This is a genomic window from Pedobacter africanus (assembly GCF_900176535.1).
GTDB classification, from domain to species: Bacteria; Bacteroidota; Bacteroidia; order Sphingobacteriales; family Sphingobacteriaceae; genus Pedobacter; species Pedobacter africanus.
On record NZ_FWXT01000004.1, the window covers coordinates 115344 to 173014 of the forward strand.

Below are 57671 nucleotides of genomic sequence, written 5' to 3' on the forward strand. Positions count from 1 at the left end.
TCTGGCGTTCAAAAGCTTCCATGGCCACATGCAAAATACTATGATGGGAATCATAAGAAAGTAAATCCTGGTTCAGGTAGCCGATTTTTAAGTCTTTCGACATGGAAACCGATCCTGAAGATGGCGCATATTCTCCAACGATTATTTTGAGTAGTGTAGATTTTCCTGTTCCATTGGCACCTATTAGTCCAATTCTCTCTCCCGGTTTAATGTGCCAGTTTGCCTCGTCGTATAATGCCCTAGAGCCCAGCAGGAATGTTAAGTCGTTTATTGAAATCATTTGGCTGCAAAAATACAACTTTGCCCTGAAATTTGACGGAATTTAAAAACGTTCCTTATCTTCGCTCCATGTATCAGCTCATCAAACCTATATTTTTCCAGTTCGACCCTGAGAAGGTCCACTATTTTGTTGTAAAACGATTGAAGTGGTTTCATGACCATTTCCCGTTGGGGAAGACAATTCTGCGCAGCAGCTTTGATGTGAATATTAAAGGACTGGAACGCGAAGTGTTTGGTATCCGGTTCAAAAATCCGGTTGGACTGGCAGCGGGCTTTGATAAAAATGGCGAATATATTGAAGCGTTGAGCGATCTGGGCTTTGGTTTTATAGAGGTAGGGACAGTAACTCCTTTACCTCAGCCAGGTAACGATAAGCCCAGGATGTTCAGATTGGAAGAAGACAGTGCGCTGATCAACAGGATGGGCTTTAACAATAAGGGAGTAGATACATTAGCTGAAAGACTGAGGTTACTGCGGGATAAACATAAAGATATTGTAGTTGGCGGGAATATTGGCAAGAATAAAAGTACCCCAAATGAAGATGCGGTGAGCGATTACATCAAGTGTTTCGACCGTCTTTTTGATGTGGTGGATTATTTTGTGGTCAATGTAAGTTCGCCCAATACCCCGGGCCTGAGAGCGTTGCAGGAAAAAGAACCACTGATGAATTTGCTGAACACACTTCAGCAGCGGAACAGTAAAAACGGCATTTCCAGACCTATCTTATTAAAGATTGCACCTGATCTGACCAATGAACAGCTGGACGATATTGTGGAGATTGTAATGCAGACAGGCATCGCTGGTGTGATTGCAACCAATACTACGATAGACAGGAATGGCCTGTATACGCCCGAAAAAATAGCCAGTGAAACCGGTGGTTTAAGTGGTAAACCCTTAACGGTACGGTCTACAGAAGTAATCCGGTATTTGTCCGCGAAATCGGGAAAAGCATTCCCTATCATTGGGGTAGGTGGGATCCACTCCCCTCAGGATGCAAAAGACAAGCTGGAAGCTGGTGCTTCCCTGGTGCAGCTGTATACCGGTTTTATTTATGAAGGCCCGGCCATTGTAAAGCGAATTTGTAAAGAACTGGTAAAACATTGATGCATTAATTACAGCCGGGTATGGCTTGATGTGAATACCCCGGCGCAGGGAAATATTACTTAATTTGAGCATGAAATGCAAATTATTATTTCAAATCAGGAAACTTTCAAAGTAATATTTCTCAGGTATCATAAATCATTATGCCTTTTTGCCCTGAGGTACCTGAAATCAAAAGAAGATGCAGAGGAAGCTGTACAGTCTGTTTTTTTAAAAATGCTGGAGGTAAAAGTGAATTTCGAGGGCCCGGAAGTGCTAAGGGCATACCTGTACCGCTCGGTCTACCATACCTGTCTGAATTCTATTCGCTCGAAAACCAGGCAGATCAATAGAGAAGACTTCTACCAGTCGCAAATTGACCCCGATGAACAGCCTTACCTGAACAATATGCTTAAAGCGGAGCTGACAGCCATTTTAAGCAGGGAACTGACTTTTTTGCCCAAAATACAGGCCGACATTATAAAACTGAGTTATTTTGAAGAATTGTCTAACGATGAGATTGCTGCAAGGCTCGACCTTTCTTTGCAAACAGTAAAGAATTATAAGCATATGGGACTGAAAAGTATACGCAAGCGCTTCTCCAGGGACTCCGCATTTTATACTTTCCTAACTTTTCTTATCAATTTTGTCTAAAATCTAAGTACTTATTTTTTTTCGCGGTGTCTTAAGGGAAACAGACACCATCAATGGAGCAAAATTCGGAAGCCGGTTTAAACCGGATCATTTATTTATTTGAGCAATTGCATCAATTGTCGATCACGCGCGAGGAGTACCAGGAATTAAAAACATGGGCGCGGTCCTCTCCGGCAAATGCCCGGATCTGGAACGATTTTTTTGATGAAGAGAAAAGCAGGGCAGATGTAGCTTTATGGAATACATTTGATTCTGACGCTGCTTTTGAGCGGCTGAACCGTAAGTTCAGAAGAAGGTCTGCTGTGCGGTATACTGCGATTGCAGCCTCCCTGTTGCTGGTTGTAGCGATGGGATTGCTTTTTATTGCCGAAAGGAATGAACGGTGGGGCAGACAAAAAATGGCACAGGTTAATGACATTCAACCTGGCCGGAATAAGGCTGTCCTGAAATTTTCAGGCGATAAAACGATTGCCTTAAACGATGTACAAAACGGAATCCAGATCAATGAGAAAGGACTAGCCTATCAGAATGGCGAACTGATTGATCCGCAGCAGGGGGCAGTAACCCGGCAGGTGACCTTAAGTGTGCCAAAAGGTGGGAAATATGAAATAAAATTGGATGATGGTACGCGCATATGGGTGAATGCTTTTACTGAGCTTAAATTTCCGGAGCGATTCAAAGGATCGAAATACAGGGAGGTTGAGCTTTCGGGAGAGGCCTATTTTGAAGTCGCCCATGATGCTGCAAGACCATTCAGGGTGAAGATGCAGGAAGAAACAGTGGAAGTTTTAGGTACTTCTTTTAACCTTTCTAATTATACCGCCGATGATTTTAGCAAGGCTACGCTGCTATCGGGTAAAGTGGGGATAGACATTCCGAAAACAAAAGGAGGGAATGAACGGACGGTTCTTTTACCGGGACAGCAGGCAGTGTACGATAAGCAGTTAAAGCAGCTCCATGTTGCTGATATAGACGCAAAAAATGCAATCAGCTGGAAAAATGGTGATTTTATGTTTGACAATGAGCACATCAGTTCCATTGTAAAACAGCTGGAAAGGTGGTACGACATTAAAGTGAGCTATCAGCACAACTTTAAAGGTTTCTATTTCTCTGGTATTGTTTCCAGATCGCAGCCTTTATCAGCTGTGCTTGATATGCTGGCCAGTACAGGTAAAATCAGGTACAGCATTAACAAAGAAAGAAAGGAGGTGATATTGAGCAGGGAATGATACTTATTAAGTGTAAACCAGATTTACATACCCGTGAAAACCAACTAAACCATTACAAACCTAATTAAAATACTAAATGACTTTCTATAAGTGTTTTATCCGCACTACTGTTCGTAATGTAATCGTTTTTCTGATGATTACCGCACTGGCCATCGCTTTTAACACCGCAAACGCACATAGCCAGGGTATTACTATGAACAAAAGGGGCATTAACCTTAGTGAATTGTTTAAAGAGCTTCATCATAAATACAATTATGATTTCTTTTATGCAGAAGGTGTGCTCGACAATTCCAAACGTTTTGATATTGCAGTTAGCAACGCTACAATTGATGATGTTTTAAAAAAAACCTTAACCGTTAATTTATTGACCTATACCATCAATAAGAATATTGTGGTAATTAAGCCCGGACCTGCCTATCAGCAAAATTCCATTCAGGGCCGGGTGCTCGACGAAAATAAAGTGCCCCTGGCGGGTGCCACTGTTTTGCACCTGAACAGCAAATCTAAGACCACAACTGATCGTACAGGTGCATTCCGTTTGGTAAATGTACCTCTTACGGGCAAATTGCTGATCAGCTATATTGGTTATGAAAGCATGGAACTGCCTGTAGCAGTAAATATGGGGGATGTAACCTTAAAAAATGCAAGCGCCGACCTGCAGCAGGTAGAAATTAATGTAGGCTACGGCAGGCGTAAGGCCATAGATTTAACCGGATCGGTAACCCGGGTTACCGAGGCAGAACTGGAAGGTGCCCCGCCACATGCAGATATTGCTTCCATGATACAAGGTAAGGCCGCCGGAGTGAACGTAATGGTGGCAAATGGCGCCCCGGGGGCAGGGGTTTCTGTGATGATCAGGGGAACTACCTCGCTTACCGGTAACAGCCAGCCCCTATGGGTAGTGGATGGGGTACCACAATACAATGTAAACGGCAGTGATATAGGGCAGGTGCTGTACGATTATAACATCAATGACATTGAATCTGTAGATATCCTGAAAGACGCTTCTGCTACCGCAATTTATGGTTCCAGGGCGGCTAATGGTGTAATCATCATCACTACCAAATCAGGGAAGAAATTTAAAAAGCCACAGATAGATGTTGCCTATAACCATGGAATCCAGAAACAGCGGGACGGCTTCAGGACGTTGACCAGTGAAGAATTTAAACAGGTAATAACCGATGCTACACGAAACTATTACGCAACCACAGGTTCTAAAGGTACTGGTGGCATTTTAACCTTGCTGGACGAAAGTAAGATCGTTGCGGGCACGGAAGTAGATTATTATTCGGCACCCTTTTTATCTACTGCTTTTTTTGACGGGCAAACCAACTGGTGGAAAGAACTGACCCAGAATGCAATTGAACGTAAGCTGGATGTTTCGCTCAGGGGAGGCTCAGATGCTTCCAGCTATTATGTTTCGGTAGGCGTGCCGCAACAGGAAGGTATCATCAAGGGTAGCCGCAGAAGAGGCTTTTCCGGTAGGGTCAACCTGGATTCCAAAGTGTCTGATGATTTTACTATGGGTTTGATGCTCAATGGTTCAAATTCAAACATAGACAATAAGGACGGCATGATCGCCAAGATCTGGGATTTCAGACCCGATTTTCCAATGTATACTGCAGATGGAAAGATCTTTGATCCGGGATACAATGAAGAGAACCCGCTTACAACCTTAAAAAACCGCGACCTTTCTGTACGAAAAGGTGTAAACGGATCTGCTTTTCTTCAGTTTACGCCGGCAAAAGCCTGGACACTCAGATCGGCCATATCCATCAATTACAATCAAACGGTGACCGACAGGTTTACCAGGGAAGGTACAGCCTATTCAACCCATAAAGGACAGGCCAATATTTCCCAGAATGAATCTAATAACTGGGTATTTGAAAATACGGCCCGGTTTGCCAAATTATTTAACCAGGTGCATGACCTAGATTTTCTGGCAGGATTTTCCATGGAAAGGGGCACTTTTAAGGCGTTTTCAGTTGGTGTACAGAATTTTCCTGATCAGGACATCATGACCAACCTGAGCAGCGGGACTACCCCTTTGAAACCTATGTCTTCCAGTACCTCAACTGCCCTGGTCTCGGCATTTACCAGGGCCAATTACAAGTTTAAGGACCGTTATCTGGCCACTTTTACTTTCCGTGCAGACGGCTCGTCCAGGTTTGGTCCGGACAGGAGATGGGGCTTGTTTCCTTCCGGTGCATTGGCCTGGATCATCACCCGGGAAAACTTTATGCAGCACATCAATACCGATGTTTTTAACCTGTTAAAACTGAGGGGCTCTTATGGCATCTCGGGTTCACAGGTACTGGGAAATAATGACTGGAGGACCACCTACGCCGGCGCGCAGTTTGAAGAACAGCCCGGCTTTGCACCAAACCAGTTGGGGAATGCCAACCTGAGATGGGAGCAAACGCTCACCAAAGAAGCGGCCCTGGACTATGGGTTCTTTAAAAACAAAATCTCCGGTTCATTTGGTGTATATGATAAAGAAACCCGGGACATCATTTACAATAAGAACATCCCATCCAGCAGCGCCTTTATCAGCGTGAAACAAAATATAGCCACCATCAGGAATAAAGGAATTGAGTTTTTTATTGACTACAATGTGTTCAGGAAGCGGGATATGAGCCTGACTTTTAATTTTAACATTGCTCATAATACCTCTACGGTAACACAAATAAACGGTGTCGATAAATTTATAGACCTGTATGGCGGAAATGCGCTGGCGATAAGGATGCAGGAGGGGCAGCCAATGGGGCAGTGGTACGGATATAAATGGAGCGGAAGGTATTACCAGTCGATGGAAGAATACAACCTGCTGTCCAGTCAGAACCCAACTACAGGGGCGAAGGTCTGGTACCAGAACGGGCAGAGCAACATCAGGCCCGGCGATCTGAAGTTCGATGATACGAATGGCGATGGAATTGTGAACAACGACGATAAAGTACCTTTGGGGACTTTTCAGCCCAAATATTTTGGTGGTTTTGCGGCAAACTTCAGAAAGGGTGGGTTAAGCCTGAACATGAATTTTACCTACAGCACCGGAGCCTTAAGGTACTGGTATACCAACTCTGCCAATTGGTATGGTGTAGGTTTATTTATGCGCAACTACCCCGAATATGTGCTCGATAGCTGGTCTACCACCAACAGGCTTTCACCATGGCCAAGAATGGCGTATGGGGAAGGTTCTTCCAATAACTTTTCTGATTTCTGGCTGTCGAAAGCCGATTACCTGAGGCTTTCACAGGTGAGGATCAGTTACAGGTTCCCGGACAAATGGATCCAAAGTAAGATTAAAGGCGGACTGGACCTGGCAGTGTCGGCATCTAACCTGCTTACCTTCACCAATTACAACGGCATTGACCCCGAAGGTAATTTTAAACTCTCGGGTGGGGCTACCGGTACAGGGACCGATTTTGGTACCTATCCGTCTATCCGGACATTCAACCTGAGCATCAGGTATTCTTTACGATAAAAATGATAAGGAAATGAAAACGAAATTATATTTATACCTGGGTGTTTTAATGCTTTCTCTGAGCAGCTGTGAAAAGTTCATTACCCAGGATCCCGAATTCCTGCTGACACCCGAAGTAGCAGTTACAGATGAGGCTTCTGCTAAAAGCCTGCTGAATGGTGCCTATGCAGGGATCAGCACGAACGACTGGACTGCACGTTTTACCGGCGGCTTTAGTTCGATGCTGGGTATCATCAATTACAACAACAGTGCCTACACCTTCAATATGACGGCAACGGGCGACAATGAAGCCTTATGGAAAGCCTTTTATGTGGCCATCAATAATGCCAATGCCGCTATTGAAGGGATACAGCCACTGACCGACGATAAGTTTAAATCAGCCCAAATTAAGGCAGAATTGATTGGAGAAGCACATGGCTTAAGGGCTTTTGCCCATTTGTATACCCTATGGTATTTTGCCCGATGGTTTGATCAGCCGGATTCCAAATATGGAATCGTATACCGCGATAAGCTATCAACCCTTGAAAATGTTTACCAGCCTCGCTTAGATGTAAAAGACAGCTACGCCAGAATTATAGTGGACCTGGATTACGCGATTGCCAATGCCCCAAATTTTTACAACAACAAGAGGTTTTCCAGGCAGCTGGCCAAGGCTTTAAAAGCAAAACTCTTGTTAAACCGGGGCTGGGGTAATGATTATGCTGATGCGCTAATTCTGGTCAATGAGGTCATCACCGAGAGTACTGGCCTGGGGGTAATTTTAGAGCCCTCGCTGAGCCAGCTGTACCAGAACAGCTGGGACTCAAAGGAACTGTTGTTTTGCCGCTACAGGGAAAAAACAGACGATGTGGTTACCGCCTATAATTTTACGTATGGTTATAACTATGCAACCATTACGCTCACTACACAAGGAAACGCCATTATTGGTGCCGATCCCCGACACGTAGAGGGCTGGGGCAATGTGAAGTCGCCCATAGCTGGCAATACCACCACCAAATGGGCCCCTAAAAAGCTGTGCCGGCTGGGCAGACAGGTTGGCGGCGATAATGATAAGTATACGGTTTATTATCTGAGACTTACCGAGCTATACCTGATGAAGGCCGAACTGCTGCAAAAAACAGGTGCAAGCTTTGCACAGGCCATGGACCCGATCAATTACGTCAGGAACCGCTCTGAGCTGGGTAGTTTATCTGTAGGCAATAAAACTGACTTTGAAAAAGTTCTTTTCAGTGAAATACTTAATGAGCTGAACCTGGAGAATGAGGCCGACTGGATGTCGTCCTTGCGCTTGAAAAATGCCGCTGGTACCTATATGCTGCAGGATTTCAGGGGTGCTGCCACTGTACTGGACCAGAACAAATTTATCTGGCCCATCCCTACTTCTGAAATGAAGTTCAACAAGTTAATTGATCAGAATCCGGGCTATGAAAATCTAAACTATTAAATCATGAAGACACTATTTGGTATAATGATCCTGGTACTTCTTGTGGGTACATCCTGTAAGAAGGATACCAAACTGAGCGATGAAACCATCTTTCTTCCTACAGATCTGTTGTTTGAAGATTTGAAGGTGAACCGTTTCGGGCATAAAATCCCGACGGAAAGTTTTAGCAGTTCTATAGCAACCTTTAATGTGGAACAGGACGGCTCAGATTGGAGTGGCTTTGCCATTTCCAATAGAAATTACAGGGGCTTTGTTAAAACCGCAGCCGAGGCAGATTCTACAAGGTTTAGCGTGTATACACCGCAGCCCAATGCAAGCGGTAATTTTCTTGTGGTACGCGCAAAAGGAGATAAAGCCTTTATTTCGCTATCTAGGCCTATAGAAATTGATAAAATACTGCTGGCCAATACTACGCAGGTTTACCAGACCATTATGTACGGTACTGGAAATGCAACGGTGGGCAATACCTTTTCGCCTGGTACTGTGGTGATGACCGCTGCAAGAAAGGACAACCTGAAAGTAAGCATTAAGGGCTTTTTAAATGGGAGCCAGACCGGGGTGGTAGATTTTCTGCTGGCCGACCGCAGTTCAGATGCCTTGAAAAGGACAATAACCATTACCGACTGGATGCCGGTTTCACTGGCCACCCTGGGTAAAGTCGATAAAATTGTTTTCAACCTGGAATCAACGGACAAAACCGCCGGGGTAATGAACACGCCAAATTATTTCTGCCTGGATGGCATCAGGTTTAAAGAGAATGTAAATTAAAATAAAAACCATATGTTACGTAAATTACTTTTGTTAAGCAGTGCTTTACTGGTGCTGATTGCCGGGGGATTTCAGCATTTGAAAGCCCAGAACAGGAAAGTAGACCTGAAAGAGAACCTGCCATTTACTGAGGTGTTAAAAATGGCTAAGGAAAAGAAAAAACTGATCTTTCTTGACTTTGGATCGATTACCTGCAAGCCTTGTATGTACATCAAAAAGGAAGTGCTTACACTGGATAGTGTGGCTGATTTTATCAACGAACGTTTTGTGAGTGTAGATTATAATGTTGGGGCAGAGAAAGACAGGCTAAGAAAACTCTACAGTGTAGTTGGTGAACCTGTATTGCTGATTCTGGATCAGAACGGTGTTTTGATGCACCGGATGGCGGGAAAAATGGAAGGCAATCAGTTGATGCAGCGGTTTAAGCAGGGGCTTGATGTAAACAATAACTTTGTAGCCCTTACGGCAAGCTACAACAAAGGAACGCGTGATGCCGGGTTTGTATTAAAGTACCTGGAAACGCTATTCAATGCCAGCGAAACCGAAACCATGAACAAGGTGGTAAAGGAATACCTGCAGGGACCTGTAGAGCGGATTAAAGAACCGGGAGTATGGAGTGTGTTTTACAAGTATGACCAGGATATTGCAAGCCGGGAGATGATGTATATGTTCGACAACCGGGAAGAGTTCTATAAATTGTTTGGTAAGGACAAAGTGGACAGTAAGATCAACAAGCTGTATTCAGAAAAATCGATCTTTTACCTGTACGGACATAAGCCGCCTATTGATGACCCTAAGTTCAGGGTGTTGCTCGATTACCTGAGGAAAACAGATTACCCAAGGGCAAGTGAATGGCTATGCTATTTTGTACCGGCACAGTATAAATACAAAGACTGGAATAAGCTTGGGCAGGAAGTTGACAATATTTATTCCTTTAATGTGCTGAAAGGAAAGTCTGGTGCCAGCTTTAAGGACATGATGCTTACACAGTACATGATGTATTGTGATGATTTAAAAGCAATGAAATATCCGATCAGATGGAGTGAGGAACTGCTGAATACGGCGGGTACCGATGCTGAGAAAAAACGCTACGCTGCTTCAAGGGCCAGCTTGCTGGAAAAGGAGAAGAACTTTGACAAGGAAAAGCTGAACTGGACCGATATGAATTAGGTCAGCTCATGAAGCATAAAAAAAGCACCTTTATTTAATAAAGGTGCTTTTTTGTTTCTTAAAAAGAAGATTATCCTTTTGCAGATAATTGAGCTAAAACAGCATTGTTTTTAGCCAATTGATCTTTAGTAGATTGTTTAGATCTGCTTCCCAACTCAACGTTTGTGGCGCGCTTCAGGAATTTCACATCTAATTTTGCGAAAGTTTTATTTCTTCTGTCTTTTCTTTTTAATCTGGTAACTGCCATGTCAATCTTTTTTATTTATTAATAAATCTGGAGGTCGAGAGCGGATTCGAACCGCTGTACAAGGTTTTGCAGACCTCTGCCTAGCCACTCGGCCACTCGACCTGTTAAAATTCAGGCTGCAAAAATAGCAATAATAAGTTACTATGCAATTAATTTCTAAAAATTTCTGGCGATGTCAGCACATAATATTGCGGCCGAGATGGCAACATTCAGAGACTCAGCGTGCCCAACACGTGGAATGGTTACAGGATGGCTGATTGATTTCATCACTTCCGGTGTAATTCCCTGCCCTTCGTTGCCCAAAATCACCAGGCCTTCTTTGCCCCATTTTGTCTCATAGACACTGGTCCCATTTAGTACAGCACCAAAAACAGGGAGTTCAATGTGTTTTAAAAAAGCTGGCAAATCTTCATAATAAATATTTATGCGGCTTAAAGAGCCCATAGTGGCCTGTACGGTCTTCGGGTTGTAAACTTCTACACAATTGTCTGAACAGATGATCTGTTTAAAGCCAAACCAGTCGGCTGTGCGGATAATGGTACCCATATTGCCGGGGTCCTGCACACCGTCGAGTACCAGTGAAAATACATTTTTCAGCGTCTTTGTGTCCAGTACAGGGCTTTCAGGAATATTAACCAGGGCCAGTATGCCCTGAGGGGCTTGCAGTGTACTAATCTTATCCAGTTCAGCGTTGTTTACTTCAAATAACTTTATATTTGCCGGTAAAGCTGGAAGTAAGGACCGGTATTGTTCCAGGTAGTAAATACTGTGTACCTGGTAGTTGGATTGTATAAATTCTACGATAGATTTTATACCTTCAATAATAAATATTCCGTTTTCTTTGCGGTACTTTTTTTGATGTAACGATTTTATAAAACTTATCTGTGATTTTGAAAGCATACCACGATTATAAAAAGAATGTTCTGTTTCCTGCAATATTACTATTTATTATTGTTTTTGTTACAGCATGTTCATCAACAAAGTACATTGCCGATTACCAGTCGATCGTAAAAAAGGTAGAGATAGACAGTGTCCCGAAGGAATTTGAAGAGGAAGCGCTGAATTATATACAGAAAGACATCAGGCCTTCCTCAAAAATCGGTATCAACGTATTGATCTATAATATGTTCAATACCAAAGATGGGAAGTATAAAACCAGCAATATTAAACCCCTGGGCACCCCGCCGCCAATTTTAGACAGTGCGCTTGTAGAAATTTCGCGCAATCAGATAGAGAAGTACCTGATGAGCAAGGGGTATTTTAATGCAAAGGTTAAATCTGGTATTGCCGTGAAGGACAAGCGGGCTGAGGTTTCTTTTAAGGCGAACCCGGGAACACCTTTTTCGGTAAATAAAGTAGAGTATGATATCCCTGACCAGAAAATTAAAGAATTGTACTTGGGCAACAAAGATGCGTTTAGCCATCTGAAAGAAGGCAAACGTTATGATGATGATTCATTGGCTTACGAAAGGGACCAGATCTATCAGGTGATGAAGCAGAATGGTTACTTTGATTTTTCGAGGCCTTATATCAAGTTTACGGTAGATTCTAACCTGAACAACAGCAAGGCTAACGTGAAGCTGATTATTGACAACCCTGTAGACAAACCCCGGCATGCGCAGTACGACATCGGCGAAACCAATATTTTGATTGCGCCAAATGCAGATGGTTTCCCGGATTCTATGGAACTCAATAAAAGGATCTACAAAGGTGTGAGGTATACAGACCTGTCTAAAAAGTTCAGGAGGAACCCGATTTCCCGGTATAATTTTTTACAGGAGGGTGAGCGGTATGACATCAGGAACGAAAGTCTGACCTATGACCGCATGTATGAGCTGAGTGTATTTAAAAATGTTAAAATAGAATATAACCGGCCGAAAGATAGCGCTCTTGTGGTAAACCCTGTGATTCAGCTGATTCCTCAAAAGATCATGAGCAACAGGATAGAAGGGGAAATTCCTTTTAATGCAGGTACGGTAGGTTTTACCTTAAGTAATACCTATACCAACAATAATCTTTTCAGGGGAACCGAAAAATTTGAATTCCAGATTAAAGGCGGATTGCAATCCAGACTTGGACAGGGAACCTCTATTTTTAAGGACATTTACCAGCGCGATTTTTCTGTTAGTGCAAATTTAACCGTTCCACGTTTGATGCTGCCTTTTATCAGTGCCAGGCCAAGCAGAAGGGGGGGGATGCCACGTACGATATTTTCATCAAGCTACGTTTATGGTTTGCAGAAAAACGCTTTTACGCGTAAGGTAATCCTTACTTCTGTGGCGTATGAATTCAGGGAATCAAAATCAAAGATTCATACAGTAACACCGCTGAATTTTGAGTATAGGTTTGGTAATGTACTGCTGGATTCTCTGAGTTCAAATGGAGCATTTGCAAATAACAATAATATCGTAAACCTGCTTTTGCTAGATAGAAAAAATGTAACTTTTGGCGTTAAATATACCTTTTCATTGAATGCCGAAAAACTGCTTACAAATTCAAGTTTTATATATTTCAGGGGTGACATAGATCTTGCCGGTAATTTAATGCAGGGCCTTTCAAGATTGTTTAAAACCAGGGTAGATACTGCTGGTTTCAGAACTATATTTGGGGTACAGTTTAACCAATATGTACGGCCTGAGTTTGATGTGCGTTGGTATAAATCGCTTGGCGGAGACAAGCAATTTGTAGCCAGAATAAATACAGGGATTGGTTATGCCTATGGAAATTCCAAAGAAACAGGTATTCCATTCGAAAAGATGTTTTACGCCGGAGGATCGAGTGGGGTGCGGGCCTGGCAGGCAAGGACACTTGGTCCTGGAAACTATAATAGAGGGGAAAGCCTGGTTTCAGAGGAAGTCAGGAAGGCGCTTTTTGGTTTTGATCAGACCGGCGAACTACATATTGAAACCAATTTTGAATACCGGTATAAACTGTTGAATAAATTTTTTGGTGCTAAGCTAAAGGGAGCTGTATTTCTGGATGCAGGGAATATCTGGAACGTCTCAAGCGGTGCATCAGAAACCAGATTTGACTTTAAAAAACTGGGCAGCCAAATGGCACTGGGTGCAGGTACAGGCTTCAGATACGATGTACAGTACTTTGTATTCAGGTTTGACATAGGCCTGAAGCTGAAAGACCCACAGTTTACCGGATCAGACCAATGGGTGATCAGTAAGTTCCTGGGTGGAGGAAAAGCCTTCAGAAGTGCCTACGATGCCGCCAATACGCCCGACAGGTATCGCTTTGTACAATACAATTTTGGGATAGGTATGCCTTTCTAGAACAGGCTTTTTAAGCCATCAAATATCGTTTCAAAAAATGTAGAGAGGTTTAAGCCATTGCTGTGGTTGAAATATATGAAAACGATCATAATGATAACAGCAACTATAATAAACTTTCTGAAGGCAAAAGCCAGGAAAATGATCAGCGCCGGAAAAAGGATCAGCCACATGCTGTTAATGGCATAAGGATCCAGGCCTCGCTCATTTTTATACACGTACAGCAACTTGCTATGTGTGCCTTTATCATTCTGGTGTTTGATGTAAACAAATGCAGAACGCTCCAGTTGAAGCGGTAATACCGCTACGCCACTGTGAAACGTTAAGGGCTGTGTAAAACCGCTAACCGTAAAAGTGTACAATCCGTTAATGTTTTCTATGGGGTTGCCTGATGAGTCGGCTGCAATAATGGCCAGCTTACTGTTTTTTAAAAGGTTTTCTTTGACGATAAAATTATTGATGTCTGATTTCTGCGCAAAGGCCATAGCGCTGATGGCCAAAAACAGGAGCATTAAACCAAGTTGTCTCATTCTGTTGATCGTTTATTGTAAATTAAGTACCCCAAATGTAGCAAAACACCGTTTCTTTTTATCGGGTTGTCGTATAAATTATAACTCAGGCCTATCGGGCCTAAAGGGGTATGGTATACCAATCCAGCTGTACCTGCATAATGCCATTGGGTAAAAGCTTTTTTATGGGCCACTTCCTGGAAGTTTATTTTTTCAAATTCCCGGTAAGGAAGAAATACATAGCCTTCTAGCCTTAGGTCCAGGTTTCTTTTGACGTTGTAAATATTTTTAATGCCCCCTGCAAGGTAAGATGTGGCTCTGAAATTTTCCAGAAATACAGATCGGCTGTCTTGCAAAGGATAAAATGCGGGTGCCGCAAGCAGGCTCGAATAATAATTTGAAAACAGCGGTATGTTCGAAAATACGGCTTCGGCTTGATACCCCAGGGTATACCTGCCCAGGTGGAAGAAATAATTTTCGTCGCTGGCTTTGATCTTTATCCATTGCCTGAACTGTCTGCTTACACTTACTTTCGAAGCAAGCATACTTCCTGATCCATTGATATTACCCGGGGTATAACTTTCCCTGCCCGCAAAATACCCGAAGCTGAGCAGGAAGTTACGGCCCCTGCTGGCATATTGCTTGCGGTTAAAGGTATATTGTTCAAAAGAAAGCGCAGATAAGGATCCGGTGAGGATTGTTTTTTCAAGTACGTCACCGATGGCAAAGGTATTGTTCGGGCTATACCTGTCGTTGTTATTGATAAAGGCACTGCTCAGGGTGATCTTTGCATTCCTGTTTAGGGGCATACCCATTTTAAGCTCTATTTTTTGGTCAGACTGCTCTATATAAGTCGGATGCGGGTTTTCAATAAAAATGGAGCTGGTATTGTAATAGTTAAAGTGGTTATAGGTTACGTCGGCAGCCAGGAAAAGGGGCAAACCAGAAGGATAATCTATGCGGCCATTCATTTGCAGGGATTCGTAAAAACGTCCTGAATAAAGGTTCACACCAAAAGTATAAGCCTTCTTGTTAAGATAATTGTACTGTACGCCCAGGAAAACATTGCTGATGGGACGGGTAGAGATATTACCTCCGAAATCAATTTTGAGGCTTTTGCGGGGCTGGGCCAGTATGTCGAAGTTGTAACTGTCTGCTACCGGGTTATAAGTTATTTTAGGGTAAATGGTTTCAAAAGTTTCATCGGCAACCAATTTATAATAGCCCTGTTTAATGTCGTTCAGGTTAAATGTGGGTTTATCGCTTTTAAAAAGACGTTCTATGTACTTTTTCTGCTGGTTGTTTACCCCGGTAACTATTACACTGCTGAACAGAAGATCAGGTTTTTTACTGTTAAAGTCTTTTCGCCTGGTCATGAGCTCGTGGATGTTAACGCGCCTTTTGACTTTCTTTTTGATTTGCTCCATAGTGGCCATAGTGGCGTCGTAGCCTTGTTTGATCAGCGCTTCCACAGGGTTAAAATTGGTTACGCTATAGTCTTTCAGGTCGGGCTGGATGTATACACCGTTTTCACCGATCAGGGTAGAGTCGGATTTTGAGAGGAACATAAATACCATTAACCGGTTCATCAGCCGCTCATCACGGTTCTTAGGATATTCGTTGTAGGTTTTTGAGGATACATTGGCACCGATCATCAGGTCGGGGTTAAACTCCTTTTTCATCACATCGGCCGGGAAGTTATTGTATAGCCCACCATCAAAAACATATTTTTCGTCCAGTTTTATGGGCCGGTACACCAGGGGGACGGTCATGGTAGCCCTTACCGCTTCCGCAAGGCTGCCTTTTTTTACGGTAATGCTGGTTTGCGACAAGACATCGGACACCATACACCGGTAGGGTACAAACAGGTTGTCAAAATTGTCTTTGGATGCAGCAGATGCCTGTGAAAAAAGCTCGAGTAAAGCGAAATTCAAGGGGATGTCGTTCACAAGGTTTGATCTGAAACTCATACGCAAACTGGTATCGAGCGAAAGCTTCGCTGTAATGATTGAAGGGTTCAGTGGCTTTTTCTGGAAGAAAAAGGAGTAGTCACTTTTAAACCTTCCGCTTACCCAATCCTGAAACTCCGCGCTTAATGCCAGTTTCTCGATTTGTGTGGGCGAATAGCCTGCAGCATACAAGGCACCAACAATGCCACCCATAGAAGTGCCGGTAATGTAATCTATCGGGATGTTGTTTTCTTCGAGCGCCTTTAATGTGCCAATGTGTGCAATGCCTTTGGCGCCTCCGCCACTCAATACCAGTCCAACCTTCTGGCCATAACCCGGAAATGCCAGAACAGCAAGGATGATGATAAACAATTGCTTACAAATGATCACACCCTAAAAATAGGGAAATTAGTTCAAAATTTATTCTCCATCAGCACCGGTAATGAGCACGGTAAAATTGTAGGATAGTTTATCCCCCTTTTTTAGGTGATGCTCACCGCTATAATTGTCGGCCAGTATGGCTTTACCCTTTTGTTCTATATGAATACCACCTTTACCTGAGTTTGACCATGATGAAGGCAGGGTATTACTTTCATTACTGCTCAGCTGGTATTGCAACCCGCCTGCCATATCACCAAGCCAGACTTTATCCTCTCCTTTATGGGCAGAAGTCCATTTCCAATCCACCACATCCGGGCGTTTTTGTTCTGTTAAGCCCAGTCCTTTGATAGAACCGGCAGCTTCAGGGGTAATGGGCAGGTGCAATCGGATGTTGTCCAGATCGATATCATTAATGGCAGTAACTTCAACTGCATAAGAGAGCAGGCCTTTCGCAGTTAAGCTTGCATTTACCTGCATGGTCAGGCTATCGGAAACATTTTTTACAGACCATTTTATCTCCCCGGGTTTCTGGTCAGAAAATTTCAGGACCTCGCTTCTCAGCTTAAGGTCTTTATGATTTGAGCTTACAGGCAAATGGAAGTGGATAGGTTCAGTAATCAGCTTCAGCGAAGTCTGGATCATGGCCGGAAAACCATCAGAATTCAGGACTACCTGCTTTCCGGGAATGGAAATGGTTTTATCGTTAATTGTAAGTTTTTGTGCAGCTGCAGTTTTACCCAGTAGCAAAACCATAAAAAGGGCAATGATCTGTTTCATTTTTAAGATTCAATTTTTTGGGTAAGGTAAACAATTTCCTTTATAGACTCATCCATTTGTATGGCGGTATGTTTTATCCTGGCCAGAAGTTCCAGGTTGTCAGGATCATCTGGCTGATCAGTGTTAAAAAGATCTACCAATCCGATTAAGTTGGATACAGGGCCACGAATCTGGTGTGCCTGCACCCAGGCAATCTCCTTAAGTTTTTTATTCTGCATTTCTATTTCCAGCGCCTTTTTCTTGATGGCATTTTCTGCTTTAACTTCGTTGTCAATATCTATGGCCATTACCAGCTTACAGTTTTTGCCTGCAAACAGGATGTCGTGTGTAAATACATGCACATAGAAAACTTCACCAGTTTTCCGGGTGTGCTGCCAGATGCCTGCATCTGCATAGGTTGCAGGCAGTTCTTCATTAATTTTAAGAAAGGCATCAAGTTCGCCTGAAGGCCTGATGTCTTTCGCATTCATTTGCAAGAAATCGGTTTTGCTGTATCCATATTGGCGTAATGCGGCAATGTTCACTTCCAGGAAGCTAAAAGTAGCTTTCTGGTAAATGTACATAGGGCTTGGGTTTTCCCTGAAAATGCGTGCATAATTGTAGCTGTTCGTCTTTCTTTCCATGGCCAGCAGCAAGGTCTTTTTTAGCAGGGGAGGTTCCAGCCAGGATTGCAGCAGCCAATCGTCTATCCCGGCAGGCAGTACTTCATTTCCGGAGGCCATATCGGCAACTAGTATTAAAGGTATGTCAGGATAGTCTGCGTTGAGTTTCTGGATAATGCCGGGCGGGCATTCCATGTCTTTATGGACCAGAAGGATGACCTCAAATCTGGGTGTATCTTTTTTTTTGTAGTCAGATGCAATGATGCTAAAAAGCTGATCCTGGTTGTATCCAATTTTTAAAAGCTGAGCACAGATGCGATCAGCAGGGGATGAGTCGGTCCCTTTAACGAGGAATACATTTTGATCAAACATAATCTTTAAATCATATGAGCATCAATTTGCCGTAATAGTATTCAATTTATTCAAATATACCTATCTTAGGTATTAAAAAATAACAGATATGAAGAAATTAATTGCATTAACCTGGGTTGCATTATTGTTTACAACCTTTGGAGCCTCGGCCCAGCAGGATAAGAGTAAAAGACCAAGTCCGCCAGCCGTTGTAAAAGAAACACTGAGTTCGGGAACGGCAGTTACCATTGATTACAGCCAGCCTTCGGTAAAAGGAAGAACAATTGGAAAAGAGATTGCACCTTATGGCAAAGTTTGGCGCACAGGGGCTAACGAAGCCACTACTTTTGAGGTTAGTAAGGGTGTGAAAATAAACGGCAAAGCTCTTGCTGCCGGTAAATACGCATTGCATTCTATTCCGGGAGAAAAAGAATGGACGCTTATTTTTAATAAAAAATGGCAGAAATCCGGTACCGACTACAACGAAGCTGAAGATGCTTTGAAGGTAGTGGTGAAGCCTGGTAAGTCTGCGTCCTTTACAGAAAAAATGACTTTTACTGTTGATAAATCAGGGAAAGTAGCGCTGATCTGGGGCGATGTACTGGTTCCTTTTACAGTAAAATAAAATGATGTGGATTTAATCAAATGAATCCATATATTTGCGCTCCTGTTTCCGTAGTTCAATGGATAGAATTTTAGATTCCGGTTCTAAAGATGGGGGTTCGAATCCCTTCGGGAACACTAAGCAAATAAAAAAGCGGCTTTAAAGCCGCTTTTTTATTTGCTTATATTCAACAGAAGCGAAGAAGAGCAAGAAACAGCACAACGGTGGCATAAAGGTTTTCATGGGTGTAAAATTGCCTATTTTCCCGCTCCCGTGGCAGCCAGCATTCTGCCATCCGGGAAAGATTATGGGCTGGTATGCTATGTTTATGTAAAACCGATGTCCCGAGAAATCTCTACTAAGGGGTTCTTCAGAAACCAACTCACTAATTAGTGCTGTTTTCTTCATATCATCATAAAACTTTTTAACTTTGGTTCATCGAGGAACACTTTTTCAGTACTGGTATAGCCCTGTGTTAAAGTTTTCAGGAAAAATTAATAAAAGGGTTATATAGGTATTCTGTAGCCCTTTTTAACTCACTTATGCCATGGTTGCCTACACCGAATATACTGATCAGGAACTTAGCAGTTTGTTACAGCAGGGCGATCATGCCGCTTTTACAGAAATTTATAACAGGTATTGGCGTAAGATCTTTGTTGTTGCGCATAAGCGCTTGGGCGATCAGGAAGAAGCTGAGGGAATTGTTCAGGATTTATTTTTAAACCTCTGGCGCAAAAGAGAAAGCTTTAGGTTAACAACCGGATTTCAAAATTACTTTGCAATTGCCCTGAAATTCGAAATTCTTGATGTGATGCGGAAATGGGCGAATGTAAGCAAATATGAAAATGAACTTTCTTTTACTTACACCGAGGCTGATGAAAGCATGTTGCGATCAGCTGATCTTGAAGAGCTGAGGCAAAAAATCCAGCTGACTATTAGCGCACTTCCCGAAAAATGCCAGTTGGTGTTCAGACTCAAACACGAACAGGGCTATTCTCAAAAACAGATTGCAGAAGAACTGAACATTTCGGAGAAGACTGTAGAAGCGCATCTGGCCAAAGCTAAGAAACAGCTTAGAGGCAAGATCGGCGGTCTGCTTGAACTGATATTGTTTCTTTGTTTTTAAAAAAAAATCGGCCAACTAAGGGATTTCCATTTCTGAAACGGTTATGTATTAAAAGGAGATCACATATGCCGGCAGATAAACCAAATCATACTTTATTAATATTGGCCAAAAAATGGCTGGCAGGGAAAATCACTGATAAAGAGCGGTTAGAATTTGATCATTGGTATAACTCTTTTGACGATAGGCATCACGAACTGTTTACCGATGAGACGGAGGAGGGAATGGAGAACAGGATAAAACAGGCAATTTTTAGCAGAGCAGAAATTAGCACGCCCGGGACAACAAAACTCTGGCCGCGTATAGCAATAGCTGCGGCTGCAATTTGCGGCATTGTTTTAGGTATCTATTTTTTCACAGATCCGGGCCGGATCAACAATAGGCAAAACAATTTAGCTGACGCAAATCATATCGACCCAGGCAAAAACGCTGCAATGCTGATGTTTTCCAACGGAAAGACCGTTAGCCTTAGTGAGGCGAAAACCGGGGTCATTTTTGATAGGGAGAAGCTCAGGTACAATGATGGTACAACAGTTGGGACGGCTTCGGACGACAATAGCGGGGTTCAGATGGTCACTGCATCAACACCTCGTGGAGGTACTTACCAGTTCACCCTGCCCGATGGTAGCAAAGTCTGGCTTAATGCCGACTCAAAGATTTCCTTTCCCTCACAATTTAACAAGACCGGGCGCAAAGTTGTTCTGGAAGGCGAAGCATATTTTGAGGTTGCCAAAAAACATGTCCCTTTCAGTGTACAGAGCAGGCAGCAGGAGGTCATGGTGTTGGGGACGCATTTTAACATTAGCGCGTATGCCGGAGAACCCCAGGTTAGAACCACTTTGCTGGAAGGCAGGGTTCGCGTAACAGGTGTAGCAGATGCAACTCAGCAGGATGTAAACCCTGTGGTCCTTAAACCCGGAGAGCAGTCAGTCCTTGTAAACAACAGGATTACGATAAGCAAAGTCGATACCGGCGCTGTTATTGACTGGAAAAAAGAGCTCTTTATTTTTGATAAAGACAAGCTTGAAGACATCATGAAAAAAGTAGAGCGATGGTATGATGTTGAAACGGTATACCTGGACCAGAACGTAAAAAGAGAAGTGTTCAGCGGAAGGATTTCCAGGTTCCGGAATGTGGGTGAGTTGCTGAATAAGCTTAGCCAGACCGGCGCTGTAAACTTTAAAGTCGAAGGAAGGAGGATCTTGATCACGAAATAAATTCTACTACTACAACACCAATAGATTATCAACTAAACCAACCACACCAACTAATGTATAAAATTTACAAAAGAATTTTATATGGCCTGCCCGGTCATATAAAAGAAATTCTATTTATTATGAAATTAACTTTCCTTATACTCCTATGCACTTTGCTGCAGGTAAGTGCCAGCAGCTACGGACAACAGGTAACGCTGCGCAAAAGCAATATAGCCTTGGATGAAGTATTTAAGGAAATAATGGTCCAAACCGGGTACAATGTGTTATGGCAGCCAGATAAGGTCATAAAAGCAAAGCCTGTAAATGTTAATTTTAACGGCACCGGGCTAAGGGCCGCATTGAATACACTGCTTGCCGACCAGCCCTTTACTTACACTATTGATGGCAAGACAATTGTGATCAGACAGAAAGAAAAGGGGGTATTAAATTCAACACTCAGCACAATTACCGACCTGTTTAAAGTATCCAATATACGGGGGCTGATATTAGATGAAAATAACAACCCTTTACCAGGTGTAACCATAAAGGTTAAGGGAACTAACCACATCGTTCTTACAAATAACAAAGGTGTTTTTGAGATTTCCGGACTGGATAAGGATGCAATTTTATTGATTTCATCTATTGGTTACAAGCCGGTTGAAGTTAAGGCAGACAGCAGGTTTTTCCCCCTGAAGCTGGAGCCTTCAATGGGGCAGCTGGACGAGGTAACGATCAGCACCGGTTACCAGACTTTACCCTTGGAGCGCTCTACCGGTTCGTATGGGATTGTGACAGAGAAAAAGTTAAATACCCGAATGGAAACCAGTATCCTAGACAGGTTGGAAGGCACTGTACCAGGACTTTATATGCAAAACGGATCAGTAACCATACGGGGGTTATCGACCTTGTATGGAAACCAGCAACCGCTTTATGTAGTGGATGGCTTTCCATATGAGGGAGACCTGAACTACATTAACCCTGCCGATGTGATCAATGTGACTGTTTTGAAAGATGCTGCTGCAGCTTCCATATATGGCACCAGGGCTGCAAACGGGGTAATCTCAATTACTACACGCCTGGGTGTCGCAAAACAATTGCGGGTAAATTACAACAGTACGTTATTTGTTACCCCGCTGCCTGATTTCTCTTACCTTAACCTGATGAACTCTGGCGAGGTGGTTGGTCTTCAGCAGGAATTGTTTAATATGAAGCACCCGAGTTTTGATGATGGTGTTAATCGGGCAGCACAGCCTAAAGCCATTGAGGCGCTTTACCAGTTTGAGCAGGGAGATATCACTACGGCCCAGCTGAATGCAACGCTGGACCGCCTGAAAAGCCTGGATGGTCCGGCGCAGGTGAAGGAGCAGATGCTTCAGCGGATGTTTAAACAGCAGCATAGTTTTTCGGCCACTGGTGGCAATGAAATGAACCAGTTCAGTACAGGCCTTTATTATATTGGTAACAAAGGGTATAATAAAGGGAGTAGCAACGATAATCTGAACCTGAACATCAGAGATCATGCAAAGGTATTCAAATGGCTTACACTTGATGCAGGTATTACCGCAAATCTGGCTGCCTCGAAGTCTAAGCTGCTGGGCGGCATGGATTATACTTACTATATGCCATACGAAATACTGAGAGACGAAAATGGCAATACCGTGCCCTGGAGCGATGGGAAATCCCAGTTTGAAATGAACAGGCTTAAGGGGCTGGGCCTGCTCGATGAAACCTTTAATCCGGTTGATCAGCTGAACAATGGTGAAAACAGTTCAAAGAATAACTACATCAGGTTGCAGGGTGGTTTCAATATCAAGTTTATGGAAGGGTTAAACCTGGATGTAAAATACCAGACTGAACGGGGAAGTTTTTACAACAAAACCTACCAGAGTAAAGACTACTACAGGGTGGCAAGGATGATCAATGATGCTACACAGATCCAGAACGGTGAGATCATCAAAAATATACCTGATGGCGGGCAGCTTTATGAATCGAGGGGCGAATCCAGGTCATATACCCTGCGTACACAATTGAATTACGACAAGCAGTTCAGTTCGCGTCACCGTTTTACGGCTTTGGCCGGAGCTGAACAAAGGGCAGTAGCTTCCACTTCAACAAATGTACATCGGATGGGTTACAGTGATAACAACCTTATTTTTAAGCCGATTAATGAACAGGCCTTAGCAGGAAACTTAACCGGAACAGAGTCTCTACAAAGCACATTTAGATATAATTACAGCGAATACAACTTTTTTAGGGCCCCGGAAGACAGGTACGTGTCGTTATATGCCAATGCCGGACATACCTATAACAACAAATACAACATAACCGGAAGTATCCGGGTAGACAACTCCAACCTGTTTGGTACAGATCCAAAGTACAGGTACCTGCCGCTCTGGTCGCTCGGTGGAAGCTGGAAGATTTCTAATGAAAGCTTCATGAAAAATGTTCTCTGGACAGATGTATTGAACCTTCGCGCTACCTACGGTTTAAGTGGTAACGTAGCTAAAAGTGTTGGGCCATTTCTGCAGGCCAGCGCAGGTTTCAATTCCGATACCGGGGCTCCGGCTACACAAATCGTAAGTCCGCCGAATAAGTCGCTTCGCTGGGAAAAAACCGCGGTGGCCAATATCGGGCTCGACTTTGGCTTTCTTAAGAACCGGATATCAGGGTCAATAGACATTTACAACCGCAAAACGACGGATTTGCTTGGTGAGCGCAGAACCGATCCTACCAATGCCTATCAGACAGCACTGATTAACTACGGAAGTTTGCATAATCGGGGATACGAACTAGCCCTGAATACGGACAATATCCGCTCGGCTAGTTTTACCTGGCAAAGCAGGCTGTCTTTTAGCCACAATAGCAATAAGATGACTGAAATCAGTACAGACGACGAATCGGTATATAATTATACCAACGGAACCGGTATGGAAAAGGTTGGCTACCCGATGAAGAGTGTATTCAATTTCCGGTATGCAGGGTTAAACCCAACCAATGGAACCGTTAGGGTTTACGATAAAGACGGGAACGTCGTTGAAAACTACAATCAGCAGGCGGGGTATATAGAAGCCATGACCGACGTAAACGGGTTGGTCTTCAGTGGTACCATGCTGCCTACCTATACCATTGGGTTTACCAATAGTTTCAACTATAAACAGCTTAGCCTGAATGTGATGATTATTGCAAATGGTGGCCATGTCATCCGAGATGCTGCGCCACAAATTATTCAGAACAGCAATTTTAGCCGGAATATGGACAGGCGGGCAGCCAATTTCTGGAGAAACCCAGGCGATGAAAATATACCGGATATCATGCCTGCACCTGACCTGGGCAGTTCCTCTACCTTCTATTATCAGTCGGTCTGGAGAATGAACGACATGAACACTTTTAAGGCCGATTATGTTAAAGTCCGCGATATCTCCCTGAGGTATGATTTTGCTTCCACACTGCTAAAAAATGCAAAGGTCTCTTCTGCCAGGCTGACTTTACAGGTACAAAACCCGTTCAGCTGGTTCAGAAACTCGAAAGGCCTTGATCCTGAAGCTTATTTTGCGCAGCCATCGGAATTTTATAGAACATTACCTGTAACCCCGGTATATATGCTGGGTGTAGATGTCACTTTTTAAAGATATGATCATGAAAATAAAATATTTGTATATAGCACTGGTACTTTTTTCGCTGGTGGGCTGTAAGAAGTTCCTTGATATTGTGCCCAAAGATAAATTCATTCCAACCACAGTTGAGGATTATGAAAACATGCTGAATTTCGCTACGGTGACCACCTACGGCGATTACTATGAGGACCTTATTACAGACGATGCTTTTTTACCTGAGGGCGAGCCTGGTAACCTGTATACCAAACAAAGGTTAAGCAACCGGAAGATTTATCAGTTCGACAAGAATGCTTTTGGCGAGGGTGATAATGACGTATTGTGGAGCGAGGGCTACAAACGCCTCTTTTATTTCAATACCGTGATCAACAACATCATGGAGGCACAGGGCGGCAGCGAAGCAAATAAGCGCAGTATCCGTGCTGAAGCATTGCTGGGACGTGCGCTAGAACATTTACTGCTGGTAAACGTATATGCGCAGCATTACGATCAGGCTACAGCCGCAACCGAACCCGGCATACCTCTGGTGCTCGAAGCAGACATCAGTGCCAAACATCGCAGAAATACCATTAAGGAAGTATATGATCAGGTTATAGCAGATCTGACATCAGCAACAAATGATCTTCCCCTTAATGCCAAACTCAATAGATTCAGAGGCAGGAAGGCAGGCGCCTATGCGCTCCTGAGCCGTGTATATTTATTTATGGGCGAGTATGGAAAAGCCCTGGAGAAGGCAAATGAAACGCTCGGCTTGTATAGTACCCTGGCAAACATGAACAATTATAAGGTAATTATACCCGGCCCTTTTCCGTTTGTACCGGGTACCCCGGTGGGTTGGACAGACGTGCCGCGGGGGATTGATCATCCGGAAGCAATTGTTGCCCGTACCTTTTTGCGCCCATTTGGTTTAGGACAAGACGTATGTGCTTCAGCTGAATTAACCGCGCTGTTTGGCAACGACGATCAACGCTGGACACTATATTATGCCAATGGCTGGCCGCCGGCACCGCCTTTCAATTACATGACCAGGTATGGGGTAAAGATTTTTCTTCGCGGAGATTTTTTTAATAATGCCCTGAATACGCCTGAAGTTTACCTGACAAGGGCAGAATGTAGAGCCAGAACCAACAACCTTCAGGGGGCGCTGGATGATGTAAACCTGTTAAGGAAAAACCGTATCGTGCCGGCAGCCTATAAAGTATTTACAACTGCAGATTTTGATAACGATGCTGAAAAAGTACTGCGATTTGTGCTTGAAGAACGGAGGAGAGAGCTGGCCTTTACCGGACTAAGGTTAATGGACCTGAAGCGTTTAAATAAAGAAACAAGGTTTGCCAAAACAATTAAACACACTGCTGAAGGCCGGGAATACATTTTACCGCCAAACAGCCCGAACTACCTGAGGCAAATCTGGCCAGCTGCTTCTGTAATGAATCCGGACTGGCAGTTAAATCCCTAACGAGCATTTTACAATAATATCCCATATGAAAAAAAGTATCGTAAAGCTGGAGCAGCTTTCACACCGGTATAGTAAAGACTGGGCCATTAAAGACATTAGCTTTGAAATCAATAAAACCGGAATTGTTGGTTTATTGGGTTCCAACGGTGCCGGCAAATCTACGACCATGAATATCCTCTGTGGCGTGTTAAGTCAGACAGAGGGCAGGGTAGTGATTGAAGGCTTTGACACAAGGGAGCATCCTGCAGAGGCAAAAAAACGCATTGGTTTTTTACCACAGAACGCGCCCTTGTACCTGGAAGTTACGGTAGATGAATACCTGACTTACTGCGCAAACCTCAGACATATTCCCGCTAATAAAATCAAAGCCGCCGTTGACGAAGTCAAGGAAAAATGTGGTGTAGCCCATTTCAGTAAAAGGTTGTTAGGGAATTTATCTGGTGGATACCGGCAGCGTGTAGGGATTGCCCAAGCCATCATCCACCATCCCTTACTCGTTGTTCTCGACGAGCCAACAAATGGCCTTGATCCTAACCAGATCCTGGAGGTCCGGCACCTGATTAAAGAAATAGCAGAGGAACGGTCGGTCATCTTTTCTTCCCATATTCTGGCCGAAATCCAGGCAACCTGCCACGATATTATTATGATTGAGGGGGGTAAAATCGTGTTTTCAGATACAATGGATTCCTTTAATAATTATATAGAACCGAACAGTCTGGTAGTCACTTTTGGTAATCCGCCTGAAAAAGAAAAATTAGCCTCATTGCCTGGGATCAATAATGTGGAATACATAACCGATAAAACCATCAGGATGCATTTTAACATCACACCCGACATCACAGAAAATATAGTAGAAACCAGTGTGGCCCAGGGCTGGAAGCTCAGAGAAATTAACCTTGAAAAGAGCGCTTTGGATACCATTTTTGCTCAACTGTCAAATAAAAAACCAAACCACACCGCGTAAAGATGAGAACAATTTTTAAAATTGCACGTTTTGAGCTAAGCACTTTATTTTACTCTCCCGTAGCCTGGCTGGTATTAATGATCTTTCCTATTCAGGCAGGATTAGACATCACCAAATTTATTCAGATGATCGGAAGGGCATCGAGAATGGGACAGGAGTTTACAGAGATTACCGATAAGATCTTTGGTGGAAATTATGGTTTCTTTGCTGGTGTAAAAAATACCCTTTACTTATATATTCCATTATTAACCATGGGACTCATCAGTAGAGAAACCCATAGTGGTTCAATTAAGCTGCTGCTGTCTTCCCCGGTTAAGGTGAGGGATATTGTATTGGGTAAGTACCTGGCTATGATGGCCTATGGTTTAATCCTGATATTCATCGTTGTACTTTTTGGGGTAGCTGGTGGATTGTCCATAAAAAACATGGACTATGGACAGGTTTTTGCCGGAACTTTTGGCCTGTATCTGCTGATCTGTGCTTACGCTGCCATAGGATTGTTTATGTCTTCCCTCACGTCTTACCAGGTGGTGGCGGCCATCAGTACACTGGGTATATTGGGTGTGCTTAACTTTATAGGCAGCTTGTTACAGGGCGTAGACCTCATCAGGCATGTCACTTATTTTCTTTCTATCTCTGGCAGAACGGAACAGGCTATTAGTGGCTTAATCAGTACCGAGGACGTTGCTTATTTCCTGATCGTGATTTTTTTCTTCTTAATGCTGACCGGGATTAAACTCCAGGCCGGAAGAGAGGCAAAACCCCTGCGGGTAAAGCTATTACGCTATATGGCACTAATCTTTGTATGTTTTGTCGCGGGATATATTAGCTCAAGGCCTTCGCTTACCGCTTATCTGGATCTTACCGCCGTAAAAACGCGCACACTGAATGCAAGTAGTGTGGCCCTCATCAAAACAATGGATAAGCCGCTCAGGGTTACTACCTATGTGAACATTCTTGATGAGAATTATTACATGGCGAAACCAGAAGTGAAAAGCGCAGATGAAAAAACACTGATGCAATACAGGCGCTTCATGCCCGACCTGAAAATGGATTATGTGTATTATTATGATGTTTCGAAAAATGCCAACCTTTATAAAAGTCATCCCGGGATGGACGAGAAGGCATTGGCAAAGAGTGTGGCAGATGTTTATGGCTTAAATTTTGAATCCGTTCTGACACCCGCTCAGATCAGAAAAATAGTGAACCTGAGTGGCGAGGAAAACCGGGTTGTACGGCAGCTAAGTTATGGTGATCAGAAGACATTTTTGCGTTATTTTAATGACATGATGATGTATGCCAGTGAGCAGGAAATTACAGCTGCCATCAAACGCATCGTAATGCCTTCGAAAATTCCTGTGGTCATTTTTCTGACTGGTCATGATGAACGCAGTACTTACAAAACAGGTGACAAAGAATATAGGGTTGCTACTACAGAGCTGACTTTCAGGTATGCGCTGATTAATCAGGGTTTTGATGTAGATACTGTTTCTTTGCAGACGCGGGATATTCCTGCAAAAACCTCGGTTTTGGTTATTGCGGATCCCGGGCTTAGCTTCTCAGCCTCCGATCTGGATAAGATTAAACGCTATATAGACCGGGGCGGAAATTTATTGATTACAACCGAACCAGGCAGGCAAACTGTCCTTAGCCCCTTGTTGGCTCATTTAGGCATCGGAACGAACAAAGAAAGTGTGATAGAGAAAAGCAGGGATTTTGCACCTGATTTTATCCTGGCTAAGTTTTCTGAACAGGCGGGCCCGTATTTTAAGAAATACAATAGTGCCTGGCAAGCCGAAGGGGTTGTTGCCATGCCTGGGGCAGTAAGCCTGAATGCCATTTCAGCATCAGCATTTAACATTACACCGATTCTAACCGATCAGCAAAAACACCCTTTAGTACTTGCACTTACCCGCAGGATCGCTGATAAGGAACAGCGGATCATGATTGCGGGAGACGCAGATTTTATGAGTTCAGTTGAAATTGCCAGAGGAAGGCCTGTTACCCGAAACTTTGACCTCATCACCGAGACATTCAGGTGGTTTACCGGCGGCGAATTTCCGGTCAATACTTATCGGCCCAAATCTCAGGATGTCATCAGCAGTGATGATAATGGCGTACTGGCCATCAGGATATTTTTCTTTGGCATACTGCCATTCTCTTTACTTATTACCGCAACCTTATTGCTGATTTACAGAAAACGAAGGTAACTGCGGTTCTGATAACTTTTCTTGAAAACGGGCTGCAATTGATTGTAGCCCGTTTTGTTTTTTCCGACAGTTTTTTTGATTCGGATTAATTCCCCGCCATCTGCTATAGTTTTATAGCCGTTATTTCTATATCATTGAATTTATATTTTCCATGGGCAAGCCTAATTTACAAAAAATACAAATTTAATTTTAGTTGTGTTTTTCTTTCAAAATATTTCCTACCTTGGATATAATTCGTGTACGTACACTAGTGCTTAGGGACACATCATAAACTGATAATGATAAAGCCGGAAAAAATAGAACATAAGGATGTCCTGACCCAAGACAAGGCACTGGAATTGATATTCAGCGATCTGTTTAGGACGTATGAGTATCCGCTTTATACACTTGCATTGAGATTGTCTAAAGATGATTTTGTGGCTAAAGATATCATTCAGGAAGTGTTTATGACCCTTTGGAATATGCGTGAAAAGTTGCACGAAATCAACAACATTGAAGCTTACCTTTTCCGCATTACCCGTTTTAAGGTAATCAGACATCTCCGTAAGGTATCGGCAGATGACCGTTTAAAAGAGAAGATCTGGCTGGCGCTGAAAGACCTGGAGCAAGATGGCACTGCCCGGATTGAGGAAAGGGAATTTAATGCAGTGCTTGCAACAGCCATAGCGCAGCTGCCCCTCAAAAGAAAACAGGTGTATCTGCTTAAAACAAACGAAGGCAAAACCTATAAGGATATTGCTGACGAAATGAAGATCTCACAACACACCGTAAAAAATCACCTGTCTTCGGCTACTGCGAGTATCCGTGATTTTTTAGTGTTGATTTTCAAGTGATTATATTTTTTTTGTTAAAAAAGATAAAAGACGGATAGGAAACCAGGACCACCTGAAGCTACTATATAGAAAAGCTTCAGATGAAAGAACGCATCACCTACCTTTTTATGCAATATTACACCAACAGGTGTACCCGGAAGGAATTGGAGGAATTTTTCCAGTTGATCCACGCTGCTAAGCACGATAATGAAATTAATGAACTCGTAAAAAACACTTACGACGAGATCAAAAAAAATAACCCCTCTCTTACCTATATTGATGAAGAGGGGAAACTTGTGCTCCGAGAACCCGATTGGCTACAGGAGGTTGCTGCAAATCAGTATGCGCAACCGATAAAAAAAAGAGTCCTGCCGGTATGGACAGCAGCGGCATGTTTGATGCTGGTTGCATTTGGGGCAATAGGTCTATGGAGACTTAAAAAGGGGACACCAGAAGTAGCCATAGTACAGAAATTTACGGAAAGGGCAGAACATAAATTCCTGTTATTGAATGACAGTACGCAGGTTTGGCTGAATGCTTCCAGCACCATTAACTATCCTGAACATTTTGACGAGAAAAAACGCGAGGTATACCTCAATGGTGAAGCTTATTTTGATGTAAAGCATGCAGATAAGGTGCCTTTTATCATTCATACCGGCGATGTAACAACCGTAGTGCTGGGCACGGCTTTTAACGTAAAAGCTTATGAGGGGCAGCAGCACATTACCGTTACCGTTAAACGTGGCAAGGTGCAGGTCATGAAATCGGACAGGGTAGTTTCTACCTTAATTAAGGGCCAGGAAGTCAAGATCGATAAAAAAGAAATCCACCAGACAGACAAAGTTGCAGACAATAACCATGCTGGGGCCTGGCAATATGGTTACCTGTCTTATGAAGACGAAAGCTTTGCCGACATCATCAGTGACATGGAGCGGGTTTATAACACCGAAATCATTGTAATGAACGCACAACTGAAGCAAACGCTCGTAACCACCTCCTTCAACAGGGATATTGGGGCAAGAAAGGCGCTCGAGATCCTGTGCAGGCTAACGGATGCAAAGCTTGAAATTAAGAACAACCAATACTTTATAAAATAACCAGACAATCAATCGATTATTCACCAAAATAGCAATTCATGAAAGGAACCAGACAAAAATAAAAGACCGCCTCCGGGTACCAGCCGGAAAGCGGTATGATTAGTTAATAACCCATTTCGAGAATTATTAAAAAACATTCAAAACTATGCATTTAATCTTTACAAAGTGCCGGGAGGCGTGCTTTATTCCTGTTATTATGAAACTTTTTTATCTGATATGCTTTTTAACGCTTAGTGGAGTACTTCAGGCAAATACCCTGGTTGGTCAGGACCTGAACAAGGTGTTTGTATCACTTGAATTAAAGAATACCAGTTTGAAGGAAACACTCAAACAGATTGAGCGGAACACCAAAATACGCTTCACCTATAAAAGTGAAGATATTGCGGGGTTTAAGCCAATCAGTTTTCACAAAAGCAACCAGAAGCTGGTTGAGGTACTGGATGAATTGTTTAAGGACAGTAATCTTACCTATGAGGAAATCAGTACCAATGTATTGATCATAAAAAAGGCCCATGGTGCAGACCTGCAGCAAGCTGCAGAAACTCTGCCCCCGGTTGTCCTCAAAGGAAAAATAACAGATGAGAAGGGCTTGCCGGTACCGGGAGTAAGCATACTGATCAAAGGAACCAGTAATGGTACGGTAACGGCTCCCGACGGCAGTTTTACGCTAAATGCACTTCAAAATACAGGTATACTCGTAGTTTCCTTTATCGGGTACATTAAACAGGAAATCAGCTTTTCGGGCGCAGGCAATTATAATGTTAGGCTGGTTACCGATGCAAAAGGACTGGACGAAGTAGTGGTGATCGGTTATGGTACAACAACCAAAAAAGACCTGACCGGTTCTGTAGGCCAGGTCAAAATGGACGACCTGGTAAAAGCCCCTGTTTTTACCTTTACAGAAGCACTTGCAGGCAGGGTGGCTGGTGTTCAGGTTTCTACAAGTGATGGACAGCCCGGTAGTGCTCAGGATATTGTGATTCGTGGCTCGGGTTCGCTTACGCAAAGCACTGCCCCATTATATGTAATAGATGGCTTTGCCATGGAAAGCTTTCAAAGCAACTCTTTAAACCCAGATGATATAGAGTCGATTACCGTATTAAAGGATGCTTCCGGAACGGCCATATATGGTGCCAGGGGAGCAAACGGCGTGGTGGTGATACAAACCAAAAAAGGAAAAGCTGGTAAGCCCGTTATCACTTTGAACAGTTCGCTTGGTGTTCAGGAGCTGAGAAAACAAATGGAGATGATGAATCCGTATGAATTTGTGAAAATGCAGTCCGAAATGATCAATACAAATCTGGTAAACCAGGTTTATTTCCCCAACGGCAAAACGCTGGAATCTTATCGTAATGTGGCCGGAGTAAACTGGCAGGACCTGATCTTTCGCCGGGGGACAATGCAGACCCATAATTTTGCTATTCGAGGGGGTACTGAAAATACCAGGTATTCTGTATCTGGTGTGATAAACGACCAGGAGGGGTTGATGATCAACTCTGGATACAACCGGGCGCTGGCCCGGGTTTCTTTAGACCAGGATGTAAGCCAGAAACTGAAAGTTGGTTTCAATGCCAATTACAGCAGTGCCACTTCATTTGGGTTGGGGGCCGCGTCCAATACGGGAACAGCATCCATCTCTAATTACATATTTGCCAATGTATATGGATACCGACCCGTTTCTGCTAATGAAAATGTAAACCTGGAAGAGGAACTGTTTGATCCGGATGTGAATGTAGATGCGAGCAATGTGCGCATCAATCCGGTTATCACTGCAGAAAATACACACCGGAAAACCATCAACAACGAGCTCATTGGTAATGCTTATCTTACCTATAACTTTATAAAAGAACTGGCCTTCAATTCCAGGATAGGCTACCGCAAACGCGTAATACGGGGCGAGGCTTTTTATAATTCACTCACTCCACAGGGTTCTCCCAGCCCGGTTAATACCAGGGGGGTAAACGGCAATTTCAGCTTTGCAGAGAACGACACCTGGACAAATGAAAATACACTTACTTATCAGAAAACATTCAATACTGATCATAAATTCACTGCTTTGGCGGGCTTTTCACTGGAAGGGGTAACTACAAATACTTATGGTGCCACTTCCCAATTTCTTCCCAATGAACAGCTGGGAATGCTGGGACTTGATGAAGGGACGCCCCTGGCTATCACTGCCAGTGGGGGCAACAATAAGCTGATGTCATTTTTCAGCAGGATAGATTACGGCTACAAATCTAAATACCTGCTTACCTTAGTTGCCCGTGCAGATGGTTCTTCGAAATTCAGGCCTGGCAATCAGTGGGGTTATTTCCCGTCTGCAGCTTTTGCCTGGAACATGACCAATGAACCCTTCATGAAAGCCATGTCCTTTGTTTCCAATTCCAAATTGAGGCTAAGTTACGGTCGCTCCGGCAACAATCGGATCGGAAACTATGATACTTACAACAGCATCAGTTTTGATAACCGTGTAAACGGGGTTTCCTTTAACAATGGGATACCTTTAACCTCTGCCTGGTTGTCGGACCTGGGCAACGCTGCACTAAAATGGGAGACCATTGCAACAAGCAATATCGGTTATGACCTGGGCCTGTTCGGTAACAGGGTTGAACTAACTGCAGAAGTTTACAGAAAAACAACCAGCAATCTGTTGCTGAATGCACAGATCCCTTATATTTCCGGTTATTCAACCAGCACGAAGAATATTGGCAAAATCAAGAACGAAGGACTTGAACTTTCACTCAATACAGTCAACATTAAAACCAATTCATTTAAGTGGGAGAGCAATTTTAATATCAGCTTCAACAGGAGCAAAATCCTTGCCCTTACGGAGTCGAGCACTTTATTTTCAAGTGTATCGGGCGGATTTTCACCTGCACCTAATTTATGGGCAGCAAAAGTGGGGCAGCCTATTTCCGTTTTTCATGGCTATGTTTTTGATGGCGTATACCAGTTTGAAGATTTTGATAGTCCGGCTCCAGGAACTTATTCGCTTAAGTTAAACGTACCCACCAATGGCAATACCCGGGCCGCCATACGCCCTGGTGATATCAAATACAGCGACCTGAACGGTGATGGGGTTGTAAATGCATTTGACCAGACGGTAATTGGGCGGGCCGAGCCTGTACACACAGGCGGTTTTTCAAATAACTTCTCTTACAAAGGCTTAAGTCTGAATGTGTTTTTTCAGTGGTCTGCCGGAAATGATATTTTCAATGGAAACAGGCTGGTTTTTGAGGGCAATTCTCAATATGCTTACCATACCAATCAGTTTGCTTCATGGGCCGATCGCTGGACCCCCGAAAACCCTTCCAACAAATATTTCAGGGTAGGTGGTCAGGGGCCAACCGCCTATGGTTCGTCGAGGGTGATTGAAGATGGCTCTTATCTGCGCTTAAAAACGGTGTCCGTGGCCTATCAGATTCCTCCCAGGTTTGTCCGTAAACTTTACCTGAAGAGCCTCTCTGTTCAGGCCTCTGCACAGAACCTGGCTACCTGGACCAATTATTCCGGACTGGACCCGGAAGTATCGGTCAAGAGCTCTGCCTTGACCCGCGGTTTCGATTATTCGGCCTATCCGCATGCGCAGACCATTGTTTTTGGATTAAATGCAACCTTTTAAACCAGTATTTTAAAGATATTATCATGAAAAAGATCACTTATTTACTAATGATCATAGCTTGTTTAAGCACAAGCTCATGCAAGAAATTTCTGGAAACAGATCCTAAGGATTTCATTTCCCCGGAAAATTATTATCAAACAGAAGAGCACCTTAACCTGGCCCTTAACGGTGTATATGTGCCTTTATATTCCAGACCGGTTTATGGCAGCGTGTATTCGGCCAGGATGAACATGTGTGCCGATGAAGCATTTTATGCCCGTCAGGAGATTGGCATGCGCACCAATTCTCACGGCACGGGCGATGCAGAGCTGGAAGGATTGTGGAAAGCCATGTATACCGGTATAGACCGTGCGAATGCCTTGCTGGCCAATTTGCACAAACCTGCAATGGATGAAGGGAAAAGGCAGATCATCCGCGGACAGGCACTGTTTTTAAGGGGTTACTATTATTTCATGCTGGTGCAAAACTTTGGTGGTGTGCCGCTGGTGCTGCAGCCAACTGCTTCTCCTCAGAGTATTGAGGTGCCGCGTTCATCAGTAGCAGAAGTTTATGCACAGATTGTGAAAGACATGGAGGAATCGGAAAACCTGGTACAGCCTATCCGGATATTAGGGTTTGGAGGGAAGATCAGCCGGTCGGCCGTACGCGGTATCCTGGCCCGTGTAAATTTGTATATGGCTGGTTATCCACTTAACGATGCTTCGCGCTATGCGGAAGCCAGCAAATGGGCAAGAAAAGTAATAGACGATACCGAAGCCACACATGCATTGAACCCGGATTATAAAAATATTTTTATCCGCTATGCCAACGATACCTATGATGTAGCTGAAAGTATATGGGAAGCAGAGTTTTATGGCAATAACTCGAACAGCAACAATACTTTTGGCAATATCGGTAGCTTAATCGGTATGCCTGCTGCAAATGCCACTGTAGGGGTAGCTTATGGAATGCATCAGGTTACTGCAAAACTATACCGTAAATATGAAGCGGGGGATGACCGCCGCGACTGGAATATTTCTACTTTTGCCTATAACGCCACCACCGGGGCCAAAGTTTTTCTCGCCCAGGCTTTGCTGGACAATCCTTCAAATACGAGTATTTACGGTAGGTATGCAGCAAAATTCAGACGGGAATATGAGGTGGTAACACCAAAAATAGCCTACAATACACCACAGAATTTTCCTATACTGCGTTATTCCGATGTCTTGCTGATGTATGCAGAAGCAGAAACCCAGGCTAAAGGTCTTGTAAGTGCCGAGGCTATAGAGGCTGTCAATAAGATTAGAAGAAGGGCCTGGTCTTCCGGAATTAAAGCTATTGCGGTTACAAATGGGGGCACGGGATATACCACTGCACCTACAGTGAACATTGCAGGGGCTGGTGGGGCTATTGCAACTGCAACTATTATTGCCGGTAGTGTAACTTCGGTTACCTTAAGCCCCGATCCTGTTACGGGCGCGGGAGTTGCCAGGGGCAAATATACTGCTGCACCTGCCATAACATTTAGCGGTGGGAGCGGTAGCGGTGCTGCTGCAATTGCCTCAGTTTACAAAACAGAAGACGCCAACCTTACCACTGCGCAAACCGCCTCGAAAGATAGTTTTATGGAAGTGATCCGCGATGAAAGGATGAGGGAACTGGCCTACGAGGCATTGCGTAAGCCAGATCTGATCCGCTGGGGAATGTATCTTCCGGAAATGAAGCAAACGCTGTCCATGATGCAGTCAGATAATGCAGCCCAGGCCTTAACACAGCCCTGGTACCTGCTTACCTATGAAAATGTTGCGGAAAGGAATCTTTTGTATCCTATCCCTTCCCACGAGGTAACATTAAATCAGTCTCTGGTTCAGAACCCAGGCTGGTAATTCATTCACTTAATAACTACGCAAGCATGAAATTTATATATCAAATACCATTCTTACTCTTATTTCTGCTGTGTGCCTGCAGCAAATTTGATGAGCTTCCAACACCCGATTTTGAAGTGAGTACTACAGCTACAACCTATAAAAAAGGGGTGCCCATTGAATTTAACTTCAAGGGTAATCCACAGTTCATCTCAGTATACACCGGCGAAACGGGAAAAGATTATGCATTTAAGGACGGGCGGGTAATGGACGTAAACAGTTTGAAGCTTTCTTTTAACAGTTCTGTTACCAATGCCACCGGAGCAGGTACGCCGCAAACTGGTATGTTTTCGCTGATGGTATCCACAGATTTTAACGGCGATTATTCAAACTTTGCCAGCATAGCAGCTGCCAGCTGGGTAGACATTACCAACCGGCTTGCCAAACAGGAAGCAGCCACCACTACCGCAATTACGGCTGCAACCCCTGCAGACGGCATAGACCTTACTGACCTTCGTGTGGCTGGTAAACCTTTATACATTGCATTTAAATACAATATCCGTGAGCAAAGTACCTATGGTTTGTGGAGGGCCTGGAGGTTTCAGGCTTTCAGTTTAACTGCCATGGGCAACTTGGGTAGCCAGGTATTGGGCAACATGACCACTACAGCCTTTCGGGTAGTGCAGAAAAATCCGGAGATTGTTTCCAGAACTACCGCCACTACCGCAACATTAACACTTTTACATGCTGATCTGGCCCTGAATCCGGCCGCTGCCGAAATACCTACCCAAAACTGGATCATTACACAAGGGTTTACCAATGTTAATAGTGTTGATTTCGGGCCTGACCTGGCTACAGCCATACAGGGTGGTACCAGTGCAGTAGAAAAAAAGAACTATACCTACACTTTTACCAATGCCGGTAAATACAAAGTATATTTTGTAGCTGCCAATGCAAGTACAAAGGATAGGAAAGAAGTGGTGAGATCGCTGGATATTACGATAACTGATTAATTTTTGCTGGTAACCGTTATAGGTGCCGTATTGTCCTTTGTGGTTAGGGGCAGGTGCCGTTTCAGCAGTAACTGGTTGCCGTAGGGAGTGCGTTTGAATTGTCAAACGCCTCCTTAGTTATTTAACAAATACACAAATGAACAACAGAAGAGAATTTTTAAAATTAACAGGTATTGCGGGAGCCGGATTATTGGCAGGATGTGGTACCAGGAAGCTGACAGCAGGTTCCGGAACAATATCCGAGCGTGTAAATCGGACGCAAAAGTTCAACATGTCGGGCTATGCAGCACCGGCCCTGCAAACCGTTCGGATAGGCTTCATAGGCGTAGGTAACCGGGGTGCTGCGGCAGTAAAACGCATCAGTAAAATTGAAGGGGTGGAAATTAAAGCGATCTGCGACCTGCGTCCCGAAAAAGCCGAGGCTGCTAAGGCGGCCATAGCAAACACCATACATCGCCCGGATCTTTATAGTGGTGCTGAAAATGCCTGGAAAAAAATGTGTGAACGAAACGATATTGACTTAGTTTACATTGTTACGCCCTGGAAGTTGCACACCCCGATGGCGGTGTTTGCTATGGAACACGATAAACATACGGCAGTTGAAGTCCCCGCTGCCGAGACGGTTGAGGAATGCTGGCAACTGGTAGAAACTTCTGAAAAAACAAGGAAGCATTGTATGATGCTGGAGAATTGCTGCTACGATTTTTTTGAATTGCTTACACTGAATATGGCCCGGCAAGGTTTCTTTGGTGAGATTGTACATGCCGAAGGCGCTTACCTGCACGACCTGTTGAAAGAGAATTTTTCCAAAGAGAAATATCAGGACATGTGGCGCCTGAAGGAAAATTACATCAGCGGCAATCTTTATCCTACACATGGCTTAGGCCCGGTTGCACAGGCGATGAACATTAACCGGGGTGATAAAATGGACTATCTGGTGTCTGTATCAGGTAATGATTTTATGATGGGGGCAATGGCCCGGGACCTGGCCGCTAAAGACAGTTTTTACCAGCAATTTGCCGATAAAAAAGGTTTCAGGGGCAATATGAATGTAACCACCGTCCGTACCAGCAAGGGCAAAACCATCATGATCCAGCACGATGTCACTTCGCCGCGCCCTTATTCCAGGTTGCACCTCATCAGCGGAACCAAGGCCATAGCCCAGAAATACCCGCTGCCCGCACGTATAGCTACCAGTCATTTAAACTGGTTATCACCTCAGGAAATGAAGTCGCTGGAGCAGAAGTACCAACCAGCGATAGTAAAGGAAATAGGTGAACTGGCCAAAAAAGTAGGTGGCCATGGCGGTATGGATTTTATGATGGACTGGCGTTTAATAAATTGCCTGCGCAAAGGACTGCCCCTGGATATTGATGTGTATGATGCAGCCAGCTGGAGCGCCATTAAGCCTTTAAGTGAATCTTCAGTGGCCAATCGTTCCAATTCAATCGATATCCCGGATTTTACCGGAGGTTCATGGAAAACGAACCGGCCGGCCGATATGGGGATCTGAGAAAAAAACTGCTAATTAATCTCACAAAAAAACAGCTTTTTAAAAAATAAAAACCACTTTTGCAGAACTGAAAAGCAATAGAATGATCATGTAAAAAAGTACTGCATATATGGAAGAGGAAGTTGTTGAAGAAATCGTAAACCTTATTGAGCAGGATGATGACGCACAATTGAAAGTTTACCTGGATGACCTTAACATTTCGGATGTTGAACACCTGATAGACGAACTCCCCCAGCATGCAGTAAAGTTCATCGATACCTTATCTGTAAAAAGAGCGGTAAATGTTTTCAGGATCCTCGACTTTCCAACACAGGAAAGGATCATCAAAAAACTTCCCGGAAATAAGCTTGCGGAACTGATCAACCTGCTGCCTCCTGATGACCGTACATCCTTGTTCAGTGAGCTCAAAGGCGATGCTGTTAAAAAGCTGATCATCCTGCTGCCTGCAAAGGACAGGGTAGAGGCCCTCTCGCTTTTGGGTTACGAAGAGGACAGCGTGGGGCGTTTGATGACACCAGATTACGTGGCCGTAAAGAAAGACTGGACCGTGAGCCGTGTATTGTCGCACATCAGGCGCTATGGTAAAAATTCGGAGACCATCGACGTGGTTTATGTGATCGATAAAGAGGGGGTATTGCTGGATGACATCAGGATCAGGGAAATCCTCCTTGCTGATCCCGAAGCAAAAATAGGAGATCTTACGGATCACCGGCTGATCTCCCTGAAGGCAAATGACCCACAGGAGGAAGCCATCAATGTGTTCAGGATGAACAACAGGGTAGCCCTGCCGGTAGTAGACGATAACAACGTGTTGCTGGGTATCGTAACGGTCGATGACATTCTCTGGATTGCCAACGAGGAGTATACCGAGGATATGCATAAAATAGGGGGTACCCAGGCGCTTGACGAGCCTTATCTGGATATGCCGATTTTTGGTTTGTTCAGACGCCGGATTGGATGGTTGGTTGTATTGTTTTTAGGTGAAATGTTAACCGCCACCGCAATGGCGCATTTTGAAGCCGATATTGCCAAAGCCGTTATATTGGCAATGTTTGTACCGCTGATCATTTCGAGTGGGGGGAATAGTGGTTCCCAGGCTTCTACATTGATCATACAAGCTATGGCACTTGGAGAGATCACAATTGGTGATTGGTGGCGGGTAATGCGCCGGGAAATCATTTCTGGTTTGATGTTAGGGATAGTGCTGGGCTCGATAGGTTTTTTAAGAATATTTGTATGGACTTTCTTTACAGATATGTATGGGCCTCATTGGGTCTTAATCGGAATAACGGTTGGTGTTGCCCTGATCGGGGTTGTACTCTGGGGATCCTTAGCCGGCTCTATGCTGCCTTTGCTACTTAAAAAACTAGGTGCCGACCCTGCAACTTCTTCTGCCCCTTTTGTGGCTACGCTGGTGGATGTAACCGGACTGATCATTTACTTCTCTGTGGCCGTTTTATTTTTGACAGGGGTACTGCTTTAAACTATCATACTTTTTTTACATCCGATTGGCGCAGGTCTATTCCACAATTAGCAGAAATATATGTAAGTTGCAGGCAACTAACAAAAAAATAAGATGAAGAAAACGATAGGAATACTGGCTTGTGCGCTTATGCCATTTTTAGGTTTCGCACAAAATCCACAGCAAGACTGGCATTTAAAATCCAAAGACACAGATAAGATCTATGGTACAGGTGTGATCAAAGCTTATGCTGAACTGCTAAAGGGAAAAACACCTAAAACAGTAGTGGTAGCTGTATTGGACGGCGGTATAGATACTTTGCATGAAGATCTGAAAGCAAACTTATGGCGCAATATAAATGAGAGGCCGGGTGATGTAGATGTGGATGGAAACGGCTATAAGGGCGATGTGCTGGGCTGGAACTTTCTGGGCGGGCCTACCGGCCAGGTTACAATTGAAGCTACAGAGGTGCAGCGTATTTATTTTAAATATAAATCGCAGTTCGAAAACGTAAAGAACGAGCAGGATTTAAAGAAGAAGGACCGGAAGTTATACCAGCAATGGCTGTTCGCTAAAAAGAACTTGACAAAAAAAGACTCTGTACCACCAGTTGATTACCGTGGCCAGCAGGTGAAAGACGATTATTCCAATATTAAAGACCGTTTTTACGGAAATGCAAACCTGATGGGCGATCCTTATTTTCACGGTACGCACGTGGCTGGCATTATTGGTGCCGAGCGTGGCAATGGTAAGGGAATGGACGGCATAGCCGATGCAGTGAAACTGATGGGGATCCGTGTGGTGCCTAACGGTGATGAATACGATAAAGATGTGGCATTGGGCATCAGGTATGCGGTAGACAACGGCGCTCAGATTGTGAATATGAGTTTCGGTAAAAAGATTTCGCCAGACCGTAAAATGGTTGAAGATGCAATCAGATATGCAGAGAAGAAAGGTGTATTGCTGATCAATGCCGCGGGTAACGATGGCGTTAATGTAGATAGCCTGCCGCATTATCCAACCCCCTTCTATATGAAAGGCGATAAAAAATTCCCGAATATGATCACCGTAGGTGCAAGTGGACAAACTGAGGCTGCTCTGATTGCACCATTCAGTAACTACGGCGATAAAACTGTAGACGTGTTTGCACCCGGAGTAGCCATTTATGCCACATTGCCAGAGAACAAGTACCAGCCATTGTCGGGTACCAGTATGGCAACCCCTGTGGTTGCTGGTATAGCCGCCCTGATTAAAAGCTATTACCCGGAACTTACTGCGAAACAGCTTAAACAGATCATCGAGGAAACGGTTACCAAAATTGATTTCCCGGTTACCAAACCCAAGTCGAAAGGCCAGAAAGTAGCCATGACCGAACTTTGTAAAACCGGAGGGATTGTAAATGCTTATGCTGCACTGCAAATGGCAGAGCAGATGAGTAAAGCCAACTGATCCTATTAAATGACAGGCTACAGTGAAATTCCTGATGCGGATCTTGCTGCTTTACTAAGGGAAAGTGACAAGGCCGCATTTACCGAGATTTATAACCGGTATAAAGGCGCACTCTATGTATATGCCTGCAAAATTGTGAAAGAAGAGGACCTGGCCGAAGACCTTGTTCAGGAAATTTTCATCTCTTTATGGGACAAACGCGAAACGGTGGTTTTTAGGACCGCCGTTTCTGCTTATTTATTTACTGCCCTGCGCTACAAATTCTTTGATTGGGTAGATAAGCAAAAGGTCAGGGCCGATTATGCCGCCTCACTGCAGGTTTTTATAGACCAGGGCGAATGGGTAACCGATAACCATATCGCTGAAAAAGAGCTGCTGAGTTTTGTAGACCGGCAGATTGAAATGCTGCCCGAAAAAATGCGTAATGTTTTTTTACTCAGTTATAAAGAGAACCTTAGTTTTAAAGAAATTGGCGAACGTTTAAATATTTCTGATAAAACCGCCCAAAACCAGGCAAATACTGCGTTAAAAATACTAAGGACCAAACTGGGTACTTTTGCCGTCCTGTTTTTTATTTTTCATTAATTTTTTATTGGTCTGGGAATTTTGTGCCGGTTAACCTACTTGTGGTAAAGGGGGGATATTTTAACCCTTAGCTATGATGGATAAATACCGGGCCAAAGCACTGATTTCAAAATACAAACAGGGGACAGCCACTGAAAAAGAACGGCTGCTGATAGAACAATGGTTCCTGGCAGATCTTGAAGAAAGTGCCTGTGTGCCGGACAGGGAAAGGATTGACGCGGCCGATCGCCGGATCAGTGCGCATCTGCAGCAGCATATTGGTGCTGTAAAGCCTGCAGGCCAGCGGCTGTGGTTCCGTGTTGCCGGAGTGGCCGCAGTAGTGGCGATGGCTTTTGGCATATGGTTTTACGCCATCAGGCCTTTTGCCGGGGAAAGCGGAGCTCCGCGGAACTATGCCAACGACATTCAGCCCGGGAAGCATACTGCAACATTGACACTGGCCGACGGCAGGACACTCGCGCTCAGCGACGCAAAAAGCGGGCTTGTTATTGATGTTTCGAACCTGAAGTATAATGACGGGACTGATGTGGAGTCCGCTGTTAAGGAGGGGGCATCATTCGCTAAAGAAACCATGACCATCAGTACCCCGCTTGGCGGGACTTACCAGGTTGCGTTGCCCGACGGCACTAAGATCTGGCTAAATGCAGGTTCTTCTCTTAAATTCTCTGCCGCATGGAAAGGGCAGCCAGAGCGTAAGGTCTGGTTAAGTGGTGAGGGCTATTTTGAAGTAGCCAAAACAGCCCGCCACAGCTCTTTTATTGTGGTAACAGCAAAACAGCAGGTAGAGGTACTGGGCACCCACTTCAACATCAGCAGCTACGCTGATGAACACCATACCGCAACTACGTTGCTTGAGGGCTCGGTGCGGGTTTCGTCAGCCCTCCCTGGGGTTCCGGATGATGTGGTACTTAAACCCAATCAGCAATCTGTTTTAACAAATAACAACCGGATTACTGTAAAAACTGTAGATACTGAGCAGGCTGTTGCCTGGAAAAACGGGCTCTTTATTTTTAATGATGAACCCCTCCACCAGATCATGAAACAAATTGCAAGGTGGTATAACGTAAAAGTCGTTTACGAGGGTGTAGATGAAAATAAAAAATTTGGAGGCAGCATTTCCAGGGCGGGGCAGTTGTCAAAAGTACTCAGGCAGTTGGAAAAAACCGGTGGCGTGCAGTTTGAGGTCCAGGAAAGGAGGGTCATTGTCATGAAATAACCTCTACGCAAAAAAATAACCGGAAGTATTTTACCACTCCCGGCTTTTCGTCTTGATGTTCACCTATGAAAATGAACTAACCTTATCAGTTAACCGTTACGGCTGTCTATAAATTTCGACGTTTCCAGGCAACCGCAACAAACCAAAACAATCAAATTTATGAATTTTAACCAACTATGCAGGCATGTTGTGCCAATAGTTAAACCTAGGCAATTGCCGGTGATTGCCCATGCCCGTTTCGGCGCAGGCAGGACCAGCAACAGAGAATGGATTATGCGGATTAACTTAATCATTACAATGATGACCCTCTGCCTGGTGCAGGTTTACGCAGGAACATATGCGCAAAACATCACACTGCAAAAGGACAAGATGGGCTTAAAAGAAATTTTTCTGGAGATCAGGAAACAGACCGGCTATACCGTAGTTTACGAAACTGAACTCATCAGTAATGCTGCTGCAGTAAAAGCAGATTTTGTAAACGTGCCATTGAGAAAAGTACTGACACAGGTTCTGGAACCACAAGGCCTTGCTTTTTTTATTGAGGATAAGGCCATTTCAGTACAAAAAAAGGAAAAGAATATGGTAGATAAGCTCTACGACTTTCTTGCGGTGGCAGAAATTAAAGGTACTGTACTTGACGAGCAGAACGAGCCGCTTCCCAATGTGACCATACAATTAAAGGGTACAAACATAAAAACCCATTCCGGTAAGAATGGTACTTTTATCATTCAGGCACCTGTGGAAGGAATGCTGGTATTTTCTTATGTGGGATACGTAAGCCGTGAATTGCCTGCCAGACCGGGGATGACCATTACCATGGCCCCAGAGCTCAATAAGCTGAACGACCTGGTGGTGGTAGGTTACGGCAGTACCCGTAGAAAGGACCTGACCGGCGCCGTGGCTTCGGTTGACATGAAGGAAGTAAGCAATGTACCTTTTGTAAGTCTGGATAATGCCCTTACCGGTAAAGCCGCAGGTGTACAGGTAGTACAGGGCGATGGATCACCAGGTGGGGTAGCCAAGATCCGTATTCGCGGTGGCGCTTCCTTACTGGGTGGGAATGACCCGCTTTATATTATCGATGGTGTGCCCGTTACAGTTCAGAACAGTTACCTGAAAACATCGGCCGAGATCATTAACCCGGTAGAGGCCACCCTTCGCAACGAAGCAGGGCTTCTGAATGGGACCAGTGTTTCAGGCTCTTTTGCAAGGGGAATCAATAGTCTGGGCGGTATCAACATCAATGATATCGAAAGTGTCGATATCCTCAAAGATGCTTCCGCTACAGCGATTTATGGTTCTAAAGCGGCAAATGGTGTAGTCATCATTACCACTAAAAAAGGAAAACTGAACCAGAAACCTATACTTGAAGCCAATTACTACACGGGCATTACCAGTCCGGTTAAAGAAAAACTGCTGAATAAGGACGAGTATATTATGGTGATGAAAGAAGCTGCCAAAAATTTCAATGACATCAGGGCAGAAATTGGCAGGCAGCCTAATGCGATTGCTACCAGCATTTTAACAGACCCTAATTTCTTTGGGAGCAACAATACCGACTGGCTCGACCTTACCTTAAGAAATGCCGTAAGCCAGAATGCAGATATATCTGTGCGGGGCGGTGGTGCAGGTTCTACCTATTATACTTCTCTGGCGTACATGAAGCAAAATGGTGCAGTTTTGGGCTCTGATTTCAGCAGGGTTGCCGGAAAAATTAACCTCGATAATTCCATCACCAAAAAACTGCGGCTCATTACCAACCTGGACTATGGGTTTTCCAAAAACAACATCAGCAACGGGGTGTACTCACATGCTTTACTGGCGCCGCCAACAATTGCCCCCTATAATGCCGATGGCAGTATCCGCGTATTTACAAATAAAGACCTTGGAACAGGGGCTTCCGAGGCTTTCCTGTCCAGGCATCAGAATCCGCTGGCGCTGCTAAGCGCCACCAACGAGGGTAAAACGACTTCATTGATCGGCTCTTTATCTTTGGAATATGAAATACTGCAGGACCTGAAATTTAAAAGTACCGTATCGGTAAACCACAGCAATTATCACCAGCTCAATTACGCCCCGGGTATGGTAAATGTAGGGAGTAAAAACGGACAAACCAGCTCCCAGGGAGGGATTGCCACACAAGGGCAGACGGAAACCAACACCGTATTCATAGAAAATACTTTTACCTGGAACAAGCAGTTCGATGAGGAGAACCGCCTGAATTTACTGGTGGGTACGTCATTTGAAAAGAACCGCTTCAATTCCTTTTCTGCAAGCGGGCAAGGCTTCCCTGATGATGATTTTTTGAATGGCCTGTCATCTGCCGCCATACCATTGGCCCCCTTTAATGCATCAGGACAAAATGCACTGCTCAGTTTTTATATAAGGGGCAATTATGCCTGGAAAGAAAAATACCTGCTTACTTTTACCGCAAGGTCTGATGCGTCCTCTAAGTTTCCTGCTGAGAACAGAGTAGGTTATTTTCCTTCGGGAGGACTGGCCTGGAGGCTTTCACAGGAGAATTTTATGAAGAAAGCCAGCTGGATAGATGACCTGAAACTGAGGGCCAGTATAGGTTATACCGGTACACAAAATATTGGTAACAATCTTTTTTACACGTTATATACACCTACCTCATTTGGAGGCGAAAATGCATTGATCCCCACACAACTGGGCAACAATACCATCAAATGGGAGTCAACCCTGCAGAAAGACCTTGGGCTGGACTTCTCCCTGTTCAAATCCAGGCTATCCGGAAGTTTTGGTTATTACGAGAAAATTGCGAGCGGCGTATTGTTCAATACACCGGTGGGTACCAGTTCCGGTTTTAAGAATGTGATTGCCAACGTGGCGAACATTAAAAATAGGGGCTTAGAACTGGATCTTCGTGCAGAGTTTATCGCTAAAAAGGACTTTCAGTGGTCGGGCGGGCTTAACATTTCCCGCAACAGGTCTAAAGTGCTTAAGCTTTCCAATGTATCGCCCGATCCGTCGAACCCGGGGGTTTATATTTTTGGAAATGCTGTGCTGAAAATCGGTGAACCTTTAGGCCTTTTATATGGCGTTCCGCAACAGGGAACATTGAAAAACCAGGCAGAAGTAGATGCTTATAAGGAAGTGAACATGCTATACCAGTATGGCATTAATCCTTATCTGGGTATTGGTTACAGTAAATTTGAACTGGATAAGGATGGTTATTATAAAAGAGATATTATAGGGCGTGCAGAACCCGATTTTTATGGGGGTTATACCAACACCTTTACCTACAGGAATTTCAGCCTTACTTCCTTGTTTACGTTTTCTTACGGTGGAGATATCCTGTACCTGCGCGATGCGCTCAATAAGCAGGCAAATAACCTGACCAACAGGGGGAAAAGCATCCTTAACCGCTGGACGCCAGAAAACCCAACATCTGATCGTCCACGCCTGGTCTACCTGGTCTCAGCTGAAAACATGACACCGGCAAGTAATGACGTGTACGATGCTTCTTACATCAAGCTCAAGTCCGTTACCTTAAATTACCAATTGCCTAAATCACTGTTAAATAAACTGAAGATCAGCCAGTGCTCTGTATACCTGTCGGGAATCAACCTGTTTGCCATTACAAAATATCCAGGCGCCGATCCTGAGGTGGGCGACGATCCGTACAGCATTATTGGGGGGTATTCAGATGTAGCTGCCTACCCTGCGGTACGTCAGTACAGCGCAGGTATACGTTTGGGGTTTTAAGTTAAATTATTGAAAGATATGATCATGAAAAAGAACATTATATTCATCCTTTGCTGTAGCGTAATGATGCTGCAGTACAGCTGCAAAAAAACACTAAGTGCTTTGCCCGAGAATGCCAAGGTAGATGCGAATACCATACTGGATCAAAAAACGGCCGAAGTAGCCTTAAAAGGTGCATATTATCTGCTTTACAATATCCCTTTTCGTGGTACCAATACCACCTGCTGGGATACCCATCAATGGCAGCCGGCCTATTATGCAGGTTACCTCACCGGTGCATCAGAAAATCCGGAAGAAGAAAACCGGTATACGGAGGCCTATACCACAAATGCGATCTGGGAAGAGTCTTACCTAACCATCAATGCCGCAAACGGCATCATCAACAGGGTCGAGATGCTGCCCGATAACAAATTTACAGGGAACCGTAAAAACGGAATTCTGGGAGAGGCCCGTTTTTTAAGGGCATATTCCCATTTTAAATTGCTGAGCTATTATGCAGAATGGTTTAAGCGTGACAGCCCGCATGGCATTTTAATACGCGACGTGCTGGCTAACCTCAGTAACATCTCTAAGGCAAAGAGCAGTGTAAAAGACAGCTATGATTTTATCCTGGCCGACCTGGATTTTGCAATTGCCAAGGCACCTGCTGACAACCCGAATTATTATGCAGGCAAATGGGCTGCAATGGCCCTGAAGATGAGGGTGCTGATGAGCAGCGGGCGGCAAACCGATTATACCAGTGTTATTGGTATTGCCAATGAACTGATCCAGAATGGCCCTTATCAGTTGGAAGCCAATCCAAAGGATATTTTCAGAAGCAAAGGCCTGAGCAGTAAAGAGGTGATAATGGGGATAAAACCCCAGCCAAATCAGGAGAACGACCCTTATAACCTGAGCATCTATTATTCTTATTATACCGCGCAGATTACCGTAGGACATGCTGCTACAAAGCAGCTCAGGGCACTGTTTACCGCAGATGATCCCCGTGGCAACTGGGTTACCGGTGCCGAGGTACCCAATAATGACAAACCGGGGTCCTGTTTTTTCAGCAAATACATTGCCGTAAATGCAAAACCTACCATTGTTTCCGAGACCTCCTATGCATTCCGTTTATCTGAAGTTTACCTGCTTAAAGCTGAAGCCATATCCCGCTCAAACGGCAGCATTACTGAGGCTAAAGATATACTTAAAAAGATCATGGGGCAGGCCGGGGTTACTGATTTTACGACCATCAGTAACATCAGTACGCATGAAGCCCTGCAGCTGGAACTGTTTTATGAAATTACGAGAAGTTTAGTAGGAGAGGACGGGCAGGAATGGATGGCATTGCTGCGCTTGCCTTTTTCTACAGTGAAGACATTAAAGCCAAGCATTACCAACCAGGCCCAGTATATTTTACCTATCCCTACCAACGAGTTTCTCACCAATCCGGCAATAGGCCCTCAAAATCCGGGATACAATAAATAAATTTTTGTTAATTTCGGTAACAATTTAAATATAAACTCATGCTTAGAAAAACACTGGTAGCAGGAATGGCATTATTTATGGTTTCCTGCGGTAATTCAAACAAAGAAGAAAAAGGTACAGGTGTTGGTAGTGTGGTGGAAGGTGTTAGTAACCTGAATAAAATGTCTAACGCTGCAGAGAAGATGGAAGAGCGTACCAATGCTTTAAAGAAAATGACCCCTTTAACCAATGAAGAGTTAAAGACGGTTGTTCCTGAAACATTGGGCGGCTTAACCAGAAAAAGCTTTAGTGCGGGTGCATTGGGTACCACCGGATTGAGCTCTATTGATGCAACCTATGGCGACGATACCAAATATGTTAAAGTTGGCGTGATGGATGGTGCCGGTGAAACCGGAAGTGCGTTGGTTTCGTTAATGGCCATGACCCTGAGCATGGACAGCGAATCGGAGTCAAACGGTACCAAAACCAAGACTACCGAGGTAAACGGAATCCGTTCTGTAACTGAAGAAACAAAAACAGATCAATCACTACACTCGTCCATTAAGTACCTGTATAAAGAAAGATACTCGATCAGCCTGGAAGGCGAAGGCTATAGCCTTTCGGAACTCGAAGGTTTTATGAAATTACTGAATACCAGTGCTTTAAAGTAGTTTACATTATTTAAGCTTTACAATAAAAAGAAACCTCATGATAAAAGCAGCCTTATGGGCTGCTTTTCTTTTTAGAATAAGGTTGCGCTATCTTTAAAACAGAAAATAATGCGTTCTCAGAGAAGACATAGGAATTTTTGTCATCCTTCATGGCAAAAGGTTCCAGTCTTCGAAGAGCAATGCTTTATTTTCAAACATTAAACATTAAACCTGAAGTGCATGATGTCCCCATCTTCCACCACATAGGTTTTTCCTTCCACCCCCAGCTTACCTGCATCCTTACAGGCATTTTCTGATCCAAGGCTGATATAGTCATTATATTTAATTACCTCGGCACGGATAAAGCCTTTTTCAAAATCGGTGTGGATAACACCAGCAGCCTGAGGTGCTGTAAATCCTTTGGTGATGGTCCAGGCCCTTACTTCCTGTACCCCTGCTGTAAAATAGGTATACAGGTCCAGCAGACGGTAAGCGGCAACAATCAGTTTGTTTACGCCCGATTCAGTTAAACCAAGGTCGGCCAGGAATTCCTGGCGTTCTTCATAACTGTCTAGTTCAGCAATTTCCGATTCTATTTTGGCGGAGATCACCAGTACTTCGGCATTGTCGTCTTTTACCGCTTCCTTAACGCGGTCTACGTAAGCATTTCCATTGATCACTGAGCCTTCATCTACGTTACATACGTACATTACAGGTTTTTGTGTCAACAGGCCGAGTTCCTGTATGTATTCGAAATCTTCGGCAGTTACTGCTGCTGAACGTGCAGATTTTCCACTTTCCAGGTGTGTTTTAATTACACTTAGTATATCGAAAGTCCTTTTGGCATCCTTGTCGGTCTTGGCCATTTTTTCTACTTTCTGGATACGTTTGGTAACGGTATCCAGATCTTTAAGCTGCAACTCAGTATCAATGATCTCTTTATCACGGATCGGATCAACTGAGCCGTCTACGTGGATCACATTACCATCGTCGAAACAACGCAATACATGGATAATAGCATTGGTAGCCCTGATGTTCCCTAAAAACTGGTTGCCCAATCCCTCACCTTTTGAAGCACCTTTTACCAGACCTGCAATGTCAACGATTTCTATGGTGTTAGGCACAATACGGTTTGGTTTCACCAGTTCGGCTAGTTTCGTCAGCCTTTCGTCTGGTACGGTAATTACCCCGATATTGGGTTCAATGGTGCAGAAAGGGAAATTAGCAGCCTGAGCTTTTGCGTTAGATAAACAGTTAAATAATGTAGATTTTCCAACATTTGGTAAACCAACTATACCACATTGTAATGCCATGAATGATTTTTTTCTTGATTTGGCGCAAAGGTATCAATTTTTTAAAAATATTTTTTATGTTTAGGGTACTTAAACCCTATTGGGTAATTATTAACAACTATGGAAAATTTTGAAGAGCGAGGGCGAGAGCCGGAGGAAGAGGTAGTACAAGAAGCGGAACAGCTGGTAGTAACAGAAGAAATCAGGAGCTATATTTATGAAACCGCAAAATGGACCAGGTTTTTATCTATCGTAGGCTTGGTTTTTTCGGCATTTCTGGCATTGATGGCTTTCAGTGCAAATGGATTAATTGAAGGGTTGGCTACGGCAGCACCCAGCAGTCCGCTGGTACAGCTGGGTACTACCTTTTTAACGGTGTATTTCTTGTGCATCTCGCTGATGCTGTTTTACCCAAGCTTTTTATTGTTTAAATATTCCAATGCAGCAAATACAGCGGTGTTGTATGCTGATCAGGAAAATTTTACAGTGGCCATGAAAAAGATGAAATCTGTGTTTAAATTCTGGGGTATTGTTACCATAGTGATCCTTGCGCTAAATGTGATCAGCGTGTTGCTGGCCATCCTGGCAAAAGTAGGTACAGCTTAATAATTCGCTGTACCATTGAGTGCAGGACTGCGCCTTTCTATGACATGTTTGAAACTTTTGATCTCTTTTTTCAGCAAGGTTTCAAAATAAGGGTTTAAGAGTTTGGCCAGTCCGAGCCCCACACCGCCTGCAGGTGGGTGATAAGAAAGCACGATCTTTAATAAAGTACTTTGCCCGTCGGCAGATGCTGCAAATTCTACCCGGCCAACGTGGTGTATAAGTGTGCCCGGGGCGGATCTCCAGCCAATCAGCCGACCAGGTTCATCCTTCACAATCTCTGCTTCCCAATCGAGGGCAAACAGGTTGCCCATTACATTTGATTTCCAGCGGGAGAGGCTTTCATCAACCATCTCTACATTTAGCAGGTGTTCAATGCTGCCGGGTAAATTGTTCAGGTTGCGCCAGTAAGCATAAACCTGGTTTGCAGGTCTTTCGATCACAAACTCGCCCCTGATGTTGATGGCGTGAGGTTTACTGGCATCGATTCCAAGTTTCTCGTAGATGAAGCACCTGCCAGTAAAAGCGCGATAGGCAAGGTAGGCACCATAAAGAAAAGTTCCCCTCAGCGGTTTTCTTATCCCACGGCTCATCAATACACCACCTAAGAGCATCGATACCATGCGTTCATTTAAGCCAATGTTCTCATAATGCTGTTTTTCGATAGAGAATTTTCCGGAATGCAGTTTGAGGTGGGTTTGTTGAGTATTCATGGTTATTTATTTTGCTGTTTTTCAATTTTTGCACTTATTGCTGCGCCAATGGTGTTGATGGTTGTTGGGTCAAGTTTTCCCCATATTTGTTCCCAGTTGCCATCTTTTTCTCTTCTTACCTGGGTAATCTGCTCATCGTTTAGCTCGCATATGAAGTATTCATCACCATCGGTAGTCTCTTGAGAATGAATTTTAATGTCTTGTAATGAGCTATTTAGCTTAATTTTTAGCTCAAAATGTGGATTGTTAAAATCTATTTTTGCCATTGTGGTATATTTTCTACAAATTGCGTTTAGATATTCAAGTCTGCGCTTGTCAAAAGGCTTTGATATTAACAGATTGCAGTAATTAATGTTTTAATTTTTAAGGCTTAACAAAAAAATCTATCCGATTTATGAGGTATGATAAAAACTATCCGGAAGTGTATATGGGTTATTTCAATTACCGTGACCCCTTTACTGATAACCTGGAAAACATTTACCAAAATCCTGTCGTAATTCCAATTTACCATATTGATCAGTTATTCAATGATCAGGCAATGGCAGCTGTAAAAAGAATGACTGAGATAGAGGGAAATCCCGATTTTAAAGAAGAGTTTGAAAGTTTAAATGCCCAGCTGACAGAACGCGATCAGCACATTTTTAAATACTTTCATTTTATTGCTGCCCAGCGGCATGTTCTGGACGAGTTAAAGATGAAATACCGTGATTTTTATGAACTGGAGCATACCCTAAAGCAATTTGAAGCCATAGGCTATGATGTCAGTAAAGCACGGGAAACCGATCTGGTAAAAAGGAAAAAAGAGTTGCTCGACTTCCAGGCCCATTTGTGCTGTCGGCAGTTCGCTTAAAGCGTTTTTTGCCTGTTATGACCTTTCACAAGGAAGGTAGACAAGGCCGCAAGTAACATAAAGCCTCCTGCAGTAATTAAAGCATAAACGGCTTGCCCGTTAAACAGGTGCTTTACCATGTACCCGCCGATAAAACCATTGACCAGCTGCGGCAGGGTAATGAAGAAGTTAAACAAGCCCATATAGATTCCCATTTTATGGGCCGGTATGGCATTGGATAAAATGGCATAGGGGGTAGTCAGTATGCTTCCCCAGGCTAATCCTACTGCTATCATCGGATAGATCAGCAATTGTACATCCTGAATGTAATAAACAGAAAGCAATCCTATTCCGGCAACAGACAAGGAAAATATGTGGGCGTTCTTTTTGCCGATAAGTTTGAACAAAGTCGGTAACAAGATGGCATATAGTGCAGAAACCACATTATAAATCCCAAAAAGGATACCTGTCCAGTTGCCTGCATCTGCATAGGCAACAGAAGAGGTATCAGCAGGAGAAAGTTTATAGACATGCTGTGCAATAGCGGGAGTGGTAAATACCCACATCGAAAACAGGGCGAACCAGGAAAAGAACTGAACTACACCAAGCCTGAGCATTACTTTGGGCATGCCTACAAAATCTTTCAGAATATGGATCAGGCCCTTTTGCTTTTCCAGCTGCTGCTCATGCGGATTAAATTCCCGGTGTTCTTCAGGTGAATATTCATTGGTGGTGCAAACCGTCCACAGCAAGGTACCCACCAGTACAAGCGCGCCGGCATAGAAGGAATAAATGACATTGTCAGGCACTTTTCCCGGCGCTGCAGTTTTAGATATGCCAAAATATTCAGCCAGTACATACGGTAAAAACGAGCCCAGGATTGCACCGGCGCCAATCAGGAAAGTCTGGACAGAAAACCCGGTGCTGCGCTGCTCCTCTGGGAGGTTGTCGGCCACCAAGGCCCTGAAAGGTTCCATGGCCACGTTAAATGAGGCATCCATAAGCATCAGCATTCCGGCCCCAATCAGCAGCGGAGGGAAGAAGAGGGTGAACAATGCTGCATTGGGCATTAATGCCAGAGAGATTGCCGCAATAATGGCCCCGCCCAGGAAATAAGGCCGTCTTCGGCCCAGTCTTGTCCAGGTATGGTCACTGTAATGCCCAATAATAGGCTGGATCAGCATACCACTAATGGGGGCGGCCAGCCAGAACAGCGAGAGGTGCTCCACATCTGCACCAAACGTCTGTAAGATGCGTGAGGCATTACCTGTTTGCAAGGCAAAACCAAATTGTATACCAAGAAAGCCAAAGCTCATGTTGAAGATCTGTGAAAAGGAAAGCTGTGGTTTTACCCGGATTTGTGGTCTTGTGTTCATACGATTTGGTTAGGATAGTATCTGGTCAGGTTAAATGAAGTACGGCGTGTTTCAGTTATTATAAATGGCCTGCAAAAAAAAGTAAAGAGCGGCTGATGTGCTTTTCCCAATAAGGCCATTCGTGCCCGCCTTCAAACTCTTCATATTGATGCGTAATTCCCTGGCTTTTCAGCTGCTCATGCAGCGTACGGTTGTGGCGCACCAGCAGGTCCTGATTCCCGCAGTCAAAACGCAGCGGTGGCACATTTGCTTTGTTTTTAAGCAGGGTTGCCAGCACACTTTCATCCGCAGAGTCTGCCTGTTGATAAGCAGACGGTGCTCTTGTGGTAAAGAAAGGCATTTGTTCCAGGCCGGTAATGGCCGAATGTGCCGAAACTGCTTTAAAAAGGGAATGGTATTTAATACCGATCCTTAAAGCACCAAAGCCGCCCATAGACAAACCGGAGATAAAGAAAACAGATTGCGCAGAAACCTGTGGCAGTACTTCCTGCAGGGCCTGCGGCACATCTGTGGCGATCCAGTTTTCAAAATCATGACCATGATGTGGCAGATAGGCAGAGCCATCTCCCCATAAACCATCCGATGGCATGGCTATGATCATATTTGGGAGCATTCCTTTATGGATCATCTCCATGGCCTGCAGGTGTACTCCCGAGCAATGGGCCCAACTCCAGGCGCTTCCATAGACGCCATGCAATAAAATCACTACGGGCAGGTTGCGCAGGTCTGTGCTGCCGGGAGGAACAAACACGCAGATGTCTCCGCGTCCGGCTAAGTTTTCTGTACCCACCGTAATGAAGCGAAGGTTGTCCCTTTCATATTTTGGGTTTGATATTTCTATGGTTCTGAATGCTGACATGTAATCTTTAAATTAATCAAATAAAATAACGCCTTTGGCATTTTTCCCCACAAGCATGTCTTCGAAAGCCCGTTTTAAATCATGGATGCTATAAGTCCGGGTAATCATTTCTTCCAGCTGTAGCAGCCCCCTGTCGTACAGGGAAACGATGGCCGGTAGGTCAATTTGTGGTCGGCATTTGCCATACAACGGATTGATGTAAACCTTATCCCATTCAAAAAGGTTCATGTCGAATGCGATTTCCTGTTCTATACCGCTCACCTGTATGGCTGTACCAGCATTTCTGACCATGGCGAGCGGCGCGGCACCAAGTTCCGGGATGGCTGTACATTCGAAAGCATAATCTGCACCCCTCCCATGGCACATTGTTTTTACTTTTTGTGCCGCCAGCAATAAACCCTTATCTGTTTTATCGGCCAGGATACTATCGGTAGCCCCAAAAGAAAGTGCCATTTTCAGTCGCTCCGGGTTAATGTCCACCGCAATGATTTTTGCAGCGCCCGAGAGCCTGGCCGCCTGAATTACGCTTAGTCCTACACCACCAGTGCCCAGTACCACTACGCTGCTGCCAGGCTTTACCTTCGCGGCATTTACCACAGAGCCATAACCGGTCATGATGCCGCAACTGATGATGCTTGCTGCAGGAAATGACATGGCTTCCGAAGTATTCAAAACTGCAGCTTCAGCCTTAACAACTGTATACTCTGCGATGGTGCCCAGGTTAAAGGAGCGTTCTATAGGTTCTCCGTTCAACCTGCTCCCTCCGGGGTGCGCATGACCGCCATTGCCGTTCCATGCTTTGCCTGTTACCGGCGAATTGTTTTCGCAGATGTGCTGGTTACCTTCATTGCATTGAAAACAATGCCCGCAGGGCATGGCCCAATTCAATATCACTTTATCGCCCGGCTTAAAGTTTGTTACTCCGGGACCTGTCTGATCTATGATACCGGCACCTTCATGACCGATGATCATTTGTTTTCCCCAGCTCAGCGAATCATAATCGGTATGGCATAAACCTGCTGCCGCTATTTTTACCCTGATTTCACCGGGGGCCGGATCATTTACCTGTATTTCAGAAATTTCAAATTCACCTTTTCCGTTGGTGATGGCTGCTTTACAATTGATGGACATTTGATATTTAATTTAAGGGGGCTTTGCCAAATAAAAAGATTAGAGGAATGGAAAGCCTTTCAGACCAGGCCTGCTCATTGTGTTTATCCTTTGGGAAGTACTGGTATTTTAGCCGGATGGCGCTGTTCCTGGAGAGTATGCGGTTCATCTGTTCGTTTGCCGGTAAAAAGTCTTTGTCCAGGTCCAATCCGCCGCAATCCAGGTAAATCCTGCTTCCGTTTAGCCGGGCAGTCCCTTTTTCGGCTTTTTCGAGCATGTGGCCATCATCAAAATAGAAGCCGCTCGACAGGCAGGCTGCTTTAGAAAATACTTCAGGGTACTGCCATACCATATAAAAAGAGATCAGTCCACCCATAGAAGAACCTATTGCAGCGGTATTGGCCTTGTCTTTCAAGGTACTGAATTCTTTATCGATAAAAGGTTTGAGTTCTGTAGCGATGAACCTGATGTAATTCATGCCCTCTGGTGTTCCGGAATATTCTACCCACCTGTCTTTGGTATTGGCAATACCCACAATGATAAACTCTTCAATTTTACCTTTTCTCATCAGGCTATCTGCCGTTTCGTCCATATGCCATTCTCCGCCCGCTCCATTGGTATGGTCAAAAATATTTTGCCCGTCGTGTGCATATAGCACTGGGTATTTTTTGTTTGGCTGTTTGAAATAAGACGGGGGCAGCCATACCACCACATTGCGGGTATATTTTAAAAGGGGACTGCTAAAATTATGGAAGTACCTTACCGTGCCGGTAATGCTGCGCTGGTAAATGTCATTCCAGCTGCTGGGCCGCAAAGTAACCAGGGTATCGTTGGATAGGGTAAGGGATGTTGCAGCCGGAATTTGTCCGTTGTTATTGTATAAGGCTTCGCGGTAATAAGAACCCCGGGTTACTTTAAAGTTAACTTTGGTATTTTTAGGAAGGCTAAGCTCCTGTACCCAGGTACTGTCGTTCAATCTGTCCATTTTTTTACTGCGCGGGTACATCCAGTTGCCCCACAGGGGCTGGTCCCCAATGATGACGAGGCTATCGCCAGCAGCCGTTTTAAACGGGGTAACTACT

Annotated in this window: 44 protein-coding genes and 2 tRNA genes (2 of these 46 cut by a window edge); 31 read left to right on the forward strand and 15 right to left on the reverse strand. The window is 44.2% G+C overall.

The features are described from left to right. Positions 1-280, reverse strand: the beginning of a protein-coding gene (locus B9A91_RS20335) for an ABC-F family ATP-binding cassette domain-containing protein (RefSeq protein ID WP_084240879.1). Its footprint begins 1637 nt before the window's first position; the window shows 280 of its 1917 coding nt (coding positions 1-280); it begins with the start codon at positions 278-280; its stop codon lies off the left edge, out of view. 68 nt (positions 281-348) lie between these two features. On the opposite strand from B9A91_RS20335, the gene B9A91_RS20340 reads away from it, so the two are divergent. The 7 genes from B9A91_RS20340 to B9A91_RS20370 all read left to right on the forward strand — a co-directional run bounded on the left by B9A91_RS20340 (position 349) and on the right by B9A91_RS20370 (position 10108). Next, the gene (locus tag B9A91_RS20340) at positions 349-1383 is read left to right on the forward strand and encodes a quinone-dependent dihydroorotate dehydrogenase (RefSeq protein WP_084240880.1); all 1035 of its coding nucleotides are present in this window, start codon (positions 349-351) and stop codon (positions 1381-1383) included. A gap of 75 nt (positions 1384-1458) precedes the next feature. Then, positions 1459-2013 carry an RNA polymerase sigma factor gene (locus B9A91_RS20345; protein ID WP_084240881.1) on the forward strand — a complete coding sequence of 185 codons (555 nt, stop codon included), beginning with the start codon at positions 1459-1461 and terminating at the stop codon, positions 2011-2013. 53 nt (positions 2014-2066) lie between these two features. After that, the gene (locus tag B9A91_RS20350) at positions 2067-3242 is read left to right on the forward strand and encodes a FecR family protein (protein WP_084240882.1); all 1176 of its coding nucleotides are present in this window, start codon (positions 2067-2069) and stop codon (positions 3240-3242) included. 76 nt (positions 3243-3318) lie between these two features. Then, complete coding sequence (locus B9A91_RS20355; RefSeq protein WP_084240883.1) at positions 3319-6726, forward strand: SusC/RagA family TonB-linked outer membrane protein; 3408 nt, start codon at positions 3319-3321, stop codon at positions 6724-6726. A 13-nt stretch (positions 6727-6739) separates the two neighbouring features. Continuing rightward, the gene (locus B9A91_RS20360) at positions 6740-8170 is read left to right on the forward strand and encodes a RagB/SusD family nutrient uptake outer membrane protein (protein ID WP_084240884.1); all 1431 of its coding nucleotides are present in this window, start codon (positions 6740-6742) and stop codon (positions 8168-8170) included. Between the two features lie 3 nt (positions 8171-8173). Then, a complete protein-coding gene (locus B9A91_RS20365; protein ID WP_084240885.1) occupies positions 8174-8938 on the forward strand; it encodes a DUF4465 domain-containing protein in 765 nt (254 codons plus the stop codon). A 12-nt stretch (positions 8939-8950) separates the two neighbouring features. Further along, positions 8951-10108, forward strand: coding sequence for a thioredoxin family protein (locus tag B9A91_RS20370; protein ID WP_084240886.1), 1158 nt, complete (start codon positions 8951-8953; stop codon positions 10106-10108). A gap of 70 nt (positions 10109-10178) precedes the next feature. Here the strand turns inward: B9A91_RS20370 and B9A91_RS20375 are convergent, their stop codons facing one another. The 3 genes from B9A91_RS20375 to B9A91_RS20385 all read right to left on the reverse strand — a co-directional run bounded on the left by B9A91_RS20375 (position 10179) and on the right by B9A91_RS20385 (position 11255). After that, positions 10179-10355: a spore protein gene (locus B9A91_RS20375; protein ID WP_084240887.1), complete on the reverse strand. Its 177-nt coding sequence runs from the start codon at positions 10353-10355 to the stop codon at positions 10179-10181. A gap of 28 nt (positions 10356-10383) precedes the next feature. Beyond that, a tRNA-Cys gene (locus tag B9A91_RS20380) sits at positions 10384-10457 on the reverse strand. Between the two features lie 54 nt (positions 10458-10511). Then, positions 10512-11255, reverse strand: a complete 744-nt coding sequence (locus B9A91_RS20385; protein WP_084240888.1) for a TrmH family RNA methyltransferase — start codon at positions 11253-11255, stop codon at positions 10512-10514. Here B9A91_RS20385 and tamL point away from each other — a divergent pair. Further along, on the forward strand, positions 11240-13636 hold the full coding sequence (tamL, locus tag B9A91_RS20390; protein WP_235012625.1) for a translocation and assembly module lipoprotein TamL: 2397 nt from the start codon (positions 11240-11242) through the stop codon (positions 13634-13636). The genes B9A91_RS20385 and tamL overlap by 16 nt on opposite strands. Here the strand turns inward: tamL and B9A91_RS20395 are convergent. Genes B9A91_RS20395 through B9A91_RS20410 form a run of 4 tightly spaced genes read right to left on the reverse strand, consistent with a single transcriptional unit; the run spans position 13633 to position 18223 of the window. Continuing rightward, entirely contained in the window at positions 13633-14163 is a 531-nt protein-coding gene (locus B9A91_RS20395; protein WP_084240890.1) for a hypothetical protein, read from the reverse strand. The genes tamL and B9A91_RS20395 overlap by 4 nt on opposite strands. Then, entirely contained in the window at positions 14160-16463 is a 2304-nt protein-coding gene (locus B9A91_RS20400) for a patatin-like phospholipase family protein (protein ID WP_235012626.1), read from the reverse strand. The genes B9A91_RS20395 and B9A91_RS20400 overlap by 4 nt, the downstream gene beginning before the upstream one ends. Positions 16464-16511: 48 nt before the next feature. After that, positions 16512-17249: a glycoside hydrolase domain-containing protein gene (locus tag B9A91_RS20405; protein WP_084240891.1), complete on the reverse strand. Its 738-nt coding sequence runs from the start codon at positions 17247-17249 to the stop codon at positions 16512-16514. A 2-nt stretch (positions 17250-17251) separates the two neighbouring features. Next, on the reverse strand, positions 17252-18223 hold the full coding sequence (locus B9A91_RS20410; RefSeq protein ID WP_084240892.1) for a PAS domain S-box protein: 972 nt from the start codon (positions 18221-18223) through the stop codon (positions 17252-17254). Between the two features lie 88 nt (positions 18224-18311). Here B9A91_RS20410 and B9A91_RS20415 point away from each other — a divergent pair, with 88 nt between their 5' ends. The 21 genes from B9A91_RS20415 (at position 18312) to B9A91_RS20520 (ending at position 49828) form a co-directional block, all read left to right on the forward strand. After that, complete coding sequence (locus tag B9A91_RS20415) at positions 18312-18827, forward strand: DUF2911 domain-containing protein (protein WP_084240893.1); 516 nt, start codon at positions 18312-18314, stop codon at positions 18825-18827. Positions 18828-18871: 44 nt separating this feature from the next. Then, positions 18872-18943 (forward strand) — tRNA-Arg (locus B9A91_RS20420). A 410-nt stretch (positions 18944-19353) separates the two neighbouring features. Then, positions 19354-19932, forward strand: a complete 579-nt coding sequence (locus B9A91_RS20430) for an RNA polymerase sigma factor (protein WP_084240895.1) — start codon at positions 19354-19356, stop codon at positions 19930-19932. A gap of 65 nt (positions 19933-19997) precedes the next feature. Continuing rightward, on the forward strand, positions 19998-21146 hold the full coding sequence (locus B9A91_RS20435) for a FecR family protein (protein WP_084240896.1): 1149 nt from the start codon (positions 19998-20000) through the stop codon (positions 21144-21146). Positions 21147-21265: 119 nt separating this feature from the next. Then, entirely contained in the window at positions 21266-24751 is a 3486-nt protein-coding gene (locus B9A91_RS20440) for a SusC/RagA family TonB-linked outer membrane protein (protein ID WP_159451748.1), read from the forward strand. Between the two features lie 10 nt (positions 24752-24761). Then, positions 24762-26195: a RagB/SusD family nutrient uptake outer membrane protein gene (locus B9A91_RS20445; protein ID WP_159451749.1), complete on the forward strand. Its 1434-nt coding sequence runs from the start codon at positions 24762-24764 to the stop codon at positions 26193-26195. A gap of 25 nt (positions 26196-26220) precedes the next feature. Beyond that, positions 26221-27159, forward strand: a complete 939-nt coding sequence (locus B9A91_RS20450) for an ABC transporter ATP-binding protein (RefSeq protein WP_084240899.1) — start codon at positions 26221-26223, stop codon at positions 27157-27159. Positions 27160-27161: 2 nt separating this feature from the next. Further along, on the forward strand, positions 27162-29369 hold the full coding sequence (locus B9A91_RS20455; RefSeq protein WP_084240900.1) for a Gldg family protein: 2208 nt from the start codon (positions 27162-27164) through the stop codon (positions 29367-29369). 278 nt (positions 29370-29647) lie between these two features. Next, positions 29648-30202, forward strand: a complete 555-nt coding sequence (locus B9A91_RS20460; protein WP_084240901.1) for an RNA polymerase sigma factor — start codon at positions 29648-29650, stop codon at positions 30200-30202. An 80-nt stretch (positions 30203-30282) separates the two neighbouring features. After that, complete coding sequence (locus tag B9A91_RS20465; RefSeq protein WP_084240902.1) at positions 30283-31278, forward strand: FecR family protein; 996 nt, start codon at positions 30283-30285, stop codon at positions 31276-31278. A gap of 196 nt (positions 31279-31474) precedes the next feature. Further along, a complete protein-coding gene (locus tag B9A91_RS20470; RefSeq protein WP_235012627.1) occupies positions 31475-34900 on the forward strand; it encodes a SusC/RagA family TonB-linked outer membrane protein in 3426 nt (1141 codons plus the stop codon). A 23-nt stretch (positions 34901-34923) separates the two neighbouring features. Continuing rightward, positions 34924-36765 carry a RagB/SusD family nutrient uptake outer membrane protein gene (locus tag B9A91_RS20475; RefSeq protein WP_084240904.1) on the forward strand — a complete coding sequence of 614 codons (1842 nt, stop codon included), beginning with the start codon at positions 34924-34926 and terminating at the stop codon, positions 36763-36765. 26 nt (positions 36766-36791) lie between these two features. Beyond that, positions 36792-37757, forward strand: coding sequence for a DUF5017 domain-containing protein (locus B9A91_RS20480; protein ID WP_084240905.1), 966 nt, complete (start codon positions 36792-36794; stop codon positions 37755-37757). Between the two features lie 136 nt (positions 37758-37893). Continuing rightward, positions 37894-39270 (forward strand): Gfo/Idh/MocA family protein, encoded by a 1377-nt coding sequence (locus tag B9A91_RS20485; protein ID WP_084240906.1) that lies wholly within the window; start codon positions 37894-37896, stop codon positions 39268-39270. 109 nt (positions 39271-39379) lie between these two features. Further along, on the forward strand, positions 39380-40753 hold the full coding sequence (gene mgtE, locus B9A91_RS20490; RefSeq protein WP_084240907.1) for a magnesium transporter: 1374 nt from the start codon (positions 39380-39382) through the stop codon (positions 40751-40753). Between the two features lie 93 nt (positions 40754-40846). Then, the gene (locus tag B9A91_RS20495; RefSeq protein WP_084240908.1) at positions 40847-42181 is read left to right on the forward strand and encodes a S8 family peptidase; all 1335 of its coding nucleotides are present in this window, start codon (positions 40847-40849) and stop codon (positions 42179-42181) included. Between the two features lie 9 nt (positions 42182-42190). Then, positions 42191-42766 (forward strand): RNA polymerase sigma factor, encoded by a 576-nt coding sequence (locus tag B9A91_RS20500; protein WP_084240909.1) that lies wholly within the window; start codon positions 42191-42193, stop codon positions 42764-42766. Between the two features lie 73 nt (positions 42767-42839). Further along, a complete protein-coding gene (locus B9A91_RS20505) occupies positions 42840-43982 on the forward strand; it encodes a FecR family protein (RefSeq protein ID WP_084240910.1) in 1143 nt (380 codons plus the stop codon). Between the two features lie 159 nt (positions 43983-44141). Then, a complete protein-coding gene (locus tag B9A91_RS20510) occupies positions 44142-47711 on the forward strand; it encodes a TonB-dependent receptor (RefSeq protein ID WP_235012628.1) in 3570 nt (1189 codons plus the stop codon). A gap of 24 nt (positions 47712-47735) precedes the next feature. After that, on the forward strand, positions 47736-49178 hold the full coding sequence (locus B9A91_RS20515; RefSeq protein ID WP_159451750.1) for a RagB/SusD family nutrient uptake outer membrane protein: 1443 nt from the start codon (positions 47736-47738) through the stop codon (positions 49176-49178). Between the two features lie 38 nt (positions 49179-49216). Then, positions 49217-49828: a hypothetical protein gene (locus tag B9A91_RS20520; RefSeq protein WP_084240912.1), complete on the forward strand. Its 612-nt coding sequence runs from the start codon at positions 49217-49219 to the stop codon at positions 49826-49828. Positions 49829-50025: 197 nt separating this feature from the next. On the opposite strand, the gene ychF is transcribed toward B9A91_RS20520, so the two are convergent. Next, the gene (ychF, locus tag B9A91_RS20525; protein WP_084240913.1) at positions 50026-51120 is read right to left on the reverse strand and encodes a redox-regulated ATPase YchF; all 1095 of its coding nucleotides are present in this window, start codon (positions 51118-51120) and stop codon (positions 50026-50028) included. A gap of 99 nt (positions 51121-51219) precedes the next feature. Here ychF and B9A91_RS20530 point away from each other — a divergent pair, with 99 nt between their 5' ends. Then, positions 51220-51705 carry a DUF5362 family protein gene (locus B9A91_RS20530; protein WP_084240914.1) on the forward strand — a complete coding sequence of 162 codons (486 nt, stop codon included), beginning with the start codon at positions 51220-51222 and terminating at the stop codon, positions 51703-51705. Here the strand turns inward: B9A91_RS20530 and B9A91_RS20535 are convergent. Further along, the gene (locus B9A91_RS20535; RefSeq protein ID WP_084240915.1) at positions 51702-52415 is read right to left on the reverse strand and encodes an SRPBCC family protein; all 714 of its coding nucleotides are present in this window, start codon (positions 52413-52415) and stop codon (positions 51702-51704) included. The genes B9A91_RS20530 and B9A91_RS20535 overlap by 4 nt on opposite strands. 2 nt (positions 52416-52417) lie before the next feature. Beyond that, positions 52418-52681, reverse strand: coding sequence for a hypothetical protein (locus B9A91_RS20540; RefSeq protein ID WP_084240916.1), 264 nt, complete (start codon positions 52679-52681; stop codon positions 52418-52420). Between the two features lie 128 nt (positions 52682-52809). Here B9A91_RS20540 and B9A91_RS20545 point away from each other — a divergent pair, with 128 nt between their 5' ends. After that, the gene (locus B9A91_RS20545; protein WP_084240917.1) at positions 52810-53265 is read left to right on the forward strand and encodes a hypothetical protein; all 456 of its coding nucleotides are present in this window, start codon (positions 52810-52812) and stop codon (positions 53263-53265) included. On the opposite strand, the gene B9A91_RS20550 is transcribed toward B9A91_RS20545, so the two are convergent. The 4 genes in view from B9A91_RS20550 to B9A91_RS20565 are tightly spaced (at most 58 nt apart) and all read right to left on the reverse strand, a layout consistent with a single transcriptional unit that may run on beyond the window. After that, positions 53262-54620 (reverse strand): MFS transporter, encoded by a 1359-nt coding sequence (locus tag B9A91_RS20550; protein ID WP_200815701.1) that lies wholly within the window; start codon positions 54618-54620, stop codon positions 53262-53264. The genes B9A91_RS20545 and B9A91_RS20550 overlap by 4 nt on opposite strands. A gap of 58 nt (positions 54621-54678) precedes the next feature. Further along, on the reverse strand, positions 54679-55479 hold the full coding sequence (locus B9A91_RS20555) for an alpha/beta hydrolase (protein WP_084240918.1): 801 nt from the start codon (positions 55477-55479) through the stop codon (positions 54679-54681). A 12-nt stretch (positions 55480-55491) separates the two neighbouring features. Then, entirely contained in the window at positions 55492-56610 is a 1119-nt protein-coding gene (locus tag B9A91_RS20560; RefSeq protein WP_084240919.1) for an alcohol dehydrogenase catalytic domain-containing protein, read from the reverse strand. A 7-nt stretch (positions 56611-56617) separates the two neighbouring features. After that, positions 56618-57671, reverse strand: partial view of an alpha/beta hydrolase-fold protein gene (locus B9A91_RS20565; RefSeq protein WP_084240920.1) — the 3' portion only. Its footprint extends 95 nt past the window's final position; the window shows 1054 of its 1149 coding nt (coding positions 96-1149); its start codon lies beyond the right edge, outside the window — the gene reads right to left on this strand; it ends in the stop codon at positions 56618-56620.

Bases quoted from the DNA above. Each gene is read 5' to 3' on its own strand.
- B9A91_RS20445 (WP_159451749.1), top strand. From the start codon at position 24,762: ATGAAAATAAAATATTTGTATATAGCACTGGTACTTTTTTCGCTGGTG.
- B9A91_RS20515 (WP_159451750.1), top strand. From the start codon at position 47,736: ATGAAAAAGAACATTATATTCATCCTTTGCTGTAGCGTAATGATGCTG.
- B9A91_RS20465 (WP_084240902.1), top strand. From the start codon at position 30,283: ATGAAAGAACGCATCACCTACCTTTTTATGCAATATTACACCAACAGG.
- B9A91_RS20395 (WP_084240890.1), bottom strand. From the start codon at position 14,163: ATGAGACAACTTGGTTTAATGCTCCTGTTTTTGGCCATCAGCGCTATG.
- ychF (WP_084240913.1), bottom strand. From the start codon at position 51,120: ATGGCATTACAATGTGGTATAGTTGGTTTACCAAATGTTGGAAAATCT.
- B9A91_RS20340 (WP_084240880.1), top strand. From the start codon at position 349: ATGTATCAGCTCATCAAACCTATATTTTTCCAGTTCGACCCTGAGAAG.
- B9A91_RS20485 (WP_084240906.1), top strand. From the start codon at position 37,894: ATGAACAACAGAAGAGAATTTTTAAAATTAACAGGTATTGCGGGAGCC.
- B9A91_RS20435 (WP_084240896.1), top strand. From the start codon at position 19,998: ATGCCGGCAGATAAACCAAATCATACTTTATTAATATTGGCCAAAAAA.
- B9A91_RS20475 (WP_084240904.1), top strand. From the start codon at position 34,924: ATGAAAAAGATCACTTATTTACTAATGATCATAGCTTGTTTAAGCACA.
- B9A91_RS20365 (WP_084240885.1), top strand. From the start codon at position 8,174: ATGAAGACACTATTTGGTATAATGATCCTGGTACTTCTTGTGGGTACA.
- B9A91_RS20555 (WP_084240918.1), bottom strand. From the start codon at position 55,479: ATGTCAGCATTCAGAACCATAGAAATATCAAACCCAAAATATGAAAGG.
- B9A91_RS20350 (WP_084240882.1), top strand. From the start codon at position 2,067: ATGGAGCAAAATTCGGAAGCCGGTTTAAACCGGATCATTTATTTATTT.
- B9A91_RS20520 (WP_084240912.1), top strand. From the start codon at position 49,217: ATGCTTAGAAAAACACTGGTAGCAGGAATGGCATTATTTATGGTTTCC.
- B9A91_RS20375 (WP_084240887.1), bottom strand. From the start codon at position 10,355: ATGGCAGTTACCAGATTAAAAAGAAAAGACAGAAGAAATAAAACTTTC.
- B9A91_RS20530 (WP_084240914.1), top strand. From the start codon at position 51,220: ATGGAAAATTTTGAAGAGCGAGGGCGAGAGCCGGAGGAAGAGGTAGTA.
- B9A91_RS20370 (WP_084240886.1), top strand. From the start codon at position 8,951: ATGTTACGTAAATTACTTTTGTTAAGCAGTGCTTTACTGGTGCTGATT.
- B9A91_RS20440 (WP_159451748.1), top strand. From the start codon at position 21,266: ATGAAATTAACTTTCCTTATACTCCTATGCACTTTGCTGCAGGTAAGT.
- B9A91_RS20460 (WP_084240901.1), top strand. From the start codon at position 29,648: ATGATAAAGCCGGAAAAAATAGAACATAAGGATGTCCTGACCCAAGAC.
- B9A91_RS20540 (WP_084240916.1), bottom strand. From the start codon at position 52,681: ATGGCAAAAATAGATTTTAACAATCCACATTTTGAGCTAAAAATTAAG.
- B9A91_RS20470 (WP_235012627.1), top strand. From the start codon at position 31,475: ATGAAACTTTTTTATCTGATATGCTTTTTAACGCTTAGTGGAGTACTT.
- B9A91_RS20410 (WP_084240892.1), bottom strand. From the start codon at position 18,223: ATGTTTGATCAAAATGTATTCCTCGTTAAAGGGACCGACTCATCCCCT.
- B9A91_RS20345 (WP_084240881.1), top strand. From the start codon at position 1,459: ATGCAAATTATTATTTCAAATCAGGAAACTTTCAAAGTAATATTTCTC.
- B9A91_RS20355 (WP_084240883.1), top strand. From the start codon at position 3,319: ATGACTTTCTATAAGTGTTTTATCCGCACTACTGTTCGTAATGTAATC.
- B9A91_RS20495 (WP_084240908.1), top strand. From the start codon at position 40,847: ATGAAGAAAACGATAGGAATACTGGCTTGTGCGCTTATGCCATTTTTA.
- B9A91_RS20560 (WP_084240919.1), bottom strand. From the start codon at position 56,610: ATGTCCATCAATTGTAAAGCAGCCATCACCAACGGAAAAGGTGAATTT.
- B9A91_RS20545 (WP_084240917.1), top strand. From the start codon at position 52,810: ATGAGGTATGATAAAAACTATCCGGAAGTGTATATGGGTTATTTCAAT.
- B9A91_RS20455 (WP_084240900.1), top strand. From the start codon at position 27,162: ATGAGAACAATTTTTAAAATTGCACGTTTTGAGCTAAGCACTTTATTT.
- B9A91_RS20480 (WP_084240905.1), top strand. From the start codon at position 36,792: ATGAAATTTATATATCAAATACCATTCTTACTCTTATTTCTGCTGTGT.
- B9A91_RS20415 (WP_084240893.1), top strand. From the start codon at position 18,312: ATGAAGAAATTAATTGCATTAACCTGGGTTGCATTATTGTTTACAACC.
- B9A91_RS20405 (WP_084240891.1), bottom strand. From the start codon at position 17,249: ATGAAACAGATCATTGCCCTTTTTATGGTTTTGCTACTGGGTAAAACT.
- B9A91_RS20385 (WP_084240888.1), bottom strand. From the start codon at position 11,255: ATGCTTTCAAAATCACAGATAAGTTTTATAAAATCGTTACATCAAAAA.
- B9A91_RS20550 (WP_200815701.1), bottom strand. From the start codon at position 54,620: ATGAACACAAGACCACAAATCCGGGTAAAACCACAGCTTTCCTTTTCA.
- mgtE (WP_084240907.1), top strand. From the start codon at position 39,380: ATGGAAGAGGAAGTTGTTGAAGAAATCGTAAACCTTATTGAGCAGGAT.
- B9A91_RS20450 (WP_084240899.1), top strand. From the start codon at position 26,221: ATGAAAAAAAGTATCGTAAAGCTGGAGCAGCTTTCACACCGGTATAGT.
- B9A91_RS20535 (WP_084240915.1), bottom strand. From the start codon at position 52,415: ATGAATACTCAACAAACCCACCTCAAACTGCATTCCGGAAAATTCTCT.
- B9A91_RS20505 (WP_084240910.1), top strand. From the start codon at position 42,840: ATGATGGATAAATACCGGGCCAAAGCACTGATTTCAAAATACAAACAG.
- B9A91_RS20500 (WP_084240909.1), top strand. From the start codon at position 42,191: ATGACAGGCTACAGTGAAATTCCTGATGCGGATCTTGCTGCTTTACTA.
- B9A91_RS20510 (WP_235012628.1), top strand. From the start codon at position 44,142: ATGAATTTTAACCAACTATGCAGGCATGTTGTGCCAATAGTTAAACCT.
- B9A91_RS20430 (WP_084240895.1), top strand. From the start codon at position 19,354: ATGGTTGCCTACACCGAATATACTGATCAGGAACTTAGCAGTTTGTTA.
- B9A91_RS20360 (WP_084240884.1), top strand. From the start codon at position 6,740: ATGAAAACGAAATTATATTTATACCTGGGTGTTTTAATGCTTTCTCTG.